General features: G+C 72.4%; 55 protein-coding genes and 1 riboswitch (2 of these 56 running past the window's edge). Of the genes, 32 read left to right on the top strand and 23 right to left on the bottom strand.

The features are described 5' to 3' along the window. From OG758_RS35705 to OG758_RS35695, 3 genes are all read left to right on the top strand, one after another. Positions 1-538, top strand: the end of a protein-coding gene (locus tag OG758_RS35705; RefSeq protein WP_326713683.1) for a S8 family peptidase. The gene continues 1,001 nt to the left of window position 1, outside the view; 538 of the gene's 1,539 nt are visible here — the last part of the coding sequence; the start codon falls outside the window, past its left edge; it ends in the stop codon at positions 536-538. Positions 539-625: 87 nt separating this feature from the next. After that, complete coding sequence (locus tag OG758_RS35700; RefSeq protein ID WP_326713682.1) at positions 626-2,032, top strand: CoA transferase; 1,407 nt, start codon at positions 626-628, stop codon at positions 2,030-2,032. Between the two features lie 84 nt (positions 2,033-2,116). Further along, the gene (locus OG758_RS35695; protein ID WP_442810373.1) at positions 2,117-3,148 is read left to right on the top strand and encodes a CopD family protein; all 1,032 of its coding nucleotides are present in this window, start codon (positions 2,117-2,119) and stop codon (positions 3,146-3,148) included. Positions 3,149-3,167: 19 nt separating this feature from the next. On the opposite strand, the gene OG758_RS35690 is transcribed toward OG758_RS35695, so the two are convergent. The 8 genes from OG758_RS35690 to OG758_RS35655 form a co-directional block, all read right to left on the bottom strand. Continuing rightward, entirely contained in the window at positions 3,168-4,211 is a 1,044-nt protein-coding gene (locus tag OG758_RS35690; protein ID WP_326713681.1) for a zinc-dependent alcohol dehydrogenase family protein, read from the bottom strand. 58 nt (positions 4,212-4,269) lie between these two features. Next, a complete protein-coding gene (locus OG758_RS35685; protein WP_326713680.1) occupies positions 4,270-4,995 on the bottom strand; it encodes a lysoplasmalogenase in 726 nt (241 codons plus the stop codon). Further along, positions 4,992-5,894, bottom strand: coding sequence for a sterol desaturase family protein (locus OG758_RS35680; RefSeq protein WP_326713679.1), 903 nt, complete (start codon positions 5,892-5,894; stop codon positions 4,992-4,994). The genes OG758_RS35685 and OG758_RS35680 overlap by 4 nt, the downstream gene beginning before the upstream one ends. 124 nt (positions 5,895-6,018) lie before the next feature. Continuing rightward, positions 6,019-6,741, bottom strand: a complete 723-nt coding sequence (locus OG758_RS35675) for a VIT1/CCC1 transporter family protein (RefSeq protein ID WP_326713678.1) — start codon at positions 6,739-6,741, stop codon at positions 6,019-6,021. Between the two features lie 22 nt (positions 6,742-6,763). Beyond that, complete coding sequence (locus OG758_RS35670; RefSeq protein ID WP_326713677.1) at positions 6,764-7,990, bottom strand: amidohydrolase family protein; 1,227 nt, start codon at positions 7,988-7,990, stop codon at positions 6,764-6,766. Continuing rightward, positions 7,987-9,270 (bottom strand): amidohydrolase family protein, encoded by a 1,284-nt coding sequence (locus OG758_RS35665; RefSeq protein ID WP_326713676.1) that lies wholly within the window; start codon positions 9,268-9,270, stop codon positions 7,987-7,989. Before OG758_RS35665 ends, OG758_RS35670 begins: the two co-directional genes overlap by 4 nt. Positions 9,271-9,280: 10 nt before the next feature. Next, positions 9,281-10,165 carry an SDR family NAD(P)-dependent oxidoreductase gene (locus OG758_RS35660; RefSeq protein WP_326713675.1) on the bottom strand — a complete coding sequence of 295 codons (885 nt, stop codon included), beginning with the start codon at positions 10,163-10,165 and terminating at the stop codon, positions 9,281-9,283. Beyond that, a complete protein-coding gene (locus tag OG758_RS35655) occupies positions 10,165-10,962 on the bottom strand; it encodes an acetoacetate decarboxylase family protein (protein WP_326713674.1) in 798 nt (265 codons plus the stop codon). Before OG758_RS35655 ends, OG758_RS35660 begins: the two co-directional genes overlap by 1 nt. An 83-nt stretch (positions 10,963-11,045) precedes the next feature. On the opposite strand from OG758_RS35655, the gene OG758_RS35650 reads away from it, so the two are divergent. From OG758_RS35650 to OG758_RS35625, 6 genes are all read left to right on the top strand, one after another. Beyond that, positions 11,046-11,675: a TetR/AcrR family transcriptional regulator gene (locus OG758_RS35650; RefSeq protein ID WP_326713673.1), complete on the top strand. Its 630-nt coding sequence runs from the start codon at positions 11,046-11,048 to the stop codon at positions 11,673-11,675. A gap of 61 nt (positions 11,676-11,736) precedes the next feature. Further along, positions 11,737-12,732 (top strand): DEDDh family exonuclease, encoded by a 996-nt coding sequence (locus OG758_RS35645; protein ID WP_326713672.1) that lies wholly within the window; start codon positions 11,737-11,739, stop codon positions 12,730-12,732. A 63-nt stretch (positions 12,733-12,795) separates the two neighbouring features. Continuing rightward, entirely contained in the window at positions 12,796-13,029 is a 234-nt protein-coding gene (locus OG758_RS35640) for a hypothetical protein (protein WP_100592621.1), read from the top strand. Between the two features lie 55 nt (positions 13,030-13,084). Further along, positions 13,085-13,879 carry an SURF1 family cytochrome oxidase biogenesis protein gene (locus OG758_RS35635; protein ID WP_326713671.1) on the top strand — a complete coding sequence of 265 codons (795 nt, stop codon included), beginning with the start codon at positions 13,085-13,087 and terminating at the stop codon, positions 13,877-13,879. 90 nt (positions 13,880-13,969) lie between these two features. After that, on the top strand, positions 13,970-15,754 hold the full coding sequence (locus OG758_RS35630; RefSeq protein ID WP_326713670.1) for a glycoside hydrolase family 15 protein: 1,785 nt from the start codon (positions 13,970-13,972) through the stop codon (positions 15,752-15,754). A 5-nt stretch (positions 15,755-15,759) separates the two neighbouring features. Continuing rightward, entirely contained in the window at positions 15,760-16,515 is a 756-nt protein-coding gene (locus OG758_RS35625) for an SDR family oxidoreductase (protein ID WP_326713669.1), read from the top strand. 27 nt (positions 16,516-16,542) lie between these two features. Here OG758_RS35625 and amaP read toward each other — a convergent pair whose 3' ends face one another. The 5 genes from amaP to OG758_RS35600 are packed head-to-tail and all read right to left on the bottom strand — an operon-like array spanning position 16,543 to position 18,820. Continuing rightward, positions 16,543-17,130, bottom strand: coding sequence for an alkaline shock response membrane anchor protein AmaP (gene amaP / locus OG758_RS35620; RefSeq protein WP_326713668.1), 588 nt, complete (start codon positions 17,128-17,130; stop codon positions 16,543-16,545). Further along, the gene (locus OG758_RS35615; protein ID WP_326713667.1) at positions 17,127-17,789 is read right to left on the bottom strand and encodes a DUF6286 domain-containing protein; all 663 of its coding nucleotides are present in this window, start codon (positions 17,787-17,789) and stop codon (positions 17,127-17,129) included. The genes amaP and OG758_RS35615 overlap by 4 nt, the downstream gene beginning before the upstream one ends. Further along, positions 17,786-18,130: a hypothetical protein gene (locus OG758_RS35610; protein ID WP_326713666.1), complete on the bottom strand. Its 345-nt coding sequence runs from the start codon at positions 18,128-18,130 to the stop codon at positions 17,786-17,788. The genes OG758_RS35615 and OG758_RS35610 overlap by 4 nt, the downstream gene beginning before the upstream one ends. Before the next feature lie 3 nt (positions 18,131-18,133). Beyond that, complete coding sequence (locus tag OG758_RS35605) at positions 18,134-18,319, bottom strand: hypothetical protein (protein WP_227293983.1); 186 nt, start codon at positions 18,317-18,319, stop codon at positions 18,134-18,136. A 39-nt stretch (positions 18,320-18,358) separates the two neighbouring features. Further along, entirely contained in the window at positions 18,359-18,820 is a 462-nt protein-coding gene (locus OG758_RS35600; protein WP_266565764.1) for an Asp23/Gls24 family envelope stress response protein, read from the bottom strand. A 117-nt stretch (positions 18,821-18,937) separates the two neighbouring features. Here OG758_RS35600 and OG758_RS35595 point away from each other — a divergent pair, with 117 nt between their 5' ends. After that, positions 18,938-19,672, top strand: a complete 735-nt coding sequence (locus OG758_RS35595) for a nucleopolyhedrovirus P10 family protein (RefSeq protein WP_442810372.1) — start codon at positions 18,938-18,940, stop codon at positions 19,670-19,672. Positions 19,673-19,726: 54 nt separating this feature from the next. Here OG758_RS35595 and OG758_RS35590 read toward each other — a convergent pair whose 3' ends face one another. From OG758_RS35590 to OG758_RS35580, 3 genes are all read right to left on the bottom strand, one after another. Continuing rightward, positions 19,727-20,539: an enoyl-CoA hydratase/isomerase family protein gene (locus OG758_RS35590; protein WP_326713664.1), complete on the bottom strand. Its 813-nt coding sequence runs from the start codon at positions 20,537-20,539 to the stop codon at positions 19,727-19,729. Positions 20,540-20,668: 129 nt separating this feature from the next. Next, on the bottom strand, positions 20,669-20,893 hold the full coding sequence (locus OG758_RS35585; RefSeq protein WP_189492003.1) for a helix-turn-helix domain-containing protein: 225 nt from the start codon (positions 20,891-20,893) through the stop codon (positions 20,669-20,671). 394 nt (positions 20,894-21,287) lie between these two features. After that, on the bottom strand, positions 21,288-22,886 hold the full coding sequence (locus OG758_RS35580; protein ID WP_266565756.1) for an ABC-F family ATP-binding cassette domain-containing protein: 1,599 nt from the start codon (positions 22,884-22,886) through the stop codon (positions 21,288-21,290). Positions 22,887-23,109: 223 nt separating this feature from the next. On the opposite strand from OG758_RS35580, the gene ypfJ reads away from it, so the two are divergent. Both ypfJ and OG758_RS35570 read left to right on the top strand, forming a co-directional pair. After that, positions 23,110-23,988: a KPN_02809 family neutral zinc metallopeptidase gene (ypfJ, locus tag OG758_RS35575; RefSeq protein ID WP_326713663.1), complete on the top strand. Its 879-nt coding sequence runs from the start codon at positions 23,110-23,112 to the stop codon at positions 23,986-23,988. Between the two features lie 91 nt (positions 23,989-24,079). Continuing rightward, on the top strand, positions 24,080-24,490 hold the full coding sequence (locus tag OG758_RS35570; protein ID WP_372566409.1) for a VOC family protein: 411 nt from the start codon (positions 24,080-24,082) through the stop codon (positions 24,488-24,490). A gap of 16 nt (positions 24,491-24,506) precedes the next feature. On the opposite strand, the gene OG758_RS35565 is transcribed toward OG758_RS35570, so the two are convergent. From OG758_RS35565 to OG758_RS35555, 3 genes are all read right to left on the bottom strand, one after another. Continuing rightward, a complete protein-coding gene (locus OG758_RS35565; RefSeq protein WP_326713661.1) occupies positions 24,507-25,922 on the bottom strand; it encodes a hypothetical protein in 1,416 nt (471 codons plus the stop codon). Between the two features lie 180 nt (positions 25,923-26,102). Then, positions 26,103-27,230, bottom strand: a complete 1,128-nt coding sequence (locus tag OG758_RS35560) for an alpha/beta hydrolase (protein WP_326713660.1) — start codon at positions 27,228-27,230, stop codon at positions 26,103-26,105. 66 nt (positions 27,231-27,296) lie between these two features. Beyond that, positions 27,297-27,974, bottom strand: coding sequence for a class II aldolase/adducin family protein (locus OG758_RS35555; RefSeq protein ID WP_326713659.1), 678 nt, complete (start codon positions 27,972-27,974; stop codon positions 27,297-27,299). A 203-nt stretch (positions 27,975-28,177) separates the two neighbouring features. Here OG758_RS35555 and OG758_RS35550 point away from each other — a divergent pair, with 203 nt between their 5' ends. From OG758_RS35550 to cobI, 10 genes are all read left to right on the top strand, one after another. After that, positions 28,178-28,921 (top strand): lysozyme, encoded by a 744-nt coding sequence (locus tag OG758_RS35550; protein WP_326713658.1) that lies wholly within the window; start codon positions 28,178-28,180, stop codon positions 28,919-28,921. A 189-nt stretch (positions 28,922-29,110) separates the two neighbouring features. After that, positions 29,111-30,370 (top strand): inorganic phosphate transporter, encoded by a 1,260-nt coding sequence (locus tag OG758_RS35545; protein WP_326713657.1) that lies wholly within the window; start codon positions 29,111-29,113, stop codon positions 30,368-30,370. Positions 30,371-30,385: 15 nt separating this feature from the next. Then, on the top strand, positions 30,386-30,607 hold the full coding sequence (locus OG758_RS35540) for a hypothetical protein (RefSeq protein WP_326713656.1): 222 nt from the start codon (positions 30,386-30,388) through the stop codon (positions 30,605-30,607). Positions 30,608-30,717: 110 nt separating this feature from the next. Beyond that, a riboswitch (cobalamin riboswitch) is annotated at positions 30,718-30,859 on the top strand. A gap of 111 nt (positions 30,860-30,970) precedes the next feature. Next, entirely contained in the window at positions 30,971-31,912 is a 942-nt protein-coding gene (locus tag OG758_RS35535) for a cobalamin biosynthesis protein (protein ID WP_326713655.1), read from the top strand. Then, complete coding sequence (locus OG758_RS35530; RefSeq protein WP_326713654.1) at positions 31,909-33,483, top strand: cobyric acid synthase; 1,575 nt, start codon at positions 31,909-31,911, stop codon at positions 33,481-33,483. The genes OG758_RS35535 and OG758_RS35530 overlap by 4 nt, the downstream gene beginning before the upstream one ends. Then, positions 33,480-37,160, top strand: a complete 3,681-nt coding sequence (gene cobN / locus OG758_RS35525; protein ID WP_326713653.1) for a cobaltochelatase subunit CobN — start codon at positions 33,480-33,482, stop codon at positions 37,158-37,160. Before OG758_RS35530 ends, cobN begins: the two co-directional genes overlap by 4 nt. After that, on the top strand, positions 37,157-39,217 hold the full coding sequence (locus OG758_RS35520) for a putative cobaltochelatase (protein ID WP_326713652.1): 2,061 nt from the start codon (positions 37,157-37,159) through the stop codon (positions 39,215-39,217). The genes cobN and OG758_RS35520 overlap by 4 nt, the downstream gene beginning before the upstream one ends. Further along, positions 39,217-39,816 (top strand): cob(I)yrinic acid a,c-diamide adenosyltransferase, encoded by a 600-nt coding sequence (cobO, locus tag OG758_RS35515; RefSeq protein WP_116502807.1) that lies wholly within the window; start codon positions 39,217-39,219, stop codon positions 39,814-39,816. The genes OG758_RS35520 and cobO overlap by 1 nt, the downstream gene beginning before the upstream one ends. 8 nt (positions 39,817-39,824) lie before the next feature. Beyond that, positions 39,825-41,288 (top strand): cobyrinate a,c-diamide synthase, encoded by a 1,464-nt coding sequence (locus OG758_RS35510; protein WP_326716144.1) that lies wholly within the window; start codon positions 39,825-39,827, stop codon positions 41,286-41,288. Then, positions 41,285-42,049: a precorrin-2 C(20)-methyltransferase gene (cobI, locus tag OG758_RS35505; RefSeq protein WP_266565731.1), complete on the top strand. Its 765-nt coding sequence runs from the start codon at positions 41,285-41,287 to the stop codon at positions 42,047-42,049. The genes OG758_RS35510 and cobI overlap by 4 nt, the downstream gene beginning before the upstream one ends. A 23-nt stretch (positions 42,050-42,072) precedes the next feature. Here cobI and OG758_RS35500 read toward each other — a convergent pair whose 3' ends face one another. After that, complete coding sequence (locus tag OG758_RS35500; protein ID WP_326713651.1) at positions 42,073-42,804, bottom strand: ZIP family metal transporter; 732 nt, start codon at positions 42,802-42,804, stop codon at positions 42,073-42,075. Positions 42,805-42,974: 170 nt separating this feature from the next. Here OG758_RS35500 and cobM point away from each other — a divergent pair, with 170 nt between their 5' ends. Genes cobM through cobC form a run of 5 tightly spaced genes read left to right on the top strand, consistent with a single transcriptional unit; the run spans position 42,975 to position 48,814 of the window. Continuing rightward, on the top strand, positions 42,975-43,802 hold the full coding sequence (cobM, locus tag OG758_RS35495; protein WP_266565728.1) for a precorrin-4 C(11)-methyltransferase: 828 nt from the start codon (positions 42,975-42,977) through the stop codon (positions 43,800-43,802). After that, positions 43,799-45,076, top strand: a complete 1,278-nt coding sequence (cbiE, locus tag OG758_RS35490) for a precorrin-6y C5,15-methyltransferase (decarboxylating) subunit CbiE (protein ID WP_326713650.1) — start codon at positions 43,799-43,801, stop codon at positions 45,074-45,076. Before cobM ends, cbiE begins: the two co-directional genes overlap by 4 nt. Next, complete coding sequence (cobJ, locus tag OG758_RS35485) at positions 45,077-46,837, top strand: precorrin-3B C(17)-methyltransferase (protein ID WP_326713649.1); 1,761 nt, start codon at positions 45,077-45,079, stop codon at positions 46,835-46,837. It abuts the gene before it with no gap. Beyond that, on the top strand, positions 46,834-47,766 hold the full coding sequence (locus OG758_RS35480; protein ID WP_326713648.1) for a sirohydrochlorin chelatase: 933 nt from the start codon (positions 46,834-46,836) through the stop codon (positions 47,764-47,766). The genes cobJ and OG758_RS35480 overlap by 4 nt, the downstream gene beginning before the upstream one ends. Beyond that, complete coding sequence (gene cobC, locus OG758_RS35475) at positions 47,756-48,814, top strand: Rv2231c family pyridoxal phosphate-dependent protein CobC (protein WP_326713647.1); 1,059 nt, start codon at positions 47,756-47,758, stop codon at positions 48,812-48,814. Before OG758_RS35480 ends, cobC begins: the two co-directional genes overlap by 11 nt. A 76-nt stretch (positions 48,815-48,890) precedes the next feature. Here the strand turns inward: cobC and OG758_RS35470 are convergent, their stop codons facing one another. Both OG758_RS35470 and OG758_RS35465 read right to left on the bottom strand, forming a co-directional pair. Continuing rightward, on the bottom strand, positions 48,891-49,823 hold the full coding sequence (locus tag OG758_RS35470; RefSeq protein ID WP_326713646.1) for an SCO1860 family LAETG-anchored protein: 933 nt from the start codon (positions 49,821-49,823) through the stop codon (positions 48,891-48,893). Positions 49,824-50,178: 355 nt separating this feature from the next. After that, positions 50,179-51,273, bottom strand: a complete 1,095-nt coding sequence (locus tag OG758_RS35465) for an amidohydrolase family protein (RefSeq protein ID WP_326713645.1) — start codon at positions 51,271-51,273, stop codon at positions 50,179-50,181. A gap of 110 nt (positions 51,274-51,383) precedes the next feature. Here OG758_RS35465 and OG758_RS35460 point away from each other — a divergent pair, with 110 nt between their 5' ends. From OG758_RS35460 to thpD, 5 genes are all read left to right on the top strand, one after another. Beyond that, a complete protein-coding gene (locus tag OG758_RS35460) occupies positions 51,384-52,493 on the top strand; it encodes a pyridoxal-phosphate-dependent aminotransferase family protein (RefSeq protein ID WP_326716143.1) in 1,110 nt (369 codons plus the stop codon). Positions 52,494-52,887: 394 nt separating this feature from the next. Next, positions 52,888-53,382, top strand: coding sequence for a diaminobutyrate acetyltransferase (gene ectA / locus OG758_RS35455; protein WP_326716142.1), 495 nt, complete (start codon positions 52,888-52,890; stop codon positions 53,380-53,382). A gap of 111 nt (positions 53,383-53,493) precedes the next feature. Further along, the gene (gene ectB / locus OG758_RS35450; RefSeq protein ID WP_326713644.1) at positions 53,494-54,765 is read left to right on the top strand and encodes a diaminobutyrate--2-oxoglutarate transaminase; all 1,272 of its coding nucleotides are present in this window, start codon (positions 53,494-53,496) and stop codon (positions 54,763-54,765) included. 60 nt (positions 54,766-54,825) lie between these two features. After that, complete coding sequence (locus OG758_RS35445) at positions 54,826-55,224, top strand: ectoine synthase (RefSeq protein WP_100592467.1); 399 nt, start codon at positions 54,826-54,828, stop codon at positions 55,222-55,224. 5 nt (positions 55,225-55,229) lie between these two features. Beyond that, the gene (thpD, locus tag OG758_RS35440) at positions 55,230-56,123 is read left to right on the top strand and encodes an ectoine hydroxylase (protein WP_326713643.1); all 894 of its coding nucleotides are present in this window, start codon (positions 55,230-55,232) and stop codon (positions 56,121-56,123) included. 82 nt (positions 56,124-56,205) lie between these two features. Here thpD and OG758_RS35435 read toward each other — a convergent pair whose 3' ends face one another. Beyond that, on the bottom strand, positions 56,206-57,050 hold the 3' portion of the coding sequence (locus tag OG758_RS35435) for an alkene reductase (protein WP_326713642.1). Its footprint extends 223 nt past the window's final position; 845 of the gene's 1,068 nt are visible here — the last part of the coding sequence; the start codon falls outside the window, past its right edge — the gene reads right to left on this strand; it ends in the stop codon at positions 56,206-56,208.

Below are 57,050 nucleotides of genomic sequence, written 5' to 3'. Positions count from 1 at the left end.
CGACTTCGCCTCCGACGAGATCACCGACCCGTCGAGCCCGAACGACACGACGCCCGGCGACCGGGTCATCGACCCGTCCAAGTGCTTCGACATCCCGACGCAGCTGCCGGGCGTCGTCACGACCGCGGCGACCGGGGCCAAGGGCCTCAAGTCGTCGTTCTCCAACTACGGTCAGGGCATCATCGACATCGCGGCCCCCGGCGGCGACTCGACGGCCTACCAGACGCCGGCGCCGCCCGCCACGAGCGGCCTGATCCTCGGCCCGCTGCCCGGCGGTAAGTGGGGCTACATGGCCGGTACGTCGATGGCGTCCCCGCACGTCGCCGGCGTCGCCGCGCTGATCAAGTCGACGCACCCGCACGCCTCCGCGGCGGCCGTGAAGGCGCTCCTGTACGCGCAGGCCGACGCCACGCCGTGCACCGACCCGTACGACATCGACGGCGACGGCAAGGTCGACGCGGTGTGCGAGGGCGGCAAGAACAAGAACGGCTTCTACGGGCACGGCATCGCCGACGCCCTGGACGCGGTGACCAAGTAATCGCGTAGGCACGGCGGTTCAGGTGGGCCGGGCGGCTGCGTCCGGCCCACCTGTGTCGTTCCGGAGGCCGTGCGCGATAGTGCCCGCATGACATATGCACCGGTGGGTGAGGGAACGCGGGCGTCCTGGGCGGCGCTCGGCGGTGACCCGGCCCTGACCTCGCACATCGCGTCCGTAGTACGCGAAGGGGCGCTGCCCGCGCGGCTGCCCGTGATCGACCTGGCACGCGCGTGCGTGGGCGCGTGCTCGATGGCCGCGGCCGAGCTGGCCGCCCGGCGCACCGGACGGCCCGTACCCCGTGTGGTCCTCGACGACGGCGCCCTGGCCACCGCGTTCGTCAGCGAGCGGCATCTGCTGATCGACGGGCGCGCGACGGTCAACTTCGCGCCGCTGTCCCGGTTCTGGCGCACGGCGGACGGCTGGCTGCGCACCCACGCCAACTATCCGCACCACCGGGCACGGCTCCTGGCCGCGCTCGGGCTCGGCGACGACGCGTCCGTGGAGCGGGTCGCCGCGCTGCTCGCGGAGCGGTCGGCCACCGACGTCGAGGAGACCGTGTACGCCGCCGGGGGCCTGGCCGTCGCCCTGCGCACCATGGAGGAATGGGCCGCGCACCCTCAGGCGGTGGCGATCGCCGGGCGGCCGCTGCTCGACCGGGAGCGGCTCGACAAGGCGGCGCCCCGGTCACTGCCCCCGCTCACGGGCGACCCGCTGCTGCCCGCGTCCGGCCTTCGCGTCCTCGACCTGACGCGGGTCACCGGCGGGCCCGTCGCCACGCGCACCCTCGCACTCTTCGGTGCGGACGTGCTGCGCGTCGACGCCCCACAGCTGCCGGAGGATCCGGAGGCGCACGCGGACACCGGGTTCGGGAAGCGGTCCACGCGGCTCGACCTGACGGGCGCAGCGGACCGGCGCGCCCTCGAGGACCTCCTCACGGGCGCGGACGTCGTCGTGACCGGCTACCGGCCCGGCGCGCTCGACCGGTTCGGCCTCGCCCCCGATGCGCTGGCGTCCCGCAGGCCGGGGCTCGTCGTGGCGCAGCTGTCCGCGTGGGGTGCGTACGGGCCGTGGGGCGAACGGCGCGGCTTCGACAGCGTGGTGCAGGTGGCCACGGGCATCGCGGCCGTCGAGGGATCCGGGGAGCGGCCGGGGGCGCTGCCCGCGCAGGCCCTGGACCACGGCACGGGCTATCTCCTGGCGGCGGCCGTGCTGCGCGCCGTCACCGAGCAGTTGGACGAGGGCGGCACGCGCGCGCTGCGACTGGCTCTCGCCCGGACCGCGCACTGGCTGACGCGGGAGCTCCCGCACGGGACCACCGCGGCCGCGGAGACGTACGACGCCGAGAACCCGGCGCGCTGGCTCGCGGAGACCGGCAGTCCCGCGGGACGGCTGCGGCACGCGCTGCCGCCGGCCGGCTTCGCCGGAGGGCCTGTCAACTGGGCCCGTCCGCCCGGGCTTTGGGGTGCCGACTCGCCCGGGTGGCGGCATGGCTGAAGCCGGCCGCTCAGGCGGAATGACACTGCGCCAGTTGTTTTCCTGGACTTGCCCGGATCTGTCACACCTGGTGAAGATCATGTGGTGAGTTCCATACGACCGACCACCGAGGTGCCCGCCCCCGGCGGGGACGACCCCGCCCTTCCCGCCCGACGGCCCGCCACCTGGCGGGCCGTCGCCGTGCTCGTCCTCGTCGCCGCGGCCGCGGCGATCCCCCTGCTCGGGCCCTCCGCCGCCCTTGACGGCACAGGAGAGGCAGCGGCGCCCGGGGTCACCGGCGTGGCGCTCCTTCGGACGGTCCTGTTCGCCGCCCTCTGCGTACAGGCGGGCGAGCTGTTCGCGGCGCGGCTGTCCCGGCGGGTGCCCGGGGCGCCGTCCATGGACGGGCCGCGCAGCTGGTCGGCTTACGCGCCCTGGGCGGGGTTCCTGGCCGCGCTGGGGCTCGCGTCGATCGTGGCGAACGGCAACCTCGTGCCGCACGCGCTCTCCGACCTGGACATCGCCGGGCTCTACGGGACCAGGGACGGCACCCTCGCCCTCCTTGAGGTCAACGCGTTCGTGGTGGCGGCCCTGCGCGCCCGGTCGCGCCGCCCGGCGACCGCGCTCGTGCCGCTGGCCGCCGTCGTGGTGGCCGAGGCGCTGCGCGCCCACCCGCCGGCCGAGCACACGGCGTACCTGGGCTCGGCCCTGACCGTCGTCCATCTGACGTGTGCCGCGCTGTGGGTGGGCGGTCTGCTGCACGTCCTGCGCACGCTGCGCCGCTGGCGTACGACGGCGCCCGAGGCGGGAGCCGCGCTGCTGGGGCTCTACGCGCGCGTGGCGGCCGTCCTGCTCGCCGCCCTCACGGCGACCGGTGTGTGCAGCACGCTGCGCCGGATGCCGGTGGCCACCGTCCTCGACCAGCTGGTGACGACGGCCTACGGGCGCACCCTGCTGGCGAAGGTGATCCTCGTGGCCGTCGTCTCCGTGTTCGCGCTGGCCGCGCGGGGGCGGCTGCGCCACGGCGGCCTGGGGGCCGCGTACGTGCCCGCGCGCGCGGAGGTGGCCGCCTTGGGCGTGGTGGTCGCGGTGTCGGCCGTCCTGACCGCGCTGCCGCTCCCGATCCGCTGGTCGTGAACCCCCCGCGCGCGGGACGTCAGTTCGTGACGAGCACCTTGAGCGCGGTGCGCTGGTCCATCGCCTTGTAGCCGTCGGGGACTCCTTCGAGGCCGACGGTCAGGTCGAAGACGGGCGACGGGTCGATCGTGCCGTCGAGGATGTCGGGCAGCAGCTGCGGGATGTACGTGCGCACGGGCGCGACGCCGCCGCGCAGGGCGATGTTCCGGTCGAACATGACGCTGAGGTCGAGACCGGTGCCGCTGCCGTGCGGCACGCCGACGAAGCCGATGGCGCCGCCGTCGCGGGTGATGTTCACGGCCGTGCTCATGGACTGCTCGGTGCCGACGGCCTCGATCACGGCGTGGGCGCCCTGGCCGCGGGTCAGCTCACGGACGGCCTCGATCGCCGCGTCACCGCGCTCGGCGACGACGTCGGTGGCGCCGAAGCGGCGCGCGATGTCGGTACGGACCTGGTGGCGGCCGAGCGCGATGATCCGCTCGGCGCCGAGCCGCTTGGCCGCGAGGACCGCGCACAGGCCGACGGCGCCGTCACCGACGACGGCGACCGTGGCGCCCGCGCGCGCACCCGCGCCGAGCGCGGCGTGGTGGCCGGTGCCCATGACGTCGGAGAGCGTGAGCAGCGCGGACAGGAGGTGCTCGTCGGAGGCGGCGTCGGCGGGCAGCTGCACGAGGGTGCCGTCCGCGTACGGGACGCGGACCGCTTCGCCCTGGCCGCCGTCGTAACCGACCGCGCCCCAGAAGCCGCCGTGCTCGCAGGAGGTGGTGAGGCCCTCGGTGCAGTAGTCGCAGACACCGTCCGACCACATGAAGGGGGCTACGACCAGGTCGCCGCGCCGGACGCCGGTCACCTCGGAGCCGGTGCCCTCGACGATGCCGAGGAACTCGTGTCCGATGCGCTGGCCGGGCTGGCGCGCCGCCTCGCCGCGGTACGCCCACAGGTCGCTGCCGCAGATGCAGGCCCGCAGGACCCTGACGACGGCGTCGGTGGGGAGCTGGACGACGGGTTCCGGCACGTCCTCCACGCGCATGTCGAACGGGGCATGGATGGTGGTGGCGCGCATGAGTGGGGGTCCTTCGTGCTGGTCACAGGCGCCGCTGACGGATCGCGTGCGGGGCGCCTCAGGTGGTGGTCGTGCGCTTTTCACGGTACGCCGCCACCGGTGTCGCCCGCGCATCGAGGGGGTGTCCGAGCGCGCCGCGCGCCAGCAGGTACTGGGCGGCGAGGTAGGTGAGCATCACCCAGAAGTCGGGCCGGGGGAGCTGCGGCCAGTCGGCGACGCCGGTCGCGATGAGGGTGTCCGACAGCAGGAAGAGCGCGCCGCCCCATCCCGCCGTGGCGCCCAGGCGTGAGGAGCCGTACGCCATGGCGGTCAGGAGCAGGCTGTAACCGGCGACGGGTCCGCGCATGTCGGCCGGCAGGTCGGGCCACAGGAGCGCCACGGTCGTCACGAGCGCGATGCCGTACGCGGCCGCGAGCAGGGCGCCACGCGCGCGTGGCGTGCCCGCGCGCTTGAAGAGCACGAGGTAGCAGACGTGTCCGGCGGCGAAGGACCCCATGCCCGCGAGGAACGCGATGTCGGCGTCGAAGAGCAGCAGCACGTCGCCGCCCCACCCGAGGAGCAGCGCGGCGGTCAGGAGCCGGGGGCCGCCGCGCACGGCGACGTACGCGGCGAGCAGCGGCATGAGGAGCGGCTTGGCGGCGGTGTGGACGGCGTCGGTCCCGGCGAGCAGGGCGATCAGGTCGACGGCGGACGCCAGGGCGAAGACGGCGAGCAGGAGGCGTGCCGCGCGCTCGCGGGCGGGGACCGGCGCCTGTCCGGGCACCGGGGCCGGGGTCGGCGTCACGCGGCGCCCTCGGCTGCCGTCTCGGTGGTCTGGCCCGCAGCGGGGACCGGGACCGGCGTGGGCGCGTCCTTCGGCTGCCACCCCGGCCCGCCGAACACCCGGCCGCCGCGCTCGCGCCAGCTGCCGGCCGCCTTCACGTCCCTGGCGATGGCCGCGTACTCGTGCGTGGCGACCCGCAGCGGGTTGTACGTGCTGATGTTCTTGGTCAGGCCGAACACCGGGCGCTCGACCTCGGGCACGAAGGACCTGAAGAGGCGGTCCCAGACGATGAGGATGCCGCCGAAGTTGCGGTCCAGGTAGCCGCCCTGGGAGGCGTGGTGGACGCGGTGGTGGGAGGGCGTGTTGAGGACGAACTCGAAGGCGCGGGGCAGCTTGTCGATGCGCTCGGTGTGGATCCAGAACTGGTAGACGAGGTTCACCGACGAGCAGAACGCGAGCGCGGCCGGGTGCACGCCGCACGCGATGAGCGGCAGGTAGAACGGCCACACCGTCAGGCTCGTCCACGGCTGGCGCAGCGCGGTCGACAGGTTGAACTTGCGGCTGGAGTGGTGCACGACGTGGCAGGCCCACAGGATGCGGATGACGTGGTGCCCGCGGTGCGACCAGTAGTAGAAGAAGTCCTGCGCGAGGAGCATCAGCGGGATCGTCCACCACAGGATCGGCACGCGCAGCGGCGTCAGCTCGTAGACCGCCGTGTAGATCGCGACGATCGGGATCTTCCACAGGAAGTCGAAGGCGAGGCTGCCGAGCCCCATGCCGATGCTCGTCGCGGCGTCCTTGGTCTCGTAGCCTGCGGCGTCGTCGTCGGGATGGAGGCGTACGCTCACGATCTCGACGACGGTGAGCAGCACGAAGGCCGGGATCGACCAGAGCACGACATCGGGCAGGTTCGGCGACATGCCTGCACCGTAGAGCCGCGGACGGGCCACGGCTAGACGGTGTTACCGACAAGTATTACCTGCGGTACGACGCTCGTTGTTGGTGCCTTCCCCCATTGATCTCCGCCGGCTCCCGCGCGTTCACTCAGACACCGGCCGCCCCCAGGAGCGACCCCGCCCCGTACGTCACGGCCATCGCGAGCGCCCCGCCCGCCATGTTCCGCCACACCGCGGGCCGCACCGCCGCCGACCCCGTCCGGGCGCTGCTCCAGCCGGTGAGGGCGAGCGCCCCGAGCACGGAGACCACGGTGACGGGCAGCCGCCAGGCGCTGGGCGGCAGGACGATCGCGAGCAGCGGCAGCAGCGCGCCCGCGGTGAAGGCGAGGAAGCTCGCCCAGGCGGCGTGCCACGGGTTGGTCAGGTCGTCGGGGTCGATGCCGAGCTCCACGCGCGCGTGCGCCCGCAGCGCGTCGCGCGAGGTGAGCTGCTCCGCGGCCTCCCGCGCCACTTCGGGGCTGAGCCCTCGGTCCTCGAGCAGCCCGGTCAGCTCCACGAGTTCGGCTTCCGGGTACTCGCGCAGCTCCCGCTTCTCCTGCGCGAGCGCCGCCTTCTCCGAGTCGCGCTGCGTGGACACGGAGACGTACTCCCCCGCGGCCATCGACATGGAGCCGGCGAGCAGCCCGGCGAGGCCCGCGGTCAGGAGCGTGCTGCGGTCCTCGGTGGCGCCGGCCACGCCGACGACCAGCCCGGCGGTGGAGACCACGCCGTCGTTGGCGCCGAGCACGGCGGCGCGCAGCCAGTTGAGCCGCGCTCCGAGCGCGCCGCCGTGGGACTCCTCGTGCGGTGCGTCCTGCTCATCGTCAGTCACCCGACGAGCATCGCACCGTCGGTCACCAGATCCGGACCGACCCTCCCCGGGCGAACACCGGACTTGTCGCGTCCTTCGGCGCCTCGTCGAGGGGTTCGTCCAGTTCCTGGACGGTCGGTCCGACGCGGGCCGCGATCGGGTCGAGCAGGCCGAGGTCGAAGCCGTAGACGCGAGCCGTGTTGCCGCCGACCATCGCGGCGACCTCGTCGCGGGGCAGCCCCGCGTACGCGATCCGCAGCCCTTCGCGCGTGTACGGGTAGGTGCCCTCGTCGTGCGGGTAGTCGCTGCCCCACATGATCTTGTCGAGGCCGATGCGGTCGCGCAGCGGCACCTCGTGCGGGCGCATGAAGCTGGCCCCCACGTAGCAGTTCTCGCGCCACACCTCGGACGGCCCCTTGCCCATCGAATCGGCCAGCCCCGCACCGAACTTGGACTCCGCCGTGTTCGCCCGCGTCGCCGCGGCCACCAGGCGCCCGTGGTAGTAGTCCAGCATGTCCAGGACCCCGGGGATCCAGCCCGAGCCCTGTTCGGTGAGGACCAGCTTCAGGCCGGGGTGACGGCGGAACGCGCCGCCGAACACCAGGTGCCACAGGGCCCGGTGCGAGAACCACGTCGTCTCCACCATGAACACGGCGCGCGCGGCCGGTTCGTCGCCGAGCGGCGGGGACGCCGAGCCCGCGTGGTGGTTGACCGGCACGCCGAGTTCGGCGCAGGTCGCCCAGATCGGGTCGTACACGGCCGAGTACAACTCGGGCAGGCCCGAGCCCGGTGGTGTGCCGGGCAGCAGCAGCCCGCCGGTGAGCCCGGCGGCCGCGGCCCACCTGATCTCCTTGACGGCCTCGTCGACGTCGTTGAGGAGGATCTGGAAGACGCCCGCCCTGCGCCCCGGGGCGGCGGCGCAGAAGTCGGCGAGCCAGCGGTTGTGGGCGCGCAGCCCCGCCCAGCGCCGCGTGAACTCCTCGCGCGTCGGGGCCGGGGCCATCAGGGACGCGGACGGGAAGAACGGCGGGATCGTGTTCGGGAAGACGACCTCCGCGACGATGCCGTCCTGTTCGAGCTCGGCGATGCGCCGGTCCGAGTTCCAGTTCCGGTCGGCGGTGTCCGCGAGCAGGTCGGCGTACGGATTGACGTAGCTCGCCGCCCACGCGTCGAACGCGTCGTGGTGGCGGGACTCCAAGTAGGGCCGGTAGTCGAGGAGATCGGCTCCCGCGTGGCAGTCCGCGGAGATCACGGTGTAGCGCTCGCTCATGAGGTCACCCCCAGGGTGGGGAAGTCGTGATCGGTCAGCCAGTGGCGGCCCACCTCACGCGAGCGCGCCCAGGAGGCCTCGACGGCCGACTGGTCGGTGTCCTGGCCGAGTGCGGCGGGGGTCGGGCCGATGCGGGCGGCCAGCGGAGCCAGTTTCGCGGTGTCGAAGCCGAAGACCTCGGCGGCGGCGAGCCCCAGCATGCGCCGGGTCTCCGCCACCGGGATGTCGTGGAAGGTCTTCTTCAGCCACGCGCGCGTGTCGGGCCAGGTGCCCTCGGGGTGCGGGAAGTCGCTGCCCCAGAGGATGTTGTCGACACCGATCTCGTAGCGCTGGGCGAGTTCGCGGCGCTTGGTGTTGGTGGCGCAGATGAACACCTGGCGGTCCAGGTACTCGTGCGGGGAGCGTTTCAGCTCCGCGAACGGCGAGAGTTTCTTGCCGCCGTGCGCGCCCAGGTAGAGGCGGTCCATGAACCAGAGCAGGTTGGGCAGCCACCAGCAGCCCGACTCCGCGACGCCGAACTTCAGGCCCGGGTGGCGCTCGAAGACGCCCGACCAGAGCATGAACCACAGCGGCCGCGCGGGCCACCACGTCACCTCGGAGACATAGATCCCGAGATGATCGCCGTACTCGTGGCGGGGCGCAGCCCCGGAGTGTGTGACCACGGGCATCGCGCACTCGGCAGCCGCGGCCCACACGGGGTCGTAACGCCGGTCGTGGTAGGGCGCCTTGTCGACCCACATGGAGGGGATCATCAGCGCGCCGAGCCCCGACTCCTTGGCGCGGTGAACCTCGGCGACGACGCGGGCGACCTCACCGGTGATGGGCAACAGGGCGACCCCGCAGTGCCGTTCGGGGTGTTCGGACACGAAGTCGGCGAGCCAGCGGTTGTGCGCCTGGGCGCCCGCCATGCCGAGCTCGGGGTCCTGATCACCGGAGAGCCCGAGCCCCACGCCGAAAGGCGCGGCCGTCCGGCTGTCCACGGCGTCCGCGTCGGGGAAGACGACCTCGGCGGCCACCCCGTCGCCGTCCAGCTCCTTGAGACGCTGCGCGGTGTCCCAACCGCCGCGCAAGCCTTCCGAGTTGTCGGCGAACCATTTGGCGGCGAACGCGTCGTTGCGGATGCCGAGCCGCGTCGCCTCCTCGCGGCGGGCGCCCCGCTCGCCGAGGAACTCGTCGAAGGCGCGGTGGAAACGGCTGTCCAGATACGGCCGGTACTCCTCGGTGGGCAGCCCGGCGTGGCAGTCGGAGGAGATGATCAGATAGGGATCCTGGTCGGTCATCGCATGCCCTTCAGTCCAGAATGAAGCTCTCCAGGTACGCCGGGTTCGCGCGCTCCAGCATCGAGGCGGACCTGGCCTTGATCTGCCGGTCGCTGTGCTCGCTCTGCGGCAGCAGCCAGAAGCGCCCGGCACCGATGCCCTCGGCGACGAAGTCCGCGACCTCCTCGACCGGTGTGAACTCCACCTCCTGGCCCGCCTCCTTCATCGCGGACTCCCACTGGCCGAGGCTGCGGTACGGGGTCCTGCGCGGCCTCTCCTTGGCGTACCGCTCGGGCCGGTTGCGGTGCGACTCCCACAGCCCGGTGCGCAGCATGTGGGGTCCGGGGAAGAGCACGGAGGCGCCCACGCGCGCGTGCTCCGCCTTCAGATGCGCGTACAGGGACTCGGTCATCGTCACGACGGCCGCCTTGGTGACCGCGTACACGGAGGCGGTGGGCAGCGGGGCGATACCGCCGTCGCCGGAGGACGTGTTGACGACGTGTCCGGGCGCACCGCCCTCGATCATGCGCGGCACGAAGGCCTGGATGCCGTGGAAGACGCCCCACACGTTGACCTCGAAGGCCCACTTCCAGTCGTTCGGTTCGTGCTGCCACATGCGGCCCTCGGCGCCCGAGCCGACGCCCGCGTTGTTGCACAGGACGTGGACGGCGCCGAACTTCTCGTACGCCGCGTCCGCGAGGGCGAAGACCTGGCCGCGGTCGCCGACGTCGACCACGCGGGCGTGCACGGTGGCACCGTCCTCGCGCAGGCCGGCGGCGGCCTTCTCCAGGGCGGACTCCTCGACGTCCGCGAGCACGACCTTCAGCCCGTCCGCCGCGAACCGCCGTGCCATCGCGAGGCCGATGCCGCTCGCCGCGCCCGTGACGACGGCGACCTGTCCCGCCTCCAGCCGCATCAGACGCTCCCCTCGGGCGGCCCGTCGAGGATCTGCTGCGGGTCGTCGTAGCGCTGGTGGATGTACGGCAGCAGCGCCTGCGCGCTGACGCGTTCGACGACCTTGCCCTTCTGGTCGGTCGTCTTCTCGCCGATGGTGATCTCGACGACGGCACGCACCGGAAGGTCGGCGACCGGGTCGTACATCGACTCCCGCAGGAGCACGTCCCCGGTGATCCGCTCCAGCTTGCGGACCTTCTCGTTGCGCAGGCAGTGCACGAGCACCGGCTCCATGTCGAAGCCCGAACCGTCCACGGCGGGAAGGAACTTGAAGTAGAAGTCCGTCTTGAGCGCCGGCTCGGGCAGGGGCAGGGCTCCGCTCACCGCGCCGCGCACCTCCACGAAGGCGATGCCGTGCCGGGCGAGTGCCGCGCGCACCACGAGGCCGTCGCGCTCGACGCTCACCTCGCCGAGCTTCTTGGGCTCGCCGAAGACCTCACGGCCGCCGATCAGGGCTCGCTCGTGCGTCATCGGCATGACGAGCGGATACCAGCCCTCGACGCCGCCGTGCTCGGCGGCGACGGCGACCGATCCGGCGCCCAGGGGGTAGCCGGGCAGGTCGACCTTGCTGATGTTGGCCCGCACCAGCGGGCGTCCGGTGGGCTTGAGCGGGGGCGGAAGTACCGCGGCGACCGCGTCCGGGTCGCTCTCCCAGACGGCCACCACCCCCGTGGACCAGATGTCGGGGAGCTTCGAACTCGCGGCGCGTGCGGCGGAGATCTCCGCCTCCGTGCGTGCTCCGTATCGAATGCGTGCCATGTCGTACCACCCTTCGTCGGCGCGGACTTGCGTGGACGGGTGTGCACTTGCGGATGCTCTGTAACACAGTTACAACAGCTTCCGTGAAGGGTAAAGACACGCGCACACATCTCGACAGGGAACAGGTCCTCGCCGCCGCCGCGAAGCTGGTGAAACAGCAGGGCCCGCAGTCCCTGACGATGCGCAAGCTCGCCGCCGAGCTCGGCACCGCCGTCACCTCGATCTACTGGCACGTCGGTAACCGCGAGTCGCTGCTCGAAGCCCTGGTCGAGCGCACCGTCGCCGACCTCGGGGAGATCCGCCCCCGCGGCGCCACACCGGAGCAGCGCGTCGCCTCCGTCGCCCGCGCCCTGCGCCGGCAGCTGCGCGACCATCCGCACCTCGTCGCGATGGTCCACGAACGAGGCCTGACCGAGAGGATGTTCCTGCCCGCGCAACAGGCCCTCGTGCGCGAGGTGCACGCCGCGGGCCTGCGCGGGACCCGCGCCGCCGGGGTCGTACGGGCGGTGCAGTTCCATGTCGTCGGCCATGTCCTGGTGGAGCGTCAACGCGAGCGCGCGCCCGTGCAGCGGCCCGGCGAGGAGGAGCTGTGGGGCGCGCGGACGGCGGAGGGCGACGCCGCCTTGGCCCGTGCGCTCAGCCTTCCGGCCGACCCGGAGAAGGTGTTCGACGCCTCCGTCAGGGCTCTGGTGTCAGGCCTGTTGCGGACATAACGGACGCAGCCGCGGGACCGGGCGACGGAGGTGTCAGTCGCGGCCCGTATCCTCATGGACCATGCTCGAAGACCAGACGACCGCCGCGTCCGCCGCTCCTTGGCCGGCCGCGTATCCGCAGGGATACGCGGTCGTCGACGTGGAGACCACCGGCCTCTCCCGGGACGACCGGATAATCTCCGCAGCCGTCTACCGGCTCGACGCGCGGGGCGAGGTCGAGGACCACTGGTACACGCTGGTCAACCCCGAGCGTGACCCGGGCCCCGTCTGGATCCACGGCCTGACGAACGACGTGCTCGAAGGCGCGCCCCTCTTCAAGGACATCGCCGAGGAGTTCGCGACCCGGCTCGACGGCCGCGTGCTCGTCGCCCACAACGCGGTCTTCGACTGGTCGATGATCGCCCGGGAGTACGCCCGCGCGGAGCGCACCGCCCCCGTCCGCCAGCGCCTGTGCACCATCGCGCTGTCCAAGGAGCTCGGCCTCCCCCTGCCCAACCACAAGCTGGAGTCCCTCGCCGCGCACTTCGGCGTCGTCCAGCGCAACGCGCACCATGCGCTCGACGACGCGCGCGTGCTCGCCGAGGCGTTCCGGCCGAGCCTGCGGGCCGCCGCGAGCGGCGGGGTGCGGCTGCCCCTGCTCGAGTGCAGGCCGCTCACGGAGTGGACGGACGGCGCGGCGCGCATCGGCCGCCAGGGCTCGGCCCCGTCGTCGTCCTCGTACGGGGGCGGCGGGACATGGCGCCCGTCGCGCAAGCGGCAGCCGTGCCCGCACCCGAACCCCGGACGGTACGAACCGGGCAAACGGCTCAAGCAGGGCATGCGGGTGGCGTTCTCCGGAGACACCTCGGTGGACCGTGAGCTCCTGGAGGACCGCGCCGTCGAGGCCGGGCTGCACATCGCGACGAGCCTGTCCCGACTCACCAGCGTCCTCGTCACGAACGACCCCGACTCGTACACGTCGAAGGCCGTCAAGGCGAAGCAGTACGGCACACCGGTCATCGACGAGGCGGCCTTCGGCCAGCTCCTGCGTGACGTGGCCCCGGCGTCAGACGGGTGATTGCGCGGCGACTCGCCCGCCCGCCGCTCGCCCCGCGCGAGCGCGAAGCCCACCCTGTGGCGCATGGCACGTTGTGAGGTCTGCGGAAACGACTACGGAATGTCCTTCGAGGTGCACGCGCAGGGCGCGGTGCACGTCTTCGACTGTTTCTCCTGCGCCATCCACCGCATGGCGCCGATCTGCGAGCACTGCCGGTGCCGCATCGTCGGCCAGGGAGTAGAGGTCGACGGGCACTGGTACTGCGGGGCGCACTGCTCCCGCGCGGAGGGGAAGGTGGGGATCGTCGACAAGGTCTGAGCCCTCCGGCACACCCCCGTGATGTCGCCCCACGACCGAGTTGTACGGTCGTGGGGTGTACCGCTTCCTGTTGTCCCGGCAGTGGGTGATCCTCACCCTCATCACCCTCCTCCTCATCCCCACGATGATCAAGCTGGGCTTCTGGCAGCTGCACCGGCACGAGCACCGCGTCGCGCAGAACCAGCAGATCGGTGACGCGCTCTCCGCGAAGCCGCTGCCCGCCGAGCAGCTCACCTCCCCCGGGAAGCCCGTACCCAAGGCCGAGATCCACCGCCGGGTCTCCGCGAAGGGGACGTTCGACACGGCGCACGAGGTCGTCGTGCGGCGCCGCACGAACACCGACGGCGAGGTCGGCTTCCACGTCCTGACGCCGTTCGTCCTCGACGACGGCAAGGTGCTCCTGGTCAACCGCGGCTGGATCCCGGCCGACGGCGCGCAGACCGCGTTCCCGAAGATCCCCGCGCCCGCGCGCGGCGAGATCACCGTCACCGGCCGCCTGCTGGCCGACGAGACGACCGCCGCGAGCGGCATCAAGAACGTCAAGGGCCTGCCGGACCGTCAGATCATGCTGATCAGCAGCGGCCAGCAGGCCAAGGCGCTCGGCAAGCAGGTCCTCGGCGGATTCATCGAGCAGACGTCGCCCGACCCGAAGGGCAACACCCCCCAGCTGATCCCCACGCCCAACCACAGCGACATCGGCCCGCACATGGCGTACGCGGTCCAGTGGTGGCTGTTCGCCGCGGCCGTGCCCGTCGGCTTCGTCGTGCTGGTCCGGCGCGAGCGCCGCGACCGCGCCGAGGCGGCGTCGGCCGAGGAGACCCCCGCGGGCCCCGAACCCGCCACGGTGTAGGACCCGGAGCCACCGCCGCGCGCGCATTCGCCCTCACCCGCCCGGCCCCCGGTGGGATTGGCGGCCCCGTCCGGCGGGAACCCGCCTCACGTGCACCGACCCCTTGAGGACTACGCGCTCATCGGCGACCAGCAGACGGCCGCCCTCGTCTCCAGTGGCGGCTCCGTCGACTGGCTCTGCCTCCCCCGCTTCGACTCGGCGGCCTGTTTCGCCGCGCTGGTGGGCAAGGAGGAGAACGGCCACTGGCAGCTCGCCCCGAAGGGCGCGGGCGACTGCACCCGCCGCTCCTACCGCCCCGGCACCCTCGTCCTCGACACGGAGTGGGACACCGACGAGGGCAGCGTCCGGGTCACCGACCTGATGCCACAGCGCGACCAGGCCCCCGACCTCGTACGCATCGTCGAAGGGATCAGGGGCCGCGTCACGATGCGCGGCACCCTACGCCTGCGCTTCGACTACGGATCGATCGTGCCGTGGATGCGCAAGGCCGACGGCCACCGCGTGGCCGTCGCGGGGCCCGACTCGATGTGGCTGCGCAGCGAGCCCCCCGTACGCACCTGGGGCAAGGACCTCACCACCCACTCCGAGTTCACCGTCGAGGAGGGCGAGTCCGTCGCGTTCGTGCTGACCTGGCACCCGTCGCACGAGCCGCGCCCCGACCTCATCGACCCCTTCGAGTCCCTGCGCCGCTCCCAGGAGGAGTGGGAGGAGTGGTCGGCGCAGTGCCGCTACGACGGCCCGCACAAGGACGCGGTCCTGCGCTCCCTGGTCACCCTGAAGGCGCTCACGTTCGAACCCACGGGCGGGATCGTCGCCGCGCCCACCACGTCGCTGCCGGAGGAGCTCGGCGGCGTGCGCAACTGGGACTACCGGTACTGCTGGCTGCGCGACTCGACCCTCACCCTCGGCGCGCTCGTGTCGGCCGGCTATCTCGACGAGGCCAAGGCATGGCGGGACTGGCTGCTGCGCGCGGTCGCGGGCGACCCGGCGGACCTGCAGATCATGTACGGGCTCGCGGGCGAGCGGCGCCTGCCCGAGATGGAACTCCCGTGGCTGGCCGGATACGGCCACTCCGTCCCGGTACGCGCGGGCAACGACGCCGTGCACCAGCTCCAGCTCGACGTGTACGGAGAGGTGATCGACTCGCTCGCCCTGGCACGGGTCGCAGGTATGCCCTCCGAGCCGCACGCGTGGCGGCTGCAGCTGGCCCTCGTGGAGTTCCTGAGCACCGCGTGGCGCCGGCCCGACCAGGGGCTCTGGGAGGTCCGCGGGCCGCGCCGGCACTTCGTGCACTCGAAGGTGATGGCGTGGGTGGCCGCCGACCGCATCGTCAAGGCCCTTGAGGACGAGCCCGGACTGCCGGGCGATCTCGTCGCCATAAGGCGACTGCGCGACGACATCCACCGTGACGTCCTGGAGCGCGGATTCGACGCGGACCGCAACACGTTCACCCAGTACTACGGCTCGACCGAGCTCGACGCGTCCCTGCTGATCATCCCCCTCGTCGGCTTCCTGCCGTCGGACGACCCACGCGTCCTCGGCACCGTCCAGGCGGTCCGCGACGAACTCTCGGACAACGGCTTCGTGCGCCGCTACAGCGCCGAGGCGACCGGTGTCGACGGACTCCCGGGCCGCGAGGGCACGTTCCTCGTCTGCTCGTTCTGGCTCGCGGACGCGCTGCATCTGACCGGGCACACCAAGGAGGCCCGCGAGCTGTTCGACCAGCTCTGCGCGCTCGGCAACGACGTGGGCCTGCTCGCCGAGGAGTACGACCCCGTGTCGGGGCGCCAGCTCGGGAACTTCCCGCAGGCCTTCAGCCATATCGGCCTGGTGGGGACCGCCTTCACCCTCTTCGGGACCGGCGAGGCAGGATAGGACCCATGGATCTTGGACTGAAGGACCGTGTCTACGTCGTCACCGGCGCCACCCGCGGCCTGGGCAACGCTGCCGCGCGTGAGCTCGTCGCCGACGGCGCGAAAGTGATCATCACCGGGCGGGACGAGAAGCGGGTGGCCGAGGCCGCCGAAGCGCTCGGCGAGAACGCCGTGGGCATCGCCGCCGACAACGCCGACCCCGCCGTCGCGCGGCGCCTGATCGACGCGGCGCGCGAGACCTTCGGCGGCTTCGACGGCGTACTGATCAGCGTCGGCGGGCCGGCCCCCGGCTTCCTCGCGGACAACACCGACGAGCAGTGGGAGTCGGCCTTCGAGTCGGTCTTCCTCGGCGCGGTGCGGCTCGCCCGCTCGGCCGCGGCCGAACTCGGTGAGGGCGGTGTCATCGGCTTCGTGCTCTCCGGCTCCGTCCACGAGCCGATCCCCGGCCTGACCATCTCCAACGGCCTGCGCCCCGGGCTCGCCGGGTTCGCGAAGTCCCTCGCGGACGAGCTTGGCCCGCGCGGCATCCGCGTCGTCGGCCTGCTCCCGGCCCGGATCGACACGGACCGGGTCCGTGAGCTCGACGGCCTGTCCGCCGACCCGGAGGCGACCCGCGCCGCCACCGAGGCGCGCATCCCGCTGCGCCGCTACGGCAGGCCGGAGGAGTTCGGCCGCGCCGCCGCCTTCTTCCTCTCGCCCGCCGCGTCGTACCTCACGGGCGTGATGCTCCCGGTGGACGGCGGCTACCGGCACGGCTTCTGAGCCGGCGGGCGCTCTGAGCCTGTCGGGTCAACTCACGCGCTCCGCGTGGTGCTTCACCGCGCGGAGCCGTACCTCGGCCGGGAGGGCGGCGAGGCCGGCGGAGTCCCGCGCGTGGCCCAGTGCATCCTCGCTGATCCGCTGAAGCGCGGCCCCGGGCTCCGCGTGCGGTTCGAGGAGCAGGCCCATGCGTACATGGGGTGCGGAGCGCCGCCCGGTCAGGCGGACCCGGGCGCTCTCCACGCCGTCGAGCGACTCCGCCTCGCCGACGAGGACCCCTTCGAGCGCCCGGCCGCGCAGCAGCGCGCCCTCGCCGTCCCCGGTGTCGACGAGGACCTCGGCGAGCCGGCGCCGGCGCAGCTGGGCGACCAGCCACCACAGCGCGAGCAGCACACAGACGGCGAGCACGGCGATGACGACCGGCCACCACCAGCCGTCACTGCGCCACCGGTAACGGTCCGCCCTGCTCAGTAGCACGTCGTGCCGCCCGTCGTAGATCCACCAGGACGGCGGGGACACACCGAGTCCGACGGCGAGGACGGACCCTCCGGCCACGACGAGGATCAGCCCGACGAGGCCGACGACGACCCGGTTCACGGTCCTGAGCACGGGGCTCATCCCTTCTTTCCGGGCCGCGCCACGTGTACGGACAGGCCGGGCGTGGCGGTGAGCCCGAGCCCCTTGACGGTCTCGCCGATCACGGCATCCAAGTCGGCGCGTACGTCGTCGAGTTGACGGAAGTGCGAGACGGCCCGCACCTCGGCCTTGGAGCGCTTCATCCGTACGCGTACGGACTGCACGCCCGCCACCTCCATGGCCCGGTCGCGCAGGACCATGGCGGCCGCGTCGCGGTGCAGTCCGGCCCGTACGTCGGTGTGGGTGCGGCGCATCGGCAGGACGGCGCGGAGGCCGGGCGTCACGGCGAGCACGATCAGCCACAGCCCGAGCAAGGCGGCCACCCCGGCGCCGACCAGCACCCACACGTTGTCGAGGGGCCGGTCGGCGAGTTCGCGGGCGAGGGCGCGCCGCCAGTGCATCGCGGAGTGGCCCGCGCGCACGGCGGCGATGTCGTAGAGCAGGATCCCGGAGCCGCCGAGGAGCACGATCGCCACCAGTGCGGCGGGGATCCGGCGCGACGACCAGAAACGGCCGGTGTCGTGCTCGCCCTCCAGCGTGGGCAGCGCCTTGTAGGTGGCCGCAGACCCTGACTGGCCGAACTGGTCGAGCTCGCCCTGCCCGCGTTCGACGACGGGCAGGGACTGTGTGGGCTCGCTCATCGGATCCTCCGCTGTGCCGCGCCGCGATCGTGCTCCGAGTGCAGCCGCTCCACCTGGACGGCCACCTCGGGCACCTCCATCCCCGCCAACGCTTTTACCCGCTCGGCGACTTGACGACGCACGGCGCCGCACTGCGCTCCGATGTCGCCGGGATAGTCCAGTTCGAGGCTGATCCGCACATGGGCGATGTCGTGGCGCACGGAGACGGCGGCGTGCGGGGCACTTCCCTCCGCCGGAACGGCGGGGAGTGCCTCACGCGCCGCCTGTGCGGCGATCTTCGCGACGACCCGGTCGGCGATCCGGGTCGCGCCGCGGTCGGCGGGCGCGACCTGCGTCGCCACCGGTCACCGCCGCCGGTCGCCGCGCGAGCGGAAGAAGTCGCCGGGTTCCAGGTCCCCCTCGAGGAACCGGCCGGCGACGAAGCCGACGGCGCCGAGCGCCGCCACCAGCAGGAAGGCCCCGAAGCCGCCGAAGTATCCGGCGAAAGCGAGAGCCATTCCGGCGATCATGCCGATCACGGCCAGGTTCATCGAGCGCTCCTCCTCAAGGGCAAGCTCGCGGGCGGGTGATTACTGAAGCCGGGACTCCGGCTCCTCGTCCTCTTCGTCGGGCAGCTTCACGTCGCTCACCGCGATGTTGACCTCGACGACCTCGAGGCCGGTCATGCGCTCGACGGCCGCGACCACGTTCTCGCGCACGTCACGGGCGACGTCGGCGATCGACACCCCGTACTCCACGACGATTTCCAGGTCGAGCGCCGTCTGTACCTCGCCGACCTCCGCCTTCACCCCGCGCGACACGGATTTGGTGCCGCCGGGCACCCGGTCGCGTACGGCTCCGAAGGTGCGGGACAGGCCGCTGCCCATCGCGTGCACGCCCATGACGTCCCGCGCGGCGAGGCCGGCGATCTTCTCGACCACACCGTCGGCGATGGTGGTGCGTCCTCGCGTCCCGGCGGATCCGCCGCCCCGCTTGGTCACACTGGTCCTGCCCCCGGTCGCTTCGCCCGGCTTCTCTGCGGTGTCGCTCATCGCGGGTCGTCCCTTTCGAAGAGGTTCCCTCAGGTCGTTCTCTGGGAGTCACTGCTCTTTCGACCACACTAAGTGCGGTTGCCCGGTCGCGCGCCATGGATGCGGCAGGCTTGGGCAATGAGCGCTGACCGATGGACGCAGGCAGTACGACACCAGCTCGGGCTCGGCAGGCTGGTACCGCTCGGAGGGCCGCAAGACGGGTGCTGGCTGGCCGAATCGGCGGCGCGGTCGGCGTTGCACCGGACAGCCCAATCGGTGCCGGGGGTGCGGCTGGGAAGCCTGCGCATCGAGCTCGCCGACCCCGACGGCTCCTACGAGTCCGTGGTGTCCCCGCCACCGAGTGCTCTGCCGCCGGGGCCGCTGCGCATCGTCGCGGAGTGCGCGGCGGCACCGGACGAACCGCTGCCCACGGCCGCGTCCCGGTTGCGCGCGGCCCTGACCCGCGCGGCGTCCGACGGCCTCGGGCTCACGGTGGACCAGGTGGACCTGCGGGTGACGGCGCTGTTCGACGACGACGCGCCGGCGCAGCCCGCCTTGGTGGACGCGGAGGCAGATGTCGTGGACAGCCGGCAGGCCAAGGGTGACAGCGACGAGGAACGGGCCGGGCAGGCCGCGCTCTCCGTACTGGGGGTGGCGCGGCTGACCGGTGCGCTGGGCGGCCTGGGGCGTGCGGTGCACATCGGGGAGCGTTCCGAGGGCACGGCCACGCTGCCGCGCCGCCATGTACGGATCGAACTGGCCGTGTCGGGCGGGCGGCGGGCGCTCGATGTGGCGCGGGACGTGCGGGCGGCGGTCACCGAGGCCCTGTCGGATCATCCGTCAGTGGCCGTTCTGGTGACCGCCGTGCGCTGAGGGCCGTCCGGCCCGGGTCAGCCCTGGTCATGCGTGGGCCATGGGTGGGTCGCGTCAGTCGCCGAGGCCCGCCAGGTCCCGGAGCCGGCGTCCCTGGGCGGCGCGCTCGGCGGTGCGCTGCTCCTCGTACGAGCGCCCGGAGACGCCCTGGAGCAGGGCCTTGGTCTCGATGACGGCGTCGCGGGGCGCGGCGACGAGTGCTCCGGCGAGGTCGCGCGCGGCGGCGTCGAGCTGGTCGGCGGGCACCACGAGGTTGGCCAGGCCGATGCGGCCGGCCTCGTCGGCGTGGACGTAGCGGCCGGTGACGCAGATCTCCAGGGCGCGCGCGTATCCCACGAGGGAGACGAGGGGATGCGTGCCGGTGAGGTCGGGCACCAGACCGAGGCTGGTCTCGCGCATGGAGAACTGCACGTCCTCGGCGGCGATCCGCAGATCGCATGCGAGGGCGAGCTGGAAGCCCGCGCCGATCGCGTGCCCCTGCACCGCGGCGACGGTGATGATGTCGCTGCGCCGCCACCAGGTGAACGCCTCCTGGTACTCGGCGATGGTGTCGTCGAGCACGTCGTCGGAGCCGCGCGCCAGGTCGATGAAGGACGGCTCGCCGTCGAAACCCTCGGGCGTGAACGCCTGACGGTCGAGGCCCGCGGAGAACGAGAGTCCCTCCGCGCGCAGCACGACGACGCGCACGCTGCCCGGCAGGGACTTCCCGGCGTCGGCCAACGCCCGCCACAGAGCAGGACTTTGGGCGTTGCGCTTGTCCGGGTTGGTCAGCGTCACCGTGGCGATGGAGCCGTCGACGGTGAGGCGGACCCCGTCCTTGTCGAGTACCGGCGCGAGCGAGCCGGATCCGCTGTCGGGCGAAGCCATGTGTGCCTCCGATGGTGTGCGCAGTCGGTCGAGGACGTGTCGACGTCCTCGAAACTACTGCACAGTAACCAACCGGCCGGTCGGCGGACCGACCGGGTGGTCACCATCGAAGCCTGTGCACTGCCCGGGTCAGCCGGCCGCGGTCGCCTTCTTGCCGCGTGTAGCCCCGCCGCGACCTCGCAGCGTGACTCCCGACTCACTGAGCATCCGGTGCACGAACCCATACGAGCGGCCGGTTTCTTCGGCCAGCGCTCGGATGCTCGCACCGGAGTCGTACTTCTTCTTCAGGTCTGCCGCGAGCTTGTCGCGCGCGGCGCCGGTTACCCGGCTGCCCTTCTTCAGAGTCTCGGCCACCCGTGCCTCCTCATGGGAAGTGCGCTCTGGACTTCTCATGATCACCCCTCCTGGGCTTCCTGGCCACCCATTCGGCAAGGTCCGTACGACGAGCTTGTGCGGCCGGGAAGCGGTCGACACGAGTGGAATGGAGGGTTCCGGGCGCACCTGGGCAGGGTTGGAAACAGCGTCCCCCACGAAGGGCCAGGTCAGCGCCTTGCCAGTCGGCACAAGGGCCCCGGCGCGGGTGCGGCGACGAAATCCGTGTAGGACACACCGCGGTACGAGGAGATCTCACTCAGATGATGGATCACGGATCGGCCGAATGATCCATACCGAGTGGATCAGCCTTTCGATCAAGCCGTGCTGACGGCCGACCGTGATCGTGCGGGCCCACGACGCGGGCGCCGGAGGGTCAGGCAAGGCTGACCAGATCCGCGTAGTCCTGGCCCCAGAGGTCCTCGACGCCGTCGGGCAGCAGGATGATCCGCTCCGGCTGGAGCGCGTCCACGGCGCCCTCGTCGTGGGTGACGAGGACGACGGCGCCCTTGTAGGTGCGCAGCGCGCCGAGGATCTCCTCGCGGCTGGCCGGGTCGAGGTTGTTCGTGGGCTCGTCGAGGAGCAGGACGTTCGCGGACGACACGACGAGCGTGGCGAGCGCGAGGCGGGTCTTCTCACCGCCGGACAGGACACCGGCCGGCTTGTCGACGTCGTCCCCGGAGAACAGGAACGAGCCGAGCGTCTTGCGCACCTCGACCAGGTCCAGGTCGGGGGCGGCGGAGCGCATGTTCTCCAGGACCGTGCGCTCCGGGTCGAGGGTCTCGTGCTCCTGCGCGTAGTAGCCGAGCTTGAGGCCGTGGCCCTCGATGATCTCGCCGGTGTCGGGCTTCTCGGCTCCGCCGAGCAGCTTGAGCAGGGTGGTCTTGCCCGCGCCGTTGAGGCCGAGGATGACGACGCGCGAGCCCTTGTCGATGGCCAGGTCGACGTCGGTGAAGATCTCCAGGGAGCCGTACGACTTCGACAGGCCCTCGGCCATCAGCGGCGTCTTGCCGCACGGGGAGGGCTCGGGGAAGCGCAGCTTGGCGACCTTGTCGGAGACGCGGACGGCGTCGAGCCCGGCGAGCAGCCGGTCGGCGCGCTTGGCCATGTTCTGCGCGGCGACGGTCTTGGTCGCCTTGGCGCGCATCTTGTCGGCCTGGGAGTTGAGGGCCGCGGCCTTCTTCTCGGCGTTCTGGCGCTCGCGCTTGCGGCGCTTCTCGTCGGCCTCGCGCTGCTGCTGGTAGAGCTTCCAGCCCATGTTGTAGACGTCGATCTGGGACCGGTTCGCGTCCAGGTAGAACACCTTGTTGACGACCGTCTCGACGAGGTCGACGTCGTGGGAGATCACGATGAAGCCGCCGCGGTACGACTTCAGGTAGTCGCGCAGCCAGACGATGGAGTCGGCGTCGAGGTGGTTCGTGGGCTCGTCGAGGAGCAGGGTGTCCGCGTCCGAGAAGAGGATGCGGGCCAGCTCGATACGGCGGCGCTGACCGCCGGAGAGCGTGTGCAGGGGCTGGCCGAGCACGCGGTCGGGCAGGTTGAGCGCGGCGGCGATGGTGGCGGCCTCGGCCTCGGCGGCGTACCCGCCCTTGGTGAGGAACTCCGTCTCCTGGCGCTCGTACTGCTTGAGCGCCTTCGCGCGCGTGGCGCCCGTGCCGCTGGCGATGCGCTGCTCGTTGTCACGCATCTTCTGGATCAGGGTGTCGAGGCCGCGCGCGGACAGGATGCGGTCGCGGGCCAGGATGTCGAGGTCGCCGGTGCGGGGGTCCTGCGGGAGGTAGCCGACCTCTCCGGAGCGGGCGATCTGGCCTCCGGCCGGGGTGCCCTCACCGGCGAGGCACTTGGTGAGCGTCGTCTTGCCCGCGCCATTGCGTCCGACCAGGCCGATGCGGTCGCCCTTGGCGATACGGAAGGTGGCGTTCTCGATGAGGATGCGGGCGCCGGCGCGCAGCTCGATGCCGGAAGCGGTGATCACGGACAGACTCCTGAGCAGGGAATGGACGGCGGAAGGGCTACTGAGGGCGATGAGCCGTCTAGTGCATGCGGAGAATGGCCATGGGCCAAGTCTAACGGGGCGATGCAAACACTTTTCCGCCCTGCCGTTGCCGGGCCGAGGGGCAGACCGCCACGAAATGTTTGATAGTGGGCGTTGGGCGGCGGGCCGCCGCCCCTGACGTGCGGCAGAGGGCGGTGCGGCCATGCAGTTCGACGACGACGCCGACCTGGACACCTCCGAGGTGCAGGACAGGCGCCGGGTCCCCGGCGGCCGGCGGACCGTCGGCGGCGGCCTCGCGGGCCTGCTCGCCGTCCTGATCGGCCTCTTCTTCGGCACGAACGAATTCGGCCTCTCCTCCGACAGTGGCGAACCCGACACCACCGTCTCGTCCGCGGCCCAGGTCAGCCAGGACTGCCGTACGGGCCAGGACGCGAACAACAAGGAGGACTGCCGCATCGTGGCGGTCGTCAACAGCGTCCAGGACTACTGGCGTCAGGAGTTCCGCCGCCGCGGGGGCACCTACTCCCCCGCGCAGACCGTGTTCTTCACCGGCCAGGTCGCCACCGCGTGCGGCACGGCGACCTCGGCGGTCGGGCCCTTCTACTGCCCGGGCGACCGCAAGGTCTATCTGGACCTGGGCTTCTTCGACGACCTGCGCACCAAGTTCGGCTCCAGCGGCGGCCCCTTCGCGCAGGCCTACGTGGTGGCGCACGAGTACGGGCACCACGTGCAGAACCTGATGGGGACGCTCCAGCGCTCCCAGGACGGGCGTACGGGCCGGAACAGCAACGCGGTGCGGGTCGAGCTCCAGGCGGACTGCTACGCCGGGGTCTGGGCGCACCACGCGACGACGACGCCCGACGACAAGACGGGCAAGCCCTTGATCACGAACCTCACCGAAGCGGACATCCGAGACGGCCTGAACGCGGCGGCCGCCGTCGGCGACGACCGGATCCAGGAGAAATTCCAGGGCCGGGTGACGCCCGAGACCTGGACGCACGGCTCGGCCCAGCAGCGGCAGCAGTGGTTCTACGAGGGCTACCGCAGCGGCGACATGGCGCGGTGCAACACGTTCCGGTGAGCGGGCCCGCCTCCCGGGGCGGATTGTCGGTGCCGGGTGCCAGGCTGGATCCGCCGGCACATTCCGGACCGGCGAAGAAGGAGTGAGCACAGTGAGCGGTACGAAGGGGCGCGCGAGTTTCTACCCGTCCTTGCTGTACGCCGACGCGAAGGCCGCGATCGAGCAGCTGACCTCGGCTTTCGGCTTCACCGCCACGGCCGTGCACGAGGGCGAGGGCGGCTCGGTGATGCACGCCGAGCTGACGTACGGGAACGGCGCGGTGATGCTCGGCTCGAAGGGCCGCGGCGGCCGCTTCGACGAGGCCATGCGGGGCGCCGGACCGACCGGGATCCATGTCGTCGTGGACGATGTCGACGCCCATCACCGCCGGGCCGTCGAGCACGGCGTGGAGATCCTGATGCCCCCGACGGACCAGGACTACGGCTCCCGGGACTACCTGGCCAAGGACGCCGAGGGCAACGTGTGGAGCTTCGGGACGTACGCGCCGGAGATACCGGCCTGATCGCGGGGGCGCGGTGTCACGCGCCTCCGGTGTGCACCTGGAAGGCGGCCCGGCGGACGGCCTTGGCGAGCGCCGGATCCGGGTGCGCCGCGGCCAGCGCGACGAGCACCTGCACGGTACGCGGATGCCCGGCCGTCCGGACCTCGTCGAGCAGCGCCGGCACGGTGGGCTGCACGGCGGACTCCAGATGGCGCACGAGGAGCTGGGCCTCGCCGTGGTCCGCGACGGCCGCCGCGGTGTCCACCCACAGCCAGGTCGTCTCCTCGCGGGTCAGCACCAGGTGGACGTCCTCGGGATCGGCGCCTTCGTACTCGGCGAGCCACAGCAGCGCGTAGGGGCGCAGGGACGGCTCGTCGGCGACGGATCGGACGACGGGCTCGGCGGGGGCTCCGACGACGCGCAGGGCCTCGAAGGCCAGGCCGCGCAGCAGGGCGTCCTCGCCGCGGGCGGCGGCGATCAGCTCGGTGACGGCGCTGCCGACGGGGCGGGCGGCGAGCCAGGCGCGGTACTCGGCACGGGCCGCGTTCGGGCGCAGCCGTGCGCAGCCTCTGAGCATGTCCTCGGCGGACTGCTCGATGTTGCCCGCCGGGGACTGGGCGGCCACGCAGATCTGCTCCAGCTTGACCCAGACCGCCCAGCTGCCGAGCGGCGTGAGGGTGGCCTGGCCGTCGGCGTAGGTGAGGGCGCCGACGGCGCAGAGGCCGTGCAGGGCCCAGTCGAGGAGCGGGGGGAGGTCGGTGCCGGTGGGGCCGGTCGCGGGTCCGGTGCGCTCGGGCTGCGGACCGTACGGGATCTCGCAGCGCTCCGTGCGCAGTTCCTCGACGCGCTGGCCGAGCAGGTCGAGGAGTTGCGGGACGGGGACCGGGCCGGCCGAGAGCTGGAGGAGGGAGAGCACCTGGGGCATCGCCGAGACGACCTCGGCGACCGCGGCGGCCTCCAGGCTCTCGCCGGCGGGGTGGGCCAGGGACCAGGCGTCGAAGAGCGCGACCCAGCCGCGCAGCACGGCGGTGTCGTCCCGGTCCCAGGCGCGCAGGCGCCAGCCGGGGCGCGCGCTGTCGCCGTGCACCTCGACGAGGCCCGCGAGGCGTGCGGTGTCCCAGTCGGCGCGGACCTGTCGCGCGGTCAGCTCCAGGTCGGCCGCCGCGCGTTCGGCGGTGGGTGCGGAGAGGGCGCCCCTGCCGTCGGGGGTGCCGTGGCCGCTGCCGGGGCTGAGGGCGGCGTCGGCCCAGCGGGCCACGCGGACGGCGTCGGCGAGGCCGCGGCGGGCCATGCGGGCCAGTTCCGCCGGTGGTGGGGTGCCCTCCGGCGGGCGGGGCGCCGGGCGGGGCGGGCGAGCCTGGGTCACCACTCCGTCAGCCCGCACGGGGGCGGCGGCGAGGGTGCGCGGGCGGACGAGTCGGAGCCTGGAGTCGCGCGGGATACGGGACGTCACGGGGGCAGTCTTCCGGTTGACGGTCCGAAAACCCAAACGGAATGGTTCCGGGGCTCTTTGCGGGCGTCGCGGGAGGGTCCGCGGACCGGCGCACGCCGGGGGTCTACGCGGGCCTTCCTGCGCATCTGTCCCGTGCGGCCGGCGTGCGGTTCCCGTGGGTCCGACAGAGCTGTGCCGAAGCTACATGAGGGGCGTGAGGAAGCGGCGGAGCGTCTCCTCGTACGTGTGTGGGTCCGCGTTCCACATGGCTCCGTGCGGGGCGTCGCCGACGGTGTGGAGGGTGACCAAGTCGGGGCGCCGGGCGGCCAGTCGGCGGGACAGGGCCCAGGGGGCGATCTCGTCGTCGGGGCCGTGCATCACGAGTGTGGGGACCTTGAGCGCGTCGGGGTGGGCGGCGATGTCGAGGCGGTCGCCGTGCAGCCCGGTGCGCCCCTGGGCGGCGCGGACCGCGAGGGGCAGCAGGGGGCCGGGGATGCCGCGGGCTCCGGCGAGGGCACGCAGCGTCACGTCCCACGCGAGGACGGGTGAGTCGAGGACGAGTCCGGAGATGCGGTCCCGCAAAGCGGAATGGGCCGCCGCGTGCAGTGCCATGGCGGCGCCGGTCGACCAGCCGTGCACGATGACGCGCTGCGCGCCGTAGCGCACGGCGTAGCGGATCGCGGCGTCCAGGTCGCGCCACTCCGTCTCGCCGAGGTGGCCCAGGCCGTCCGGGGAGCGGGGGGCGCCGAGGTCGCCGCGGTAGGCGAGATCGAGCACGGGGAAGCGGTGGCGGTGCAGGAAGTCCATGAGGACCATGGGTTGCTCGCGGGTGGTGCCCAGGCCGTGGACGGTGATGACCCAGGTGTCGCGGGCGCCGGGGACGAACCAGGCGGGGAGCGCGCCCAGTTCGCCGGGGATGTCGATGTCGGCGTGGTCGAGGCCGAGCGCCGCCTTGGGGTCGCCGATGTGGACCTGGGGCGTGAGCCAGGCCTTGGCGCCGGGTTCGAGGGAGCCGTGGGTGACGCGCTGCAGGCGTCGCACGACGGCGTGCGCGGCATGCGGGGCGGACTCGATGACGGGCCCGACCACGGCGTGGAATCCGTCGCCGCTCAGGCCGTAGGTGCCCGGGCGCAGGGAGGCCAGGTCGCGGGTGAGGGTGATCCGGCCCGCGGCGGTGGCGTGGACGGTCAGGCGTGGCTCGGTGGGGAGCGGTCGGCCCGCGGGCGCCTTGAGGGCGGCATCGCTGGCCAACCGGCCGACCGCGACCGCGGCCGCGCCGGCACAGATGACTGCGGTGACGGCAGCGGCCGTCGCTCTGGCGGTGCGCACCGTCCCAGTGTCCGCGCCCGGGCTCCGACCGGCCAGTGGGGCGCGGCCATGGCGGCGGGTGGAGGTTCAGCCCTGCTGCCCGTACCCGCGCAGCTTCTCCTCCACCTCGCGCACCTGGTCGCGGGTGAGGAGCTTCGGGGTGTGGTGCGGGTGGGCGCTCGCGGTGAGCCAGACGCGGCACAGCCATTCGAGCTGGGCCGTGCGGTCGTAGGCGGCGGCGAGGGTGTCGCCGTAGGTGAGGGTGCCGTGGTTCTGGAGCAGGCAGCCTGTCCGCCCCTTGAGAGCGTCGAGGACGTTCTCGGCCAACCGCTCGGTGCCGTACGTCGCATACGGGGCGACCCGGACGGGTCCGCCGAGGGCCGCGGCCATGTAGTGGATGAGCGGGAGTTCGGGCACGAGGGTGGAGACGGCGGTGGCGTGGACCGCGTGGGTGTGGACGACGGCGCGGGCGGGCGTGGCGCGGTAGACCGCCAGATGCATCGGGAGTTCGCTGGTCGGGGTCAGGGTTCCGGCGCTCTGCTCACCGTCGAGGCCGACGGCGACGAGGTCGTCCGGGGTGAGCTCGTCGTAGGGGACCCCGCTGGGCGTGACGAGGACGGTGTCGCCGATCCGCACCGAGACGTTTCCCGAGGTCCCGACGACGAGGCCGTCGGCGACGGTGCGCCGGGCCGCCGCCACGAGCGCGTTCCATGCCTGCGCGAGCCCGTCCGCGCCCTGCCCCGCATCGCCCGGTTCCTCCGCCATGCCCGCATCCTGCCAGCCGCGCGGCGGGCCCGCGCGGATCGTGAGGCCGGGGCACTTTGGTACGGAGCCCAGGAGTCCGGAAGCGCACGAATGGGCATGAATGCCCGCCTGGAAACGATTGGCTGGAGATCGACGGGCATAGAGGGATCTTCCGGTAGCCTCCGGTGGGATTTGTCATGCACGTCGCCATTTCGGGGGAAAATATGGCTCGTGGTCACAAACCGTCCCGTCGCTGTGCGCACATCGCGACCGCGACATCACTGGCCGCCCTGACGTTCGGGGGGACCGCTCTCGCCGAGACCCCGGCGTCCGCGGCGGGCGAGACCAAGGGGCACGACGTCTCGTCGCACCAGAAGAACGTCAACTGGCGGAAGGCCAAGAGCAAGGGCTCACGGTTCGTCTACGTCAAGGCGACCGAGTCCACCACCTACCGCAATCCCTACTTCGACCAGCAGTACGACGGAGCACGGGGCGCGGGCATCATCCGAGGCGCGTACCACTTCGCGCTCCCGAACAAGTCGTCCGGCCGGACGCAGGCCTCGTACTTCGTGCGCAACGGGGGTGCGTGGCGGGCGGACGGCTGGACACTGCCGCCGGCGCTCGACATCGAGTACAACCCGTACAGCTCGAAGAAGTGCTACGGCCTGAGCAAGGCGAAGATGATCTCCTGGATCAGGTCGTTCAGCGACGAGGTCCGCCGCAGGACGGGCCGCCGGCCGGTGATCTACACCAACTACCGCTGGCGGAAGAACTGCACGGGCAACAGCACGGCCTTCGCGGGCAACCACGCGCTATGGCTGGCCCACTACGACGAGTCCGCCGGGGCGCTGCCCTCGGGCTGGCCGTACTGGACGTTCTGGCAGTACGACAACAGCGGCGGACTGCCGGGTGACCAGAATCTCTTCAACGGTTCGCAGGCCCAGCTGCGGAGGTTCGCCCGCGGCTAGCGGAGGGCTCACTTCCGCTTGATTCGGCCACCGTTCCGCTTCACGGACGACCCCGTGCCGCCGCCCCGTTCTCAACGGAGTGGCGGCACTCCGCTTCGGGTCACCGCACCGCCCGCCCCAGTTCATCTTCCGTTCACTCAGATTGCCTACGGTCGCCGAGCCACTGACGTCCAACAGAAGCCTGGGTAAATGGAACACATCACGCTTCTCCTCGGGATCGTGATCGTTACCGCTCTCGTGTTCGATTTCACGAACGGTTTCCACGACACAGCCAACGCGATGGCCACCACCATCTCGACCGGCGCTCTCAAGCCCAAGACGGCGGTGGCCATGTCCGCCGTGCTGAACCTCGTCGGAGCCTTCCTCTCCGTGGAGGTCGCCAAGACGATCTCCGGCGGCATCATCAACGAGGACGGACTCAAGACCGAGGTCATCTTCGCGGCGCTGGTGGGCGCCATCCTGTGGAATCTCCTGACCTGGCTGGTGGGGCTCCCCTCCAGCTCCTCCCACGCTCTCTTCGGCGGCCTCATCGGCGCCGCCGTGATGTCGATGGGCTGGTCGTCGATCGACGGCGGCACCGTCGTCACCAAGATCCTTCTCCCGGCCGTCGCCGCGCCGCTCGTGGCGGGCATCGCCGCCATGCTGGCCACCCGGCTCACGTACCGGATAGGCAGCAAGACCGACCAGAAGGCGACCGCCAAGGGCTACCGCGCCGGGCAGATCGCCTCCGCGGGCCTGGTCTCGCTGGCGCACGGGACGAACGACGCCCAGAAGACGATGGGCATCATCACGCTCGCCCTGATCACGGGCGGCGTCCTGAACCCCGGCGCGAACCCTCCGATGTGGGTCATCGTCTCGGCCGGTACGGCCATCGCGCTCGGCACCTACCTCGGCGGCTGGCGCATCATCCGCACCATGGGCAAGGGCCTCACGGACCTCGCGCCGCAGCAGGGCTTCGCCGCCCAGACCAGCGCCGCGACCGCGATCCTCGCCTCCTCGCACATCGGCTTCTCGCTCTCCACGACGCAGGTCTGCTCCGGCGCCGTGATGGGCTCGGGCCTCGGCCGCAAGGGCGGCGTCGTCCGCTGGTCGACCGCGACCCGCATGTTCATCGCCTGGGGCCTGACCCTGCCGGCCGCCGGTCTGGTCGGTGCGGGCGCCGAGTTCCTCACCAAGCAGGGCTCGTGGGGCGTCGCCGTCACCGCGCTGCTCCTGATCGCCGGCGCGGGCACCATCTGGGCGCTGTCCCGGCGCAACTCGATCGACCACACGAACGTCACGGACGACGACGTCACCGACGAGCCCGCCGGCGTCGTGACCACCGCGATCGCGGCCGTCACCCCGCCGCCCACCGGCACGGTCGCCGACCTGGACACCGACGTGAAGACCACCATCCCCGCCTCGCCCGCCCCGCCCTCGGCGGAGCCCGCGCGACCGGCCACGGTCTAAGGAAGCAGCAGCGCTATGCACATCGACTGGGCAGCACTCGGCTCCGTGTTCGGAGTCAGCCTCGTGATCACGGTGGCCCTCGTGGGCCTGTTCACCCTCGGCATCGTCGGCCTCACCAAGCGGGAGTCGGCGGCGGCCCAGGGCAACTCGACGGCGCTGGCCGTCTCCGGCGCGTACGCCTGCTTCGCCCTGTGCGCGGCGGCCGTCGGGTACGGGATCTTCCTGATCGTCGCCTGACCGGAGGTAACCGGCAGGAGTGCGGGGTGCGGGACGCGAAGGCGTCCCGCACCCCGCTTCGTGTGTGCCTCAGCACACTCTCCCTTCGCAGGTCAACGGCAAGTTGACGGGCGTTCGCGGAGCGTGGTGGACTTCCGGGGCCATCTACGGCAGCAGGAGAGGAAGCCGGTGTGAATCCGGCGCGGTCCCGCCACTGTCACCGGGGAGTGATCCCCGCGAGCCAGGAACTCTCGCCGCCGGTCTCTTCCAACCAGGGCGTGGACACCCTGAGTGAGGACATATCGCCATGCGCGGCTGCCAGTTGCGGGTCCTCCCGCCGAGAACGAGTACAAGGGTTCCGTTCGCCGTAGCGGCGGGCTGACCGTGCGAGCCGAGCGCGTCTTCGCGTACGGCAGCGCCGCCGGACTCCTCGGTGACCTCCTGTTCGGCGATCCGCGCCGCGGGCATCCGGTCGCCGCGTTCGGGCGGGCCGCGGGCGCCGTCGAGCGAGTGCTGTGGAGTGACCACCGAGGGTGGGGCGCACTGCACACCGCCGTGTGCGCCGGGGGCGCCGCCGTCGCCGGTGGCCTCGCCGCGCGCGCCGTGCGCCGCTCCCCCGCCGCCTCCGTCGCACTGACCGCCGCCGCCACCTGGGCCGTCGTCGGCGGTACGTCGCTGGGGCGCGAGGCGCGCGCCATCGGGGGCGCGCTGGCCGCCGGTGACGTGGACGCGGCGCGCGAGCGGCTGCCGCATCTGTGCGGGCGCGACCCGCAGGCCCTGGACGCGGACGGGATCGCGCGGGCCGTCGTCGAGTCCGTCGCCGAGAACACCTCCGACGCCGTCGTGGGCGCGCTCGTGTGGGGCGCCGTCGCCGGGGTCCCCGGGCTCGTCGCCTTCCGCGCCGTGAACACGCTGGACGCCATGGTCGGGCACAAGTCGGCCAGGTACCGCCGTTACGGCTGGGCCTCCGCGCGCCTCGACGACGTGGCCGGCTGGCCGGGGGCGCGGCTGACCGGGGTGCTCGCCGCGGTCGCGGGCGGCCGTCCGCGCGGCGCGCTCACCGCGTGGCGCGAGGACGCGCGGCTGCACCCGAGCCCCAACGCCGGTGTCGTCGAGTCCTCGTTCGCGGGGGCGCTCGGGGTGCGGCTCGGGGGCACGTTGTCGTACGGCGGGCGGGTCGAGCACCGGCCCGTACTGAACGCGTCGGGCCGGTCCGTGGAGACCGCCGACGTCGAGCGGGCGGCGCGGCTTTCGCGGCGCGTGACCTGGCTGGCCCTCGGCGTGTGTGTCGCCGGGCGGGCACTTTTGCGGAGGGGGAAGTCGTGAGTGGTGGCGGACTGCTGGTGGCAGGAACCACGTCCGATGCCGGGAAGAGCGTCGTCACCGCGGGCATCTGCCGGTGGCTGGTGCGGCAGGGGGTGAAGGTCGCGCCGTTCAAGGGACAGAACATGTCCCTCAACTCCTTCGTGACGCGCGAGGGCGCCGAGATCGGCCGTGCGCAGGCCATGCAGGCGCAGGCCGCCCGCGTCGAGCCGAGCGCCCTGATGAACCCCGTACTGCTGAAGCCGGGCAGCGACCGGAGCAGCCAGGTGGTGCTCATGGGCAAGCCGGTCGGCGAGTTGAGCGCTCGCGGGTTCTTCGGGGAGTCCGGGCCCGCGGTGAAGCCGCTGTCAGGTGCCGTGTCCCCCGGGAAGGCGCTGCACGGAGGGCGCCAGGCCGCACTCCTCGACACCGTCGTGGGATGCCTGGAGGAACTCCGGGGCAGCTATGACGCCGTGATCTGTGAAGGGGCGGGCTCTCCCGCCGAGATCAACCTGCGCCGCACCGACATCGTCAACATGGGGATCGCGCGGGCCGCACGGCTGCCCGTGCTCGTGGTCGGCGACATCGACCGCGGCGGTGTCTTCGCGTCGTTCTTCGGCACGACCGCGCTGCTCGCGCCCGAGGACCAGGAGCTGCTGGCCGGCTATCTGGTGAACAAGTTCCGCGGGGACGTCTCCCTGCTCGAACCCGGCCTCGACATGCTCAAGGACCTGACCGGGCGCGCCACGTACGGAGTGCTCCCCTTCCAGCACGGCCTCGGCATCGATGAGGAGGACGGGCTGCGCGTGTCGCTGCGCGGCTCCGTGCGCGAGTCACAGACGACGGCCCCCGTCGGCGAGGACGTGCTGCGCGTCGCCGTGTGCGCCGTGCCGCTGATGTCGAACTTCACCGACGTGGACGCGCTGGCCGCGGAGCCGGGCGTCGTCGTGCGGTTCGTCGACCGGGCCGAGGAGCTCGTCGACGCGGACCTGGTCGTCGTGCCGGGAACGCGCGGCACCGTCAAGGCACTTCAGTGGCTGCGCGAGCGCGGCCTCGCCGACGCCCTCGCGCGCCGGGCCGCCGAGGGGCGCCCGGTCCTCGGGATCTGCGGTGGTTTCCAGGTGCTCGGCGAGCGCATCGAGGACGACGTCGAGTCACGCGCGGGCGCCGTCGACGGGCTCGGACTGCTGCCCGTACGGGTGCGGTTCGAGCGCGAGAAGACCCTCGCCCGGCCCGTCGGCGAGGCCCTCGGCGAGCTCGTCGAGGGCTACGAGATCCATCACGGGGTCGCCGAAATCGCCGGTGGAGAAGCCTTCTTGGACGGGTGCCGCGTCGGCTCCGTCTGGGGCACGCACTGGCACGGCTCGCTGGAGGCGGACGGCTTCCGCCGGGCGTTCCTGCGCGAGGTCGCGGCCGCCGCGGGCCGCCGATTCGTGCCGTCGCCCGACACGTCGTTCGGCGCGCTGCGCGAGGAGCAGCTCGACCGGCTCGGCGATCTGATCGAAGAACACGCGGACACGGACGCGCTGTGGCGGCTCATCGAGTCCGGCGCTCCGTCAGGACTGCCTTTCATTCCACCGGGAGCGCCCGCATGAGCACAGTGTTGTTGTTGTCGACCGCAGACACCGATCTGCTGGCAGCCCGGGCCTCCGGCGCCCCCTACCGGATCGGGAACCCGACCCGCGTCGACGTGCAGAGCGAACTGCCGGAGCTGCTCGACGGCGTCGACATCGCCGTCGTACGGCTCCTCGGCGGCAAGCGCGCCTGGGAGGACGGGCTCGCGGCGCTGAAGGCGTCCGGCGTGCCGACGGTCCTGCTCGGCGGCGAGAGCGTCCCGGACGCGGAGCTGATGGCCGAGTCGACCGTGCACGCGGGCGCCGTGGCCGAGTCGCTGCGCTATCTCGTCGAGGGCGGTACCGGCAACCTCGTCGAACTGGCCCGCTTCCTCGGCCAGGACGTGCTGCGGGGCGGGCACGGCCGGACCGGGAGCACGCAGGAGCGGCACAGCGCCGAGCCGCAGAAGATGCCCGAGTACGGGGTGCACGGCCGCCGTGCGCGCGTCGAGGGCCGTCCGACGGTCGGCGTGCTCTTCTACCGCGCCCACGAGCTGTCCGGGAACACCGCGTTCGTGGACACGCTGTGCGACGCGATCGAGGCACGTGGCGTCAACTCCCTTCCGGTGTACTGCGGTTCGCTGCGCGGCGCCGACGCCGGCCTGTACGAGCTCCTCGGCGAGGCCGACACCCTGGTCGCGACCGTGCTCGCGGCGGGCGGTACACACGCCTCGCAGGCGTCCGCGGGCGGCGACGAGGAGGCCTGGGACATCGGCGCGCTCGCCGACCTCGACATCCCCGTCCTTCAGGGTCTTTGCCTCACGTCGTCGAAGGCGGCCTGGGAGGCGTCGGACGCCGCCCTGTCGCCGATGGACGCGGCGATGCAGGTCGCGATCCCCGAGTTCGACGGCCGGATCGTCACGGTGCCGTTCTCGTTCAAGGAGGAGGGCCCCGACGGCGTCCCCGTGTACGCGGCCGACCCCGAGCGCGCCGCCCGCGTCGCCGGGATCGCCGTGCGCCACGCCCGTCTCGGCCACAAGCCGAACGGCGAGAAGAAGCTCGCCGTCGTCTTCACCGCCTACCCGACCAAGCACTCGCGGGTCGGCAACGCGGTGGGCCTCGACACGCCCGCCTCCGCCGTCCGCGTCCTGGACGCGCTGCGCGAGGCCGGTTACGGCGTCGACGGCTACCCGGACAACGGGGACGAGCTGATCCACCGGCTCATCGAGGCGGGCGGCCACGACGTCGAGTGGCTCACCGAGGACCAGCTGGCGTCGGCGCCCGCGCGGGTGCCGCTCGTCGACTACCGCGCCTGGTTCGACAAGCTGGCGCCCGAGCTGCGCGACGGGATGCTGGAGGCGTGGGGCGAGCCGCCGGGCTCCCTCTACGTCGACGGCGACGACATCGTTCTCGCGTCCCTGCAGTTCGGCAACGTCGTCGTGATGATCCAGCCGCCGCGCGGCTTCGGCGAGAACCCCATCGCGATCTACCACGACCCGGACATGCCGCCGTCGCACCACTACATGGCCGCGTACCGCTGGCTGGAGAACAGTTTCGGCGCGGACGCCGTCATCCACATGGGCAAGCACGGCACGATGGAGTGGCTGCCCGGCAAGGGCCTCGGTCTGAGCGGGAGTTGCGCGCCCGACGCGGTCCTCGGCGAGCTGCCGCTGATCTACCCGTTCATCGTGAACGACCCGGGCGAGGGCACGCAGGCCAAGCGCCGCGGGCACGCCACGGTCGTCGACCACCTGGTCCCGCCGATGGCCCGCGCCGACACGTACGGCGACCTGGCGAAGCTGGAGCAGCTCCTCGACGAGTACGCACTCGTCTCCGACCTGGACCCGACGAAGGCCCCGGCCGTGCGCGCCCAGATCTGGACGCTGGTGAAGGCCGCCGAGCTCCACCACGACCTGCATGTCGACGAGCAGCCGGACGACGGTGACTTCGACGAGTTCGTGATGCACATCGACGGCTATCTGTGCGAGATCAAGGACGTGCAGATCCGTGACGGTCTGCACATCCTGGGCGGCGGCCCGGTCGGCGAGCCGCGCGTGAACCTCGTACTCGCCGTGCTGCGCGCCTCGCAGGTGTGGGGCGGCACCGCGAACGCGCTGCCCGGCCTGCGGGCCTGCCTGGCCGAGCACTTCGGCCTGGTGGAGAAGGAGCTGCTCGGCGAGCCCGGCGCGCCGGTGAAGGTGCCGGACGGTCTGACGGATCTCGTCGACGGTCCCGCCCGCAGCGCCGCCGACGCGATCGACCTGCTCGAGCAACTGTGCCGGCGCGCGGCCGAGGGCATGGAGGAGCGCGGCTGGGACGCCGCGGCCGTCCCCGCGCTCGTCCGGGACGTCGTCGGGACCGAACTCCCGGACGCCGTAGCGGTGTTGGAGTTCGCGTGCCGTGAGGTCGTGCCCCGGCTCGCGCGCACCACGGACGAGATCGGGCACATTCTGCGTGCTCTCGACGGCGGATACGTGCCCGCTGGACCTTCCGGGTCGCCGACGCGCGGCCTGGTCAACGTGCTGCCGACGGGCCGCAACTTCTACTCCGTCGATCCGAAGGCGATTCCGTCGCGGCTGAGCTGGGAGGTCGGGCAGGCGCTCGCCGACTCACTGGTGGCGCGCTACCTCGCCGACACGGGCGAGTACCCCAAGTCCGTGGGCCTGACGGTGTGGGGCACCTCCGCGATGCGTACGCAGGGCGACGACATCGCGGAGATCCTCGCGCTGCTCGGCTGCCGCCCGGTGTGGGACGACGCCTCGCGCCGTGTCACCGGCTTCGAGATCGTGCCGGCCGCCGAACTCGGACGTCCGCGCGTCGATGTGACGGTCCGTATCTCGGGCTTCTTCCGTGACGCGTTCCCGCACGTCGTCGCTCTGATCGACGACGCCGTGCAGGCCGTCGCCGCGCTCGACGAGAGCCCCGAGCAGAACTACGTACGGGCGCATGTCGAGGAGGACGCCGTCGAGCACGGCGACAGGCGGCGGGCCACGGCCCGGATCTTCGGGTCGAAGCCGGGTGCGTACGGGGCGGGTCTGCTGCCGCTGATCGACGCCCGCAACTGGCAGTCCGACGCGGACCTCGCCGAGGTGTACGCGGTGTGGGGCGGCTACGCGTACGGGCGCGGGCTCGACGGCCGGGCCGCGCGCGGCGACATGGAGACGGCGTTCCGGCGCATCAACGTGGCGGCGAAGAACGTCGACACCCGCGAGCACGACCTCGTCGACGCCGACGACTACTTCCAGTACCACGGCGGCATGGTCGCCATGGTGCGGCATCTGACGGGGGCCTCCCCCGAGGCGTACGTCGGCGACTCCGCCGTGCCCGACCAGGTGAAGACCCGCACGCTCGGCGAGGAGACCCACCGGGTGTTCCGCGCGCGTGTGGTCAACCCGCGCTGGATGGCCGCGATGCGCCGCCACGGCTACAAGGGCGCCTTCGAGATGGCCGCCACCGTCGACTACCTCTTCGGGTACGACGCGACGGCCGGCGTGGTCGACGACTGGATGTACGAGAAGTTGTCGGCCGAGTACGTCTTCGACGCGGAGAACCAGGACTTCATGAAGAAGTCCAACCCGTGGGCCCTGCGCGGCATCACCGAGCGGCTGCTCGAAGCGGCCGAGCGCGGGCTGTGGGCCGAGCCGGACGCGCAGACGCTGGAGCGGCTGCGGGCCACATATCTGGAACTTGAGGGCGACTTGGAGGGCGACGACCAGTGAGTACCCCCTATCCGTTCACCGCGCTCGTCGGGCAGGACGACCTGCGTCTTGCCCTACTGCTGAACGCGGTCAGCCCCGCCGTCGGCGGGGTGCTCGTGCGCGGCGAGAAGGGCACGGCCAAGTCGACGGCCGTACGCGCTCTCTCGGCGCTCGTGCCGGAGGTCGAGGTCGTCGCCGGGTGCCGGTTCTCGTGTGCGCCCGCCGCGCCCGACCCCGCGTGCCCGGACGGGCCGCACGAGACCGGACCCGGCACCTCGCGTGCCGCCCGCATGGTCGAGCTGCCCGTCGGCGCGTCCGAGGACCGACTCGTCGGCGCGCTCGACATCGAGCGGGCGCTCGCCGAGGGCGTCAAGGCCTTCGAGCCGGGGCTCCTCGCCGACGCGCACCGCGGGATCCTGTACGTCGACGAAGTGAACCTGCTGCACGACCACTTGGTGGACCTGCTGCTCGACGCGGCCGCGATGGGCGCCTCGTACGTGGAGCGCGAGGGCGTCTCCGTACGGCACGCCGCGCGCTTCCTGCTGGTCGGCACCATGAACCCGGAAGAGGGCGAGCTGCGGCCGCAGTTGCTCGACCGGTTCGGGCTCACCGTGGAGGTCGCCGCCTCCCGCGAGCCCGACCAGCGCGTCGAGGTCGTCAAGCGGCGCCTCGCCTACGACGACGACCCCGAGGGCTTCGCCGGGAAGTGGGAGCAGGAGGAGTCAGCCGTACGGGCGCGGATCGTCGCGGCCCGTGACCTGCTGCCTTCGGTGCGGCTCGGTGACGCCGCGCTGCGCCAGATCGCCGCGACGTGCGCCGCGTTCGAGGTCGACGGGATGCGCGCGGACATCGTGATGGCGCGTACGGCGACGGCGCTCGCCGCGTGGGCGGGCCGCACGGACGTGCTGGCCGAGGATGTGCGGCAGGCCGCGCTCCTGGCACTGCCGCACCGCAGGCGCCGCAACCCGTTCGACGCGCCGGGGCTCGACGAGGACAAGCTCGACGACACTCTTGAGGAGTTCGGCGGACAGGACGACGAGCCCGATCCTGACGGTGACGGCGACGGCGACGGCGACGGTCCCGGCGGCGGTGGCGGGCAGCCGCCGCAGGACGCGCCCGAGGGCAACGGCCCCGACGCGGGCGGCGACCGGGTTGCCGACATCCCCGCACAGGGCGAGCCCTCCGACAGCGGCGAGCAGAAAGCTCCCGCGGGCGGCGGCGAGCAGGCGGCCGCACGGACCTCCGAGCCGTTCCGTACGAAGATGCTGAGCGTGCCCGGACTAGGCGAGGGTGCCGCCGGGCGGCGCTCGCGGGCCCGTACGGAACACGGGCGTACGACGGGTGCGCGGCGCCCGCGTGGCGCGCTCACGAAGCTGCACCTGGCGGCGACCGTGCAGGCCGCGGCCCCGCACCAGCGGGCACGGGGGCGTTCCGGTCCTGGGCTCGTGGTGCGGCGTGACGATCTGCGGCAGGCGACCCGGGAGGGCCGCGAGGGCAACCTCGTGCTGTTCGTGGTCGACGCCTCCGGGTCGATGGCGGCGCGGCAGCGGATGAGCGCCGTGAAGGGCGCTGTCCTGTCGCTGCTCCTCGACGCGTACCAGCGGCGGGACAAGGTGGGGCTCGTGACGTTCCGCGGCTCCTCGGCCGACGTGGCGCTGCCGCCGACGTCCTCCGTGGACGCGGCAGCCGTCCGCCTTGAGTCGCTGCCCACCGGTGGGCGTACGCCGCTGTCCGCGGGGCTCCTCAAGGCGCACGACGTGCTGCGCGTGGAGCGGCTGCGGGACCCGGCGCGCCGGCCGCTCGTCGTGGTGGTGACCGACGGGCGGGCGACGGGCGGGCCGGAGCCGGTGGCGCTCGCGGGGCGTGCGGCACGGCTGCTCGCCGCCGAGGGAACGGCGTCGGTCGTCGTGGACTGCGAGTCGGGTCCGGTGCGGCTCGGGCTCGCCGGTCAGCTGGCGGGCGAGCTGGGCGGGACGGCGGTGACGCTCGACGAGCTGCGGGCCGACTCGATCGCCGGGCTCGTGAAGGAAGTCCGACAAACACAGGGACTGCAGTCGAACAGCAGGAGGGTCGCGTAATGCCTCAGGGACAGCCGAGCGTCGTGCCGGACGACGGGCTCACGACGCGGCAGCGGCGCAACCGGCCGCTCGTCGTCGTCCACACCGGCATCGGCAAGGGCAAGTCGACGGCGGCCTTCGGGCTCGCCCTGCGCGCCTGGAACCAGGGCTGGCCGATCGGGGTGTTCCAGTTCGTCAAGTCGGCGAAGTGGAAGGTCGGCGAGGAGAACGCGCTGCGCGTCCTCGGCGCGAGCGGCGAGGGCGGGACCGTCGACTGGCACAAGATGGGCGAGGGCTGGTCCTGGGTCCAGCGCGACGCGCAGATGGACAACGAGGAGAAGGCCCGCGAGGGCTGGGAGCAGGTCAAGCGCGACCTCGCCGCCGAGACCTACCAGCTGTACGTGCTCGACGAGTTCGCCTACCCGATGCACTGGGGCTGGATCGACACGGACGAGGTCATCTCCGTGCTGCGGGACCGGCCCGGGACCCAGCACGTCGTGATCACCGGGCGCAACGCCCCCGAGAAGCTGGTGGACTTCGCGGACCTGGTCACCGACATGTCCAAGGTCAAGCACCCGATGGACGCGGGCCAGAAGGGCCAGAGGGGCATCGAGTGGTGAGTACGTCGATGCCTCGGCTCGTCATTGCCGCGCCCTCGTCGGGCAGCGGCAAGACGACCGTCGCGACGGGTCTGATGGCGGCGTTCGCCGAGCGCGGGCTCGCCGTGTCACCGCACAAGGTCGGGCCCGACTACATCGACCCCGGGTACCACGCCCTGGCCACGGGGCGCCCGGGTCGCAATCTCGACGCGTACCTGTGCGGGCCCGAGCTCGTGGCGCCGCTCTTCGCGCACGGGGCGCGGGGGTGCGATCTCGCCGTCGTCGAGGGCGTGATGGGGCTTTTCGACGGGGCCTCCGGCCAGGGGGAAGTGGCGTCGACCGCGCACGTCGCGAAGCTCCTTCGGGCGCCGGTCGTGCTGGTCGTCGATGCGTCGTCGCAGGCACGGTCCGTGGCCGCGCTCGTGCACGGTTTCGCGTCGTTCGATCCTGAGGTGCGGCTCGCCGGGGTGATCCTCAACAAGGTCGGGTCCGACCGGCATGAGGCGATCCTGCGGGAGGCGCTGGACGAGTCGGGGGTGCCGGTGTTCGGCGCCTTGCGCCGGGGTGGGGAAGTGGTGACTCCCTCGCGGCACCTGGGGCTTGTGCCGGTGGCCGAGCGGGGGGCCGAGGCGGTTGCGGCTGTTGCCGCGATGGCCGAGTTGGTGCGGGTCGGGTGTGACCTGGACGCGCTGTACGCCGTGGCGCGCAGTGCTCCGTCGTCGGGGGGTGCGGCTTGGGACGCGGCTGAGGTTTTGGGGTCTCTCCCCGAGCCCGTCCCTTCCCGGAACCGGGGCTCTGCACCGGACCCCGGTCCCCGGACGCCGGACGGGCCGAATGGGCCGGACCGCACCGCGAAGGACAGGCCCCGCGTTGCCGTAGCCGGTGGGCCCGCCTTCACCTTCTCCTATGCCGAGCACAGTGAGCTGCTTGCCGCCGCCGGGGCCGACGTTGTGGCCTTTGATCCGCTCCGGGACGAGCAACTCCCGGACGGCACAAGCGCGTTGGTCATCGGCGGGGGTTTTCCGGAGGTGTACGCCTCCGAGCTGTCCGCCAATGAACCGCTGCGCAAGGCCGTCGGTGGGCTCGCGCGGTCCGGGGCGCCCGTCGTCGCCGAGTGTGCGGGGCTGCTGTATCTGGCGCGATCCCTGGACGGGCAGCCCATGTGCGGGGTCCTGGACGCCGACGCGCGGATGTCGGAGCGGCTGACGCTCGGGTACCGGGACGCCGTGGCCGTGTCCGACAGCGTGCTGGCCTCGAACGGGACGCGGGTGCGCGGCCATGAGTTCCATCGCACCGTCGTCGAACCCGGGGCCGGTGCCACCCCCGCGTGGGGCATCACGCGTCCCGAGCGGCGCGTCGAAGGGTTTGTGCAGGGCGGGGTGCACGCCTCGTATCTGCATGTGCACTGGGCCTCCGTGCCCCAGGCGGCGCGGCGCATCGTCGCGCAGGCAACCGAAGTCGCGCGGGCAACCGAAGGAGTCACCCCGTCATGACCGACAACACCACGCACCGGCTGACCGGCGTCGGCGTGGGTCCCGGTGACCCCGAGCTCGTGACCGTCAAGGGCGTGAACGCCCTGCGCGAGGCGGCCGTCGTCGTCGTACCGGTGATGGCCGCTGCCGACGGGACCGATGGCGGAGAGCCCGGCCGCGCCGAGGCGACCGTCCTGCACTACGTGCCCGCCGACAAGGTCGTCCGCGTCGTCTTCGCGCTCAACGAGCGCTCCGACCGGGCCCGGCGCGAGGCGGCCTGGGACGCGGCCGGCGAGCGCGTCGCGGCGCTCCTGCGGGAGAACGGCTCCGTCGCGTTCGCGACGATCGGCGACCCGAACGTGTACTCCACGTTCACGTATCTCGCCCTGACCGTCGGGGAGCTCGTGCCGGGGACCGTCGTCGAGACCGTGCCGGGCATCACCGCCATGCAGGATCTCGCCGCGCGGTCCGGTGCCGTGCTCACCGAGGGCACCGAGCCGCTGACGCTCGTGCCGGTGACCGCCGGTTCGGCCGTGCTCAAGGAGGCGCTCGCGGGGCCCGGCACCGTCGTCGCGTACAAGTTCGGGCGGCTCGCCGGCGAGGTCGCCGCGGCGCTGCGCGAGACGGGGCGGACGCAGGACGCCGTGTGGGGGTCCGCGCTCGGGCTGCCCGAGGAGTCCATCAGGCCCGCCGCCGAACTGGGCGCCGACGCCGCGCTGCCGTACCTGTCGACGCTGATCGCGCCCGCGCGGCGCGACGGCGGACGGGGCGGGAAACTGTGACCCGCCGGGGGGCGGGCCCGGCGCTACTGCCCCGCCGCGCCGATCACCAGCCACATCAGGGCGGCGCCCACGATCGTGCAGAGGAGCGTGGTGCGCGCCGGGTGGTGGTGGCTGGCCTCGGGCAGGATCTCCGCGGCCGCGATGTACAGCAGCACGCCGCCGAAGAACCCGAGGTAGCAGGCGAGGGCCTGTGCCGGGATGGTGAACAGCAGCGTCGACGCGGCGCCCACCACCGGGGCGAGCGCGTCCGCGCCGACCATCGCGAGTGCCTTGCGACGGGCGTTCCCGTAGGCGCGCGTGATCGTGTACGTGTTGAATCCGTCGGCGAAGTCGTGCGTGATCACGGCAAGCGCGACGGTGTACCCCATGGTGCTGCTCACCTGGAACGAGGCGCCGATCGCGACGCCGTCCGCGACGCTGTGCCCGACCATCGCGGAGGCGGCGCCGAGGCCGACCTGGGGCACCTGCTCCTCGCCCTCCTGCGCCCCGTGCGCGGCCTGGCGCATCGCGAGCAGCCGCTCGACGATGTGGGCGACGAGGAAGCCCGCGACGAACAGGAGCAGCGCGGCGGGCACGCCGTAGATCTCGTTTCCGGCGCCGTGCAGGGCTTCCGGGAGCAGGTCGAAGCCGACCACGCCGAGCATCAGGCCGCCGGCGAATCCGAGCACCAAGTGGCGCCGGTCGGTGACGTGGTGGGCGGTCCAGCCGCCGACGAGTGTCATCACGAACGAGCCAAGGGCGACGAGGACGGCCATGGTCCCTTGCTAGCGGATCGGCACGTACCGCGCACGCCCGGGACCGGCTGAGCCGCACCTTCCGACCCGTCCGATACCGCTCCCGTACCTCCGTACGACCGAACCGCGTACGAACCCGTACGACCGATCTCCGTACGACCCAACGCTGCATCCCCGAGAGGACCCCAGTCATGCCCGAAGCAACCACCGGCAAGGTGACCTTCGTCGGTGCCGGGCCCGGCGCCGCCGATCTGCTCACGTTCCGCGCCGCGCGCGCCATCGCGGACGCCGATGTCGTCATCTGGGCGGCCAGCCTGGTGCAGGAGGAGGTCCTCGACCACGCGCGCGAGGGCGCGGAGATCCTGGACTCGGCGACGATGTCGCTGGAGGACGTCGTCGCCGTGTACGAGCGTGCGCACCGCGACGGTCTGCGGGTCGCGCGCATCCACTCCGGGGACCCGGCGCTGTGGGGCGGCACGCAGGAGCAGGTCGACCGGTGCGCGCGGCTCGGCATCGCGACGGAGGTGATCCCGGGTGTCTCGTCGTTCTCGGCGGTGGCCGCGCTCGCGCAGCGCGAGCTGACGATCCCCGAGGTCGCGCAGTCCGTGATCCTGACGCGGCTCGGCGGCGGCAAGACGCCGATGCCTCCGGGTGAGGAGGTGCGGGAATTCGCGCGGCACGGCACGACGATGGCGCTGTTCCTTTCGGCGGCGCGCAGCGGCCAGTTGGTGCGTGAGCTTCTGGAGGGCGGCTACCCGACGTCGACTCCGGTCGTCGTCGCGTACCAGGCGACCTGGCCGGAGGAGCTGATCGTGAAGTGCACGATCAGCACGCTGGAGGAGACCGTGAAGCAGCACAAGCTGTGGAAGCACACGCTCTTCCTGGTCGGCCCTGCGCTGGACGCGGAGGGCACGCGTTCGCACCTCTACCACCCGGGCCACTTCCACGGTTTCCGCAAGGCCGACCCCGAGGCGCGGGCGGCGCTGCGGGCCGGGAAATCCGCGCAGGCCCAGTCGTGATCACGGTCTTCGGTACGGGGACGGGGGCGCCGCTGTATCCGGATCCGGCCCTGTCGTCCGCGGGCCTGGTGGTCGGCGGGCGGCGTCATCTCGACGCGGCCGAGGCGCTGCTGGCAGCCGGGGCGGAGCGGGTCGTGCTCGGGCCGCTGGCTCCGGCGCTGGACTCGGTCGAGCGATACATCGAGAACGAGAAGGGTCAGGGCGTCGCGGTGCTGGCGTCCGGCGATCCGGGGTTCTTCGGGATCGTGCGGGCGCTCGCCGAGCGGTTCGGGCCCGCGGCGCTCGACGTGCGGCCGGGGGTGTCGTCCGTGGCGACGGCGTTCGCGCGCGTCGCCCTTCCATGGGACGACGCGGCGGTGGTCAGCGCGCACGGCCGTGACCTCCGGACCGCGGTCAACGTGTGCCGCACGTACCCGAAGACCGCCGTGCTCACGGGTCCCGGCGCGGGCCCTGCCGAGCTGGGCGCCGAACTCGCGCACCGCGGCGCCGACCGCGTCCTCGTCGTCGCGTCCCGCCTCGGCGACCCCGAGCACGAGAGCCTCGAGCGGGTCACGCCGTCGGAGGCCGCCGCCCGCGACTGGGGCGACGCGGTGAGCGTGGTCCTCTGCCTGGACGAGAAGCGGGTGCTCGCACCGGTGCGCACCCTCGCCGGTCCCGGCCGCCCGCCGGCCCGGTGGGCCCTGGACGAGAGCGAGTTCGCGCACCGCGACTCGATGATCACCAAGTTCGAGGTGCGGGCGCTCGCGCTCGCGCGGCTCGGGCCGCGCCCGGGCGACCTGGTGTGGGACGTCGGGGCGGGGTCCGGCTCGGTCGCCGTGGAGTGCGCGCGGTTCGGCGCCGCGGCCGTGGCCGTCGAGAAGACCGTGGACGGCGTGGCCCGGATCCGGGACAACGCCGCCGCCCACGGTGTCGACGTACGCGTCGTGCACGGAGCGGCGCCCACCGTCCTGTCCGATCTCGCCGACCCCGACGCGGTGTTCATCGGCGGGGGCGGGCGTGAGCTGACCGCGATCGTGACGGCGTGCGCGCGACGCACGCGACGGTCCGTGGTGGTCGCGGTGGCGGCGGTGGACCGGGTGGGCGCGGTGCGGGACGCACTGGGCGCGGCCGGGTTCGTCAGCGACGGGGTGCTGCTGCAGTCGTCCCGGCTCGCGCCGCTGCCGGGCGACGTGTCGCGGCTCGCCGCGGCCAATCCGGTGTTCCTGGTGTGGGGCGTACGGCCCGATACGGAGAGCGCCACTTCCGTGGACTTCCTTGAACGAAGGAGTAGTTGAGTGATCGGCCTGATTTCCGCCACGACGGCTGGGGCGGTGGCCCGCGACCGGCTCGCGTCGGCGTGGCCGTCGCGTACGCGGGTGTACGAGGGTTCCGTGGGGGACGCCGTGCGGCGCGCCTTCACGGAGTGCGAGCAGGTGGTGTGCTTCCTGGCGACGGGGGCCGTGGTCCGGCTCGTCGCGCCGCTGCTGCGGGACAAGCACGTGGACCCGGGCGTGGTGTGCGTCGACGAGGCCGGGCGCTTCGCGGTGTCGCTGCTCGGGGGGCACGAGGGCGGGGCGAACGCGCTCGCGCGGGAGGTGGCCGCCGTCCTGGAGGCCGAGCCGGTGGTGACCACGGCGACGGACGCCGTGGACGTGCCCGGGCTCGACACGCTCGGCCTGCCCGTCGAGGGGGACGTCGCCGGGGTCACCCGGGCGGTCCTCGACGGTGAACCGGTCGCTCTGCACGCCGAGTTGGCGTATCCGCTGCCCGCGCTGCCGGGGAATGTCGCTGCGGACCGGGCGGCCGCGCACACGATCCGCGTCAGCGACCGCGCCGTGGAGCCCGCCGACCACGAGGTCGTCGTGCGGCCCCCGTCCCTCGTCGTGGGGGTCGGCGCCAGCAAGGGCGCGCCCGCGGACGAGGTGCTCGGGCTCGTGCGCGACACGCTGCGGGACGCGGGGCTCTCGCCGCTGTCCGTGGCGCGGCTCGCGACCGTCGACGCCAAGGCCGGTGAGCCGGGCATCGTCGAGGCAGCCGAGCAGTTGGGCGTGCCCGTCGTGACGTACGGCGCCGGGACGCTCGCCGCCGTAGCCGTGCCGAACCCGTCCGACGCGCCGCTCGACGCCGTCGGTACGCCCTCCGTGGCGGAGGCCGCCGCGCTGGTCACCGGCGGTGAACTCCTCGTACCGAAGCGGAAGTCGGTGCGCCCCGACGGGAAGCCCGCGATGGCGACGTGCGCCGTCGTGCGCACCGCGCCGCGCGGCCGGCTCGCCGTCGTCGGGCTCGGCCCCGGCGCCCGCGACCTCGTGACTCCGCGCGCCCGCGACGAACTGCGCGCCGCGTCCGTCCTCGTCGGCCTCGATCAGTACGTCGACCAGATCCGGGACCTGCTGCGGCCCGGCACGCGGATCCTGGAGTCCGGGCTCGGCGCCGAGGAGGAGCGGGCCCGCACGGCGGTCGCCGAGGCCCGCAAGGGGCAGGCCGTCGCGCTGATCGGCAGCGGCGACGCGGGCGTGTACGCGATGGCGTCGCCCGCGCTCGCCGAGGCGTCCGACGACATCGACGTGGTGGGCGTACCGGGCGTGACGGCCGCGCTCGCGGCGGCCGCGATCCTGGGCGCGCCGCTCGGCCACGACCATGTCTCGATCAGCCTGTCCGACCTGCACACGCCGTGGGAGGTCATCGAGCGCCGGGTGCGGGCCGCCGCGGAGGCGGACATCGTGGTCACGTTCTACAACCCGCGCAGCCGGGGCCGTGACTGGCAGCTGCCCAAGGCCCTCGGCATCCTCGCCGAGCACCGCGAGCCGGGCACGCCCGTGGGCGTGGTGCGCAACGCGTCCCGCGTCGACGAGTCGAGCCGCCTGACCACCCTCGGCGAACTCGACCCGGCCTGGGTCGACATGATGACCGTCGTGACCGTCGGCAACACGGCCACGCGGCGGATCGCGGGCCGCATGGTCACCCCACGCGGCTACCGCTGGCAGCAGCCGGCCGCCACTGCCACTTCCGGCTCCCCCGACACCACCACCGGCACCACCCGTAAGGAGTCCTCGTGACCACCCCGCCCGCTCTGCTCATCGCCGGACACGGCACCCGCGACGAGGCCGGCGCCGAAGCGTTCCGCGACTTCGTCAGGGAACTCGGCCGCCGCCGTCCCGACCTGCCCGTGGCGGGCGGCTTCATCGAGCTGTCGCCGCCGCCGCTGACGGAGGCGGTGGGCGAACTCGTGGAGCGCGGGGTGCGCCGGTTCGCGGCGGTGCCGCTGATGCTGGTGTCGGCGGGGCACGCCAAGGGCGACATCCCGGCGGCGCTGGCCCGCGAGAAGGAGCGGCACCCGGGGATCTCGTACACGTACGGCCGTCCGCTGGGTCCGCACCCGTCTCTGCTCCAGGTGCTCGAGCGGCGTCTCGACGAGGCGCTGGGCGGCGGCGCGCGCACGCCGGAGGACCGGGCCGATGTGACGGTGCTGCTGGTGGGCCGCGGTTCGACGGACCCGGACGCCAACTCCGAGGTGCACAAGGCGGCGCGTCTGCTGTGGGAGGGCCGCGGTTACGCGGGCGTGGAGACGGCGTTCGTGTCGCTGGCCGCGCCGGACGTGCCGTCGGGCCTCGACCGGTGCGTCAAGCTCGGCGCGCGGCGCATCGTCGTCCTGCCGTACTTCCTGTTCACGGGGATCCTGCCGGACCGGGTGCGGCAGCAGACGGAGGGCTGGGCGTCGGCCCACCCGGACGTCGAGGTGCTCTCCGCCGACGTGATCGGCCCGGAGCCGGAGCTGGTCGACCTGGTCATGGAGCGGTACGAGGAGGCCGTCCGCGGCGATCTGCGGATGAACTGCGACACCTGCGTGTACCGGATCGCGCTGCCGGGGTTCGAGGACAAGGTGGGGCTCCCGCAGCAGCCGCACTTCCACCCGGACGACGACGGCGACCACCACGGCCACGGACACTCGCACGGTCACGGGCACTCCCACTCGCATGCGCACTGACGACGGTCACGATCTGCGCCACCACGGCGACGCGGAGGTCCGCGGCACGGGCGCGGACCTCACGGATCTCGCGGTGAACGTCCGCGCGGACACTCCCCCGGTGTGGCTGCGCGAGCACATCGCGGGCTCGCTCGGCGGGCTCGCCGCGTATCCGGACGGGCGGGCGGCCCGCGAGGCGGTGGCCCGCCGGCACGGGCTTCCCGTGGAGCGGGTGCTGCTCACGGCAGGAGCCGCGGAGGCGTTCGTGCTGCTCGCCCGCGCCCTGAAGGTCCGTCATGCGGTGGTCGTGCACCCGCAGTTCACGGAGCCGGAGGCGGCACTGCGGGACGCGGGACATGCCGTGGACCGGGTACTGCTGCGCGAGGAGGACGGCTTCCGTCTCGATCCGGCGGCTGTGCCCGAGGACGCGGACCTCGTGGTGATCGGCAATCCGACGAACCCGACGTCGGTCCTGCATCCGGCCGCGCTCATCGCTCGACTGGCCCGCCCTGGGCGGGTGTTGGTGGTGGACGAGGCGTTCATGGACGCGGTCCCCGGCGAGCGGGAGGCCCTCTCGGGCCGGAGCGACGTGCCGGGGCTCGTGGTGCTGCGCAGCCTGACGAAGACGTGGGGTCTTGCGGGGCTGCGCATCGGCTACGTACTGGCGGAGCCGGACACCGTCGCGGAGCTGGAGCGGGCCCAGCCGCTGTGGCCGGTGTCCACGCCGGCGCTGGCCGCGGCCGAGGCGTGTGTGTCGCCGCGCGCCCTTGCGGAGGCGGCGCACGCGGCGCACCGCATCGCGGCGGACCGGGCCCATCTGGTCGCGGGGCTCGCGGAGTTCGCGGCGGAGGGCGTGTCGGTGGCGGGTCCCGCGGAGGGTCCGTTCGTGCTGGTGCGGGCCCCCGGGGCGGCGGCGCTGCGCGCGCGGCTGCGGGAGCGGGGTTTCGCGGTGCGGCGCGGCGACACCTTCCCGGGCCTCGGCACGGACTGGCTACGTCTCGCGGTGCGGGACAGGGCGACGACGGGCCGGTTCCTCCAGGCCCTCGACCAGGCGCTGACGAGCGCCTGACGGACACGTGCGGGTGGGCGGGAGTCTCCGACTCCCGCCCACCCGCTCCCCTCCGGTCCCCCCTCGGGCCCTCGGGTCAGGAGCGCCCGCGCCGGGCGACGGCGACGGCTCCGCCACCGGCGACCAGCAGCACGATGGCACCGCCCGCGATGTACGGCGTCATCGAGTTCCCCCCGGTCTCCGCGAGGTCCGTCTTGGCGGCGGGCTTGGCGATCGGCTCGGCGGCGCCGCCCTGCGGCTTCACGTCGTCGGCCGGCTTGGCCGGGGGCTTCTGCGCGGGCGCCGCCTCGGGCGTCTCGCAGGTCGCGCCGGCGAGGGTCACCGTGCCCTCCACCTCCGCCACGTTCAGTTTGAGCGGGTTGACGGACACCTTCAGTTCGAGCGCCGAGGCAGCGGCCGTACGGGATGTGGTGTGCGTCTTCGAGAGGTCGAGCCGGACCTCCCCCACCCCCGGAACCTTCACCTCGGTCGTGCCGCCCGCCGAGAGGGTCACCTTCTTGCCGAGGACCGTGACGCCGCCCAGGACGTTCGACTCGGCGACGGGCCGCTTGCCCGTCTCGCAGACCGCTTTCGACGTGACCTGGCGGACCTCGATGAGCGAGAGCAGCGGCAGGCCCGGGATGTGGACCTTGGCGTGGGCGAGGTTGCTGTACCCCTCCGCCTTGTGGTCGTCGACGGTGGCCTTCGCCGTGGCCACGTCCGCCCGCAGGACGCTGAACGGGCGCCCGCCGTCTACGCCGTCCAGCTTGACGGTGAGGGCGGTCTTCTCGGCACTGGCGGGGGCCTGTACCTCGTTGAGCGTGGCCGTGAGCGGGACGTTCACGGTCTTGTTGAGCAGGGAGACATTCAGGTCGGTGCGCAGGACTACGGCGCTCGACCTGCCGCCGTGGCCGCCCGTCGCGTGCGCGGTGCCCGCGGTGGCGAGCAGCGCCGGGGCGACGGCCAGGGCCGTGGCGGCGGCTGACACGGCGAGGCGGCGTCCGGGCGTGCGGAAGGTGGTGCTGGGCATGCTGATGGGACCCCCACAAGAGAAATGGAGCCGTCGGCCCCGCCCCGCCATGGGGGACATCGCTGGGCGTGCGCCGTCGGCCTCGATGGAGGGAATCTTTACGCACCGAGAGTGAACGGGCAGCAACCTGACGTGAGTTCACTCCAAAGTGAGGTTTCCGAGCTGATCTTCGAATCTTTGAGCTCGAATGTTCGCCTGTTCCTCTCTTTTCCCTCTGCTGCCCCTCTGCTGTCACCCGGCCGACCGGCGCGTGTCGAACGCGCCCGTCGGCCGCGCGGGCGCGCACGAGTGGTGTGCAACGAGCGGGCGGACCGCGGCGTCACGTTCCGTCAACCCGCGTCCGCCCGCGGCCGGTTCAGCCCACGATGCGGCCGCGCAGCACCACGCGCCGGGGCGAGGCGAGGACCCGTACGTCGGCGCGGGGGTCCGACTCGTAGACCACGAGGTCGGCCGAGGCGCCCTCCTCCAGGCCGGGGCGGCCGAGCCAGGCACGGGCGCCCCACGCCGTCGCGGAGAGCGCGTCCACGGCCGGGAGTCCGGCCTTGCGCAGTTCGGCGACCTCCCCGGCGACCAGGCCGTGCGCGAGCGAACCGCCGGCGTCGGTGCCGACGTAGACCGGCACCCCCGCGTCGTACGCCGCTCGCACGGTGTCGTAGCGGCGCTCGTACAGGCGGTTCAGATGGGCGGACCAGCGGGGGAACTTGGTCTCGCCGGCTGCGGCGATCTGCGGGAACGTGGCGATGTTGACGAGGGTCGGGACGATCGCGACGCCGCGCTCGGCGAACAGCGGGATGGTGTCCTCGGTGAGGCCTGTCGCGTGCTCGATGCAGTCGATGCCCGCCTCGACGAGGTCGCGCAGCGAGTCCTCGGCGAAGCAGTGGGCGGTGACGCGGGCGCCGAGCCGGTGCGCCTCCGCGATGGCGGCCTCGACCTCCTCGCGGGGCCAGCACGCGGTCAGGTCGCCGGCGTCCCGGTCGATCCAGTCGCCGACCAGCTTCACCCAGCCGTCGCCGCGCTTCGCCTCCCGGGCCACATAGGCGACCAGCTCGGGCGGCTCGATCTCGTGCGCGTAGTTGCGGATGTACCGGCGGGTGCGGGCGATGTGCCGCCCGGCCCGGATGATCCTGGGCAGGTCCTCGCGGTCGTCGATCCAGCGGGTGTCCGAGGGGGAGCCCGCGTCGCGGATCAGGAGCGTGCCGGCCTCGCGGTCGGTCAGGGCCTGCTTCTCGGCGACGTCGGCGGGCACCGGGCCGTGCGTGTCCAGGCCGACATGGCAGTGCGCGTCGACGAGTCCGGGCATGGCCCACCCGTCGACGGTGGTGATGTCGAGGCCGGGCCCGGCCGGCCGGTCGTACGTCACCCGGCCGCCGACGACCCACAGCTCGTCCCGGACGTCGTCGGGCCCGACGAGGACCCGCCCCTTCACGTGCAGCACCGTGCGCTCACTCATGTCGGAAGCCTATGAGGCCGGTGGGTACGCTCGGAACGGCAGCCCGCCATACGAACTCGTGAACGAAGATCACGGGCGACGTGAGCGAAGAGAGCGAAGAGAGCACGATCGTGACCCACCCTTTTCTTGACCTGGCCCCCCTGAGCGCCGAGCACTTCGCCTCCGTCGAGCGGCGCGTGGCCGGGCTGCTCGACACCTCGCAGGACGTCGTGATCATGCAGGGCGAGGCGCTGCTTCCCCTCGAGGGCGCGATCCGCGGCACCGCCCGCCCCGGCACCGTGGCCCTGAACATCATCACGGGCCCCTACGGCCAGACCTTCGGCGACTGGCTGCGGGACAGCGGGGCGACGGTGTACGACCTGGCGGTCCCCTTCCACACCGCCGTGACGGCCGAGCAGGTGCGCGACGCGCTCGCCGAGCACCCCGAGACCGACTTCGTCTCGCTGGTGCACGCGGAGGCCGCGACGGGCAACACGAACCCCGTCGCCGAGATCGGCGAGGTGGTGCGGGAGCACGGCGCGCTGTTCTACCTGGACGCGGTCGCGTCGATCGCCGCCGAGCCGGTCCTTCCCGACGCCTGGGGCGTGGACCTGTGCGTGATCGGCGCACAGAAGGCCATGGGCGGCCCGGCGGGCGTCTCCGCGGTGTCCGTCAGCGCGCGGGCGTGGGAGCGGATGGAGTCCAACCCGCAGGCGCCGCGCCACTCCTACCTGTCGCTGCTCGACTGGAAGCACCGCTGGATCGACGGCGGGCGCAAGACGCTGCTGCACGCGCCGGCCCAGCTGGAGATGCTCGCCCTGGAGGCTTGCGTCGAGCGCATCGAGGCGGAGGGCCTCGATGCCCTGATGGCCCGTCACGCCGGTGCGGCCGCGGCCACGCGGGCGGGAGCGCTCGCGCTGGGCCGCGGCATCGAGCCGTACGTGTACGAGGCGCGGGACGCGGCGCCGGTGGCGACGACGCTGCGCGCCCCGGCGGGGATCGACGCCTCGGAGCTGGTCACGCGGGCGCTGGCGGTGGACCCGGTGCTGCCGCTGGTGGCCGGGGGCGGGGCGCTCGCCAAGGAGATGATCCGCGTCAACCACTACGGCCCGCAGGCCACCCGGGGCGTCGTGCAGTCCTCGCTCGCGGCCCTCGGCGGTGCGCTCGCCGAGATGGACGGGTCCGGCGCGCCGGTGGACCTGGAGGGTGCGCGCAGGGCCGTCGCCGCGGCCTGGGTGTAACTCCTGTAGTCCCGCGACTTCACAAAGCGAGGCGCCACCCCTTCAATGGGGTGGCGTCTTCTTTTGTTTTTCGAGTCAATTCTCGCGCTTTTCTCAGCACAGCTTCCCATATTCTTCTGCCCGCTTTCCGGGGACGTAAACACTAAGATTTCAACAACGGGAAACGGCGTAATCCGGACGTGTCTCGCGCGGGTTTCGCGCTTGTGACGCACTCCACACCAAAGGTTATTTGCCCAGTTCATCCCGATCAAATCACCACATACCGCCGAGATTTCGCGTGCGCGCCCCCACCCGCGCGATAACACAGGACGAGCATTTACGTAACCCTTTCCCGCGATGCAATCCCAGAACTTGCTCGGTAAATTGAATTCACATGACCGCGCAATTCCTGGAAATGCCCGAGAGCCTGCGGATCGACCGGCCCGAGGTGGCCGACGGAGCCGCAATCTGGCGCATCGCCCGCGACTCGAAGGTGCTCGACCTCAACTCCTCGTACAGCTATCTGCTGTGGTGCCGGGACTTCGCCGCCACGTCCGTCGTGGCGCGGGACTCCGCCGGCTCCGTCGCAGGGTTCATCACCGGGTACATCCGGCCGGAGAACCCGCGCACCCTCGTGGTGTGGCAGGTGGCCGTCGACCATGCGTACCGGGGGCGCGGTCTGGCCGGGGCACTGCTCGACGGGCTCTGGGCGAAGGTCGCCGCCGACCGCGCGACGACCGTGCTCGAGACGACGATCTCGCCCGGCAACACCGCCTCGCAGCGCCTGTTCACCTCGTTCGCGCGCCGCAACGGCGTGGAGGTCGCGCAGACGGTGCTGTTCGACGCGGGCCTCTTCCCCGACGACGGGCACGAGCCCGAGGTGCTCCACCGCATCGGGCCGATCGTCTGACCCACGACCGACCCCCATCGCTTCTCTGCAGCGCAAGACCGCAGACCGCAGACCGCAGACCGCACGACCTCTTCCACGCATCCCCCACTCCCATCTCCCAGGAGATTCGCTGTGACCATCACCCAGCCGGACCTGAGCGTCTTCGAGACCCTTGAGTCGGAGGTGCGCAGCTACTGCCGCGCTTGGCCCACCGTCTTCGACCGGGCGCAGGGCAGCCGCATGTTCGACGAGGACGGCCACGAGTACCTCGACTTCTTCGCGGGCGCGGGATCGCTCAACTACGGGCACAACAACCCGGTCCTCAAACGCGCCCTGATCGACTACCTGGAGCGGGACGGCGTCACGCACGGGCTCGACATGTCGACGACGGCGAAGCGCGCCTTCCTGGAGTCGTTCCAGAACATCATCCTGCGCCCGCGTGACCTGCCGTACAAGGTCATGTTCCCGGGCCCGACGGGCACCAACGCCGTCGAGTCGGCGCTGAAGCTGGCCCGCAAGGTCAAGGGCCGCGAGTCGATCGTGTCGTTCACGAACGCCTTCCACGGCATGTCGCTCGGCTCCCTCGCGGTGACCGGCAACGCCTTCAAGCGCGCGGGCGCCGGCATCCCGCTGGTGCACGGCACCCCGATGCCGTTCGACAACTACCTCGACGGGCGGACGCCGGACTTCATCTGGTTCGAGCGCCTCCTGGAGGACTCCGGCTCGGGCCTGAACACGCCCGCCGCCGTGATCGTCGAGACGGTGCAGGGCGAGGGCGGCATCAACGTCGCCCGCGCGGAGTGGCTGCGCAAGCTGGCCGACGTCTGCGAGCGCTGGGACATGCTCCTGATCGTCGACGACATCCAGATGGGCTGCGGCCGCACCGGTGCGTTCTTCTCCTTCGAGGAGGCGGGCATCACACCGGACATCGTGACCGTTTCGAAGTCCATCAGCGGGTACGGGCTCCCCATGTCCCTGTGCCTGTTCAAGCCGGAGCTCGACGTCTGGGAGCCGGGCGAGCACAACGGCACGTTCCGCGGCAACAACCCCGCGTTCGTGACGGCCGCCGCCGCCCTCGAGGCGTACTGGACCGACGGCCCCGCCATGGAGAAGCAGACGCTCGCCCGCGGCCAGCAGATCGAGGAGGCCCTCGGCGCTCTTCGCGACGAGTTCCGCGACGACACCGTCGAGTACCGCGGACGCGGCCTGGTGTGGGGCCTGGAATTCCGCGACAAGGACCGGGCGAACAAGGTCGCCAAGCGCGCCTTCGAGCTCGGTCTGCTCATCGAGACCTCCGGCCCCGAGAGCGAGGTCGTCAAGCTGCTTCCGGCGCTGACGATCACGCCCGAGGAGCTGGAAGAGGGACTGCGCACGCTCACCCGGGCCGTGCGCGAGACCGCCTGACTTCCGCTCAAGCGGGCAGGCGCCCCCTCACCACGTAGAAGAGAAAGGCAGCAACTCACCGTGATCGTCCGTTCGTTCAAGGAGATCGAGAACACCGACCGGCATGTGAAGTCGGCGACCGGCACCTGGGAGAGCAAGCGCATCGTCCTTGCCAAGGAGAAGGTCGGCTTCTCACTGCACGAGACGATCCTCTACGCGGGCACGGAGACCGACATGTGGTACGCCAACCACATCGAGGCCGTGCTGTGCGTCGAGGGCGAGGCCGAGCTCACCAACAAGGAGACCGGCGAGAAGCACTGGATCGAGCCGGGCACGATGTACCTCCTGAACGGCCATGAGCGCCACACCCTGCGCCCCAAGACCGACTTCCGCTGCGTGTGCGTGTTCAACCCTCCCGTGACCGGACGGGAGGACCACGACGAGAACGGCGTCTACCCGCTGCTGACCGAGGAGGCCTGACCCTTATGAGCACGGAGACACGTACCGACCTCTACCCGACCCGCGGCGTCTCCGAGGTGGCGACGCCCCGCGTCGACCCCGTCGTCTGGTCCCCGCCGGGCGCGCGCGGTCCGATCCGCCAGTCGGACCTCGAGGGCTTCGAGCGGGACGGCTTCCTCGCGATCGAGGAGCTGATCGGTCCGGACGAGATCGGCACGTACCAGGCCGAGTTGAACCGGCTGATCACGGATCCGGCGGTCAAGGCCGACGAGCGTTCCGTCGTCGAACCCACGTCGCAGGATGTGCGGTCCGTCTTCGAGGTCCACAGGATCAGCGAGGTGTTCGCGAAACTGGTGCACGACGAGCGGGTCGTGGGCCGGGCACGGCAGATCCTCGGCTCGGACGTGTACGTCCACCAGTCGCGGATCAACGTGAAGCCGGGCTTCGGGGCGAGTGGCTTCTACTGGCACTCGGACTTCGAGACCTGGCACGCGGAGGACGGCCTGCCGAACATGCGGACCGTGTCCGTCTCGATCGCGCTGACCGAGAACTACGACACCAACGGCGGCTTGATGATCATGCCGGGGTCGCACAGGACGTTCCTGGGCTGCGCGGGCGAGACGCCGCGGGACAACTACAAGAAGTCCCTCCAGATGCAGGACGCGGGCACGCCGTCGGACGAGGCGCTGACCAAGTTCGCCGACCGGCACGGCATCCGCCTGTTCACGGGCAGCGCGGGCTCGGCGACGTGGTTCGACTGCAACGCCATGCACGGCTCCGGGGACAACATCACCCCGTACCCGCGCTCGAACGTCTTCATCGTGTTCAACAGCGTGGAGAACGCCGCGGCGGAGCCGTTCGCGGCTCCGGTACGGCGGCCCGAGTTCATCGGTGCGCGGGACTTCACCCCGGTGAAATGACCCGCATACACGCACAGTCGGGGCGGCTCCCGGGCAGGGGCCGCCCCGACTCGCGTATGCGGAAGCGGTCAGGCGGAAGGGATCAGGCGGTGAGCGCCGGGTAGTCCGTGTAGCCCTTCGCGTCGCCGCCGAAGAACGTGGCCGGGTCCGGGGTGTTGTACGGACCCTGCGTCTTCAGGCGGGCGGGCAGGTCGGGATTGGCGAGGAACAGCGCCCCGAACGTGATGATGTCGGCGATGCCGTCCTCGATCACGGAGAGCTCGCCGTGCCCGGTGGGCCCGTCGCTGAGGACGTTGATGACGAAGGTGCCCGAGAACTGCTTGCGCAGCGCCAGCGTCAGCTCGCGGATGTCGGAGTTCTCAAGGACGTGCAGGTAGGAGATGCCGAGCGGCTCGATCTCCTTGACCAGCGCGGTGTACGTCGGCGCCGGGTCGTTCTCCTCGACGGAGTTGTACGGGTTCCCGGGCGAGATCCGCAGCCCGGTCCGCTCGGCACCGATCTCGGCGACGACGGCCTTGACGACCTCGACGGCGAAACGGACGCGGTTCTCCACGCTGCCGCCCCACTCGTCGTCACGCAGATTGGTGTTGGGCGCGAGGAACTGGTGGATGAGGTAGCCGTTGGCGCCGTGCAGCTCGACGCCGTCGAAGCCGGCCTCGATCGCGTTGCGGGCGGCGGTGGCGTAGTCGGCGATGGTGGCGCGGATTTCGTCGCCGGTCAGCGCCCGCGGCGTGGTGAAGTCCTTCATGCCCTCGTGCGTGAAGCCCTGGCCCGCCGGGGCGACCGGGGACGGGGCGACCGGGGTCTCCCCCTCGGGCAGCAGCACCGGGTGGCTGATCCGGCCCGCGTGCATGATCTGCGCGTAGATCGTGCCGCCCTTGGCGTGCACGGCGTCGGTGACCTTGCGCCAGGAGGCGATCTGCTCGT

Origin of the sequence: Streptomyces sp. NBC_01474 (genome assembly GCF_035918215.1) — a bacterium.
GTDB lineage: Bacteria > Actinomycetota > Actinomycetes > Streptomycetales > Streptomycetaceae > Streptomyces > Streptomyces aureus.
The sequence above is the reverse complement of the archived record's forward strand: the minus strand, read 5'-3'. Positions and strand labels throughout refer to the sequence as shown.

Coding starts and splice junctions, on each gene's coding strand:
- OG758_RS35640 (WP_100592621.1), top strand. CDS start 12,796: ATGGCACGTTGTGAGGTCTGCGGAAACGACTACGGAATGTCCTTCGAG.
- OG758_RS35540 (WP_326713656.1), top strand. CDS start 30,386: ATGCACATCGACTGGGCAGCACTCGGCTCCGTGTTCGGAGTCAGCCTC.
- OG758_RS35700 (WP_326713682.1), top strand. CDS start 626: ATGACATATGCACCGGTGGGTGAGGGAACGCGGGCGTCCTGGGCGGCG.
- ectA (WP_326716142.1), top strand. CDS start 52,888: ATGCCCGAGAGCCTGCGGATCGACCGGCCCGAGGTGGCCGACGGAGCC.
- OG758_RS35545 (WP_326713657.1), top strand. CDS start 29,111: ATGGAACACATCACGCTTCTCCTCGGGATCGTGATCGTTACCGCTCTC.
- cobN (WP_326713653.1), top strand. CDS start 33,480: ATGAGCACAGTGTTGTTGTTGTCGACCGCAGACACCGATCTGCTGGCA.
- OG758_RS35590 (WP_326713664.1), bottom strand. CDS start 20,539: ATGGCTTCGCCCGACAGCGGATCCGGCTCGCTCGCGCCGGTACTCGAC.
- cobI (WP_266565731.1), top strand. CDS start 41,285: ATGACCGACAACACCACGCACCGGCTGACCGGCGTCGGCGTGGGTCCC.
- OG758_RS35510 (WP_326716144.1), top strand. CDS start 39,825: ATGCCTCGGCTCGTCATTGCCGCGCCCTCGTCGGGCAGCGGCAAGACG.
- OG758_RS35555 (WP_326713659.1), bottom strand. CDS start 27,974: ATGGCGGAGGAACCGGGCGATGCGGGGCAGGGCGCGGACGGGCTCGCG.
- OG758_RS35470 (WP_326713646.1), bottom strand. CDS start 49,823: ATGCCCAGCACCACCTTCCGCACGCCCGGACGCCGCCTCGCCGTGTCA.
- OG758_RS35655 (WP_326713674.1), bottom strand. CDS start 10,962: ATGGCACGCATTCGATACGGAGCACGCACGGAGGCGGAGATCTCCGCC.
- OG758_RS35595 (WP_442810372.1), top strand. CDS start 18,938: ATGAGCGCTGACCGATGGACGCAGGCAGTACGACACCAGCTCGGGCTC.
- OG758_RS35625 (WP_326713669.1), top strand. CDS start 15,760: ATGGATCTTGGACTGAAGGACCGTGTCTACGTCGTCACCGGCGCCACC.
- cobC (WP_326713647.1), top strand. CDS start 47,756: ATGCGCACTGACGACGGTCACGATCTGCGCCACCACGGCGACGCGGAG.
- OG758_RS35615 (WP_326713667.1), bottom strand. CDS start 17,789: ATGAGCGAGCCCACACAGTCCCTGCCCGTCGTCGAACGCGGGCAGGGC.
- thpD (WP_326713643.1), top strand. CDS start 55,230: ATGAGCACGGAGACACGTACCGACCTCTACCCGACCCGCGGCGTCTCC.
- OG758_RS35665 (WP_326713676.1), bottom strand. CDS start 9,270: ATGACCGACCAGGATCCCTATCTGATCATCTCCTCCGACTGCCACGCC.
- ypfJ (WP_326713663.1), top strand. CDS start 23,110: ATGCAGTTCGACGACGACGCCGACCTGGACACCTCCGAGGTGCAGGAC.
- OG758_RS35670 (WP_326713677.1), bottom strand. CDS start 7,990: ATGAGCGAGCGCTACACCGTGATCTCCGCGGACTGCCACGCGGGAGCC.
- amaP (WP_326713668.1), bottom strand. CDS start 17,130: ATGAGCCCCGTGCTCAGGACCGTGAACCGGGTCGTCGTCGGCCTCGTC.
- OG758_RS35645 (WP_326713672.1), top strand. CDS start 11,737: ATGCTCGAAGACCAGACGACCGCCGCGTCCGCCGCTCCTTGGCCGGCC.
- cobM (WP_266565728.1), top strand. CDS start 42,975: ATGCCCGAAGCAACCACCGGCAAGGTGACCTTCGTCGGTGCCGGGCCC.
- OG758_RS35605 (WP_227293983.1), bottom strand. CDS start 18,319: ATGAACCTGGCCGTGATCGGCATGATCGCCGGAATGGCTCTCGCTTTC.
- OG758_RS35600 (WP_266565764.1), bottom strand. CDS start 18,820: ATGAGCGACACCGCAGAGAAGCCGGGCGAAGCGACCGGGGGCAGGACC.
- OG758_RS35550 (WP_326713658.1), top strand. CDS start 28,178: ATGGCTCGTGGTCACAAACCGTCCCGTCGCTGTGCGCACATCGCGACC.
- OG758_RS35690 (WP_326713681.1), bottom strand. CDS start 4,211: ATGCGCGCCACCACCATCCATGCCCCGTTCGACATGCGCGTGGAGGAC.
- OG758_RS35680 (WP_326713679.1), bottom strand. CDS start 5,894: ATGTCGCCGAACCTGCCCGATGTCGTGCTCTGGTCGATCCCGGCCTTC.
- cobO (WP_116502807.1), top strand. CDS start 39,217: ATGCCTCAGGGACAGCCGAGCGTCGTGCCGGACGACGGGCTCACGACG.
- OG758_RS35465 (WP_326713645.1), bottom strand. CDS start 51,273: ATGAGTGAGCGCACGGTGCTGCACGTGAAGGGGCGGGTCCTCGTCGGG.
- OG758_RS35500 (WP_326713651.1), bottom strand. CDS start 42,804: ATGGCCGTCCTCGTCGCCCTTGGCTCGTTCGTGATGACACTCGTCGGC.
- OG758_RS35660 (WP_326713675.1), bottom strand. CDS start 10,165: ATGCGGCTGGAGGCGGGACAGGTCGCCGTCGTCACGGGCGCGGCGAGC.